We start from the raw sequence: 53,448 nt of genomic DNA, 5'->3' as shown, positions 1-53,448 counted from the left end.
GGGGGGCCACACGGCGGGGCCGGGGGTCAGAGCAGGCCGAGCCCGCGGACCGCCTCGCGCTCCTCGGCCAGCTCCGCGACCGAGGCGTCGATACGGGTCCGGGAGAAGGCGTTCAGCTCCAGGCCCTGGACGATCTCGTAGGCGCCGTCCTCGGTGGTGACCGGGAAGGAGGAGATCAGGCCCTCGGGCACGCCGTAGGAGCCGTCGGAGGGCACGGCCATCGAGGTCCAGTCGCCCTCCGGGGTGCCGTTGACCCAGGTGTGGACGTGGTCGATGGCGGCGTTCGCCGCGGAGGCCGCGGAGGAGGCGCCGCGCACCTCGATGACGGCCGCGCCGCGCTTGGCCACGGTCGGGATGAACTCCTCGGCCAGCCAGGTCTCGTCGTTCACGACCTCGGCGGCGTTCTTGCCGGCGATCTCCGCGTGGAAGATGTCGGGGTACTGGGTGGCCGAGTGGTTGCCCCAGATCGTCAGCCTCGTGATGTCGCTCAGCGGGGCGCCGGTCTTCTTCGAGAGCTGGGTGAGCGCGCGGTTGTGGTCCAGGCGGGTCATCGCGGTGAACCGCTCGGCGGGAACGTCCGGGGCCGCGGCGCGGGCGATCAGCGCGTTGGTGTTGGCCGGGTTGCCGACCACCAGCACCTTGATGTCGTCCGCGGCGTGGTCGTTGATGGCCCGGCCCTGCGGCTTGAAGATCCCGCCGTTGGCCTCCAGCAGGTCCCCGCGCTCCATGCCCTTGGTGCGCGGGCGCGCGCCGACCAGCAGGGCGACGTTGGCCCCGTCGAAGGCCACGTTCGGGTCGTCGGAGATGTCGATGCCGGTCAGCAGCGGGAAGGCGCAGTCGTCGATCTCCATCGCGGTGCCCTCGGCGGCCTTCAGGGCGGGGGTGATCTCCAGGAGCTTCAGGCGGACCGGGGTGTCGGGGCCCAGGAGCTGTCCGGACGCGATGCGGAACAGCAGCGCGTAGCCGATCTGACCGGCGGCGCCGGTGACGGTGACGGTGACAGGAGTGCGAGGCATGGTGAGCCTTCCGAAGTCGAACGTTGTCGATCGAGGTCGAGCGTTGGTGACCGCCGGTTCGCGGCCAGGTTATCCCCGCACGCCCGGCCCCAGAAGGGGAGGAGGAGCGGGGGACACCGCTCTGGCGCGAGCGGTGCGGCCCGGAATATCTCGCCATCAAGATACCCTGCGGGCGCCCCGGGCCGCCCCCGGGACCCGGCGGGGAAGCCTCCGGGAGCAGCGTCCGGCCCCTGAGACACCTGAGACAATGGGAGGCATGGCAGGCGAACGTCCCCGAGTCCTCTCCGGCATCCAGCCCACGGCCGGCTCCTTCCACCTGGGCAACTACCTGGGCGCGGTCCGCCAGTGGGTGGCCCTCCAGGAGAGCTGCGACGCGTTCTACATGGTGGTCGACCTGCACGCGATCACCGTCCCGCAGGACCCGGCGGCCCTGCGCGAGTCCACCCGGCTCGCCGCCGCCCAGCTGCTGGGCGCGGGCCTGGACCCGGCCCGCTGCACGCTGTTCGTCCAGAGCCACGTGCCCGAGCACGCCCAGCTCGCCTGGGTGCTGAACTGCCTGACCGGCTTCGGCGAGGCGTCCCGGATGACGCAGTTCAAGGACAAGTCCGCCAAGCAGGGCGCCGAGGGCACCACGGTCGGCCTGTTCACCTACCCCGTGCTCCAGGCCGCCGACATCCTCGTCTACCACGCGGACCAGGTCCCGGTGGGCGAGGACCAGCGCCAGCACGTGGAGCTGACCCGCGACCTGGCCGAGCGGTTCAACGGCCGGTACGGGCCGACGTTCACCGTCCCCGGGGCGTACATCCTCAAGGACGCCGCGCGGATCTACGACCTCCAGGACCCCTCGGTCAAGATGAGCAAGTCGGCCTCCTCGCCCAAGGGCATCGTCTGGCTGATGGACGAGCCGGCGGCCTCGGCCAAGAAGTTCCGCAGCGCGGTCACCGACACCGGCGGCGAGATCCGCTGGGACCCGGAGGCCAAGCCCGGCGTCTCCAACCTCCTCGCGATCCACGCGGCCCTCAGCGGAGTCACGGTCGCCGACGTGGAGGCGAAGTACGCCGGCCAGTCGATGTACGGGCCGCTGAAGACCGAGCTGGCCGAGCTGTTCGCCGAGTGGGTGGCGCCCTTCCGCGCCCGCACCCTGGAGTTCCTGGCCGACACCGCCGAGCTGGACCGCCTGCTCGCCGCCGGCGCCGCCAAGGCCCGGGAGACGGCCGCCGCCACGCTGGCCGAGGTCTACGACAGGGTCGGCTTCCTGCCGCCCGCCGCCGGCCCGGCCCGAGGGTAGGGAGAGCGACGCGAGTGGGCCGCCTGGACACCGTCACGCTGGGCGTGTCGATCGCCGTCCCGGAGCCGCACGCCGGGCGCCTCCAGCGCTGCCGCCTCGGCTTCGGGGACGCCGCCGCGTCCGGCATCCTCACCCACGTCACGCTGCTCCCGCCCACCGAGGTGGAGGCCGGGGCACTCCCGGCCGTCGACCGGCACCTGGCGGCCGTGGCGGCGGCCTGGCGGCCGTTCCCCCTGCGGCTGGCGGGCACCGGCACCTTCCGCCCCGTCTCCCCGGTGGTCTACCTGCGGGTGGCCGAGGGCGGCGGCGCCTGCGACCGGCTCCAGGAGCGGGTCCGCGCCTCCGGCGGGCCGCTGGCCCGGGAGCTGGCGTTCCCCTACCACCCGCACGTCACCCTCGCGCACGGCCTGGCGGACGCCGCGCTGGACGCGGCGCAGGCCTCCCTGGCCGGGTACGAGGCGGCCTGGACGGTCGGCGGCTTCGCGCTGTACGAGCTGGGCGGGGACGGATGCTGGGCGCCCCGGCGGGAGTTCGCCTTCCCGCCCCCGGGCCCGCGGCGCCGCCGGCCCCGGCCCGCGCGGCACCGCGAGGCCGCCCGGGGCCGCACCTGATCCCCCGCCCCCGCCCGGGCAGATCCCGCGCGCACCTCGTGCGCACAGGTGTCGGAACGGGCGATGGGGGCACTCCGCCCTACCGTGGACGCCGCGATGGAACGACGACTGAACCGCCTGCCGGGGCCGTTGGGGCCCGCCGTGGCCTGGGGGATGCGCAGCCGCGCCTACCGGGTCTACGAGCACCTGGACCAGCGCAAGTGGGCCCGGCTGACCGCGGCCATCACCTTCAACAGCTTCGTGGCCCTCTTCCCCGTGCTCGGCCTCGGCGCGGCCATCGGCGCCGCGCTGCTCAGCGAGGCGACCCTCAACGACGTCGAGCGCTGGATCACCGACCAGATCCCCGGCATCTCCGGCCGTCTGGACCTCCAGGACTTCTTCGACAACGCCCGCACCATCGGCCTGCTCTCCCTGGCCGCGGTGATTCCCACCGGCGCCTCCTGGGTGGGCACGCTGCGGGAGTGCCTGCGCGCGGTGTGGGACCTGCCCGACCTGCCGGAGAACGTCCTGCGCCGCCAGGTGCGGGACGTCGGGCTGCTCGCGGGGCTGGGCTGTGTGGTGCTGCTGTCGCTGGGCACCTCGCTGCTCGGCCAGGGCGCGATGCAGTGGGCCGGGCAGCGGCTGGGCGGCGGAGCCGAGGTCCCGGTGCGGCTGGCGGCCTACCTGCTGGCCGTGGTCATCACCTTCCTGCTGCTGCTCTACCTGCTGGTGTGGCTGCCCGGCGTGCGCCCGCCGCGGCGGGCCGTGCTGACGGCCTGCGCGGTGGGCACCGCCGGGTTCGAGCTGCTGAAGCTGCTGCTGGGCAGCTACCTCTCGCACGTCGCGGGCCAGAACCTCTACGGCGCCTTCGGCCTGCCCATCGCCCTGCTGATCTGGATGAGCATGATGGCCCGGCTGCTGCTGGTGTGCTGCGCCTGGACCGCGACCTCGGTCACTCCTTCGGAGCGCCCCGAGGCCGACGCCCTGGACGCCACCGAGGCCCTGGAGGCGGAGGTGGGTCCCCGTCCCGACGACCCGGCGGGCCTGGGCTATCCGCGCTCCGGCCCGTCCCGCCCGGCAGCGGCAGCGGATGGCGGCGGTGGAACGCCCATCCGGCGGCCGTCAGGAGGATGAGGCCCACGGCGGTGGCGGCGAGCACGGTCAGGGCCGGCGAGCGGCCGTCGTCCCCGGCCGTGCCCGAGGCCCCGGCCAGGGCCGAGTCGCGCGAGGTCTCCTCGCCGCGGCCGTTGCCGTCGGCGGCGGCGCCCCGGCGCTCGGGCGCTCCCGTCTCGGTGGCCTCGCCCTCGCCCTCGCCGGGGGTGGGCTCGGTCGTGGCCTCGCTCAGCGGCGGGACCAGGACGCCCACCGGCTCGGCCTCCTCCGCGGCCTCGAAGCCCCAGTCCAGCAGGGCGGCGGCCTCCCGGTAGACGGCCAGGCTGTCGCCGTCCTCCGGGTGCATCACGGTGACCAGCAGGACCCGGTCCTCCCGCTCGGCCACGCCCGTGAAGGTGTAGCCGGCCTGCGAGGTGTAGCCGTTCTTGACGCCCGCGATCCCGGGGTAGGTGTCGAGGCCGGGGGCGCCGACCAGCAGGCGGTTGGTGTTCTGGATCTCGTAGCCGCCGTCCTCCCCGTCGCCGCCGTCCTCCCCTTCCTCCGCTTCCTCCGCTTCCTCCCCTTCCTCCGTGTCCTCGCCGTCCCCGCCGCCGGGGAACTCCGTGCGGGCGGTGGAGGCGTACTCGCGGAAGTCGGGGTTCTGGAGGCCGTGCCGGGCGATCAGCGTCAGGTCGTAGGCCGAGGAGGTCTGGCCGCGGGCGTCGTACCCGTCGGGGCTGCGCACCAGGGTGTCGCGGGCCTGGAGCTCCTCGGCCCGGTCGTTCATGTCCTCGACGGTCTGCTCCAGGCCGCCGTTCATGGCGGAGAGGGCGGCCACCGCGTCGTTGCCCGAGGCCAGGAAGACGCCGTGCCACAGGTCCTCGACCGTGTAGGTGCGGTCCTCCCTGATGCCCACCGCGCTGCTGCCCGGGCCCAGGTCCGCGAAGTCCTGGGCGCGGGCCCGGTACTCCTCGTCCCGGTCGAAGCGGGGCAGCAGGGTGTCGGCGAAGAGCATCTTCATGGTGCTGGCGGGCGGCAGCGGCCAGTGCGCGTTGTGCGCGGCCAGCACGTCGCCGCTCTCGGCGTCCGCCACGATCCAGGAGCGGGCCGTCAGGTCCCCGGGCAGGCCGGGAACCCCGTCCCCGTCGTCCACCTGCGTGCCGGGGCGGCCCAGCCGCTCCCCGCCGACGGCGGACATCTCCTCCGGCGGCCCCTGGTCCTCCTCCTCGGCGTGCGCGCCCGGGGCGGGCGCGAGCAGCACCGGGGCGGCGGCCAGGGCGAGCGGCAGCAGCGCGCGAACGTACTTCCGAAAAGAGGACGAGCGATTGAACGGCACACTGCGAACCTACCGTTGGGGGGCGCGCGGCGGTCCAGCGGAGCGCCCCGAACCGGTGAGTGACCGGGCGCAGGTGGCCCAAGGGCATCGCGGATACTGGGGGAGCGGACCTCGGGGACGGACGGCACCGCGACGGAGAGAGAAGCTCAGTGAGAATCGTCTTGGCGATCCCGATCAGCCTGGTGCTGGCGGTGATCCACTGGTACCTGTGGCGGCGCCTCGTCCGTGACGTCTCCCGCCCCGGCGGCGCGTACCGCCGCGCGGGCACCCTCGCCCTGGTCGTTCTCCCGGTCCTCACGATCGTCGCCTCCCTCGGCCGCGAGATCGGCGTCCCCTTCCCCGTCCTGCGCGTCATCTCCTGGCCGGGCCAGTACTGGCTGGTCTCGCTGCTCTACCTGCTGCTGTGCCTGGCTCCGGGCGAGCTGCTGCGGCTCGTGCTGCTGCGCGGCCGGCGCCGCGCCGCCCGCGCCGCCCGCGACGGCGGCACGCCGGGCACGCTCCCCGCCGCCCGCACGGCGGCCCCCGCCCCGGCGCCCGACGGCGCGGGCACGTACGCCTCCGGCGGGGGCCGTCTGGCCCCGTCCGGCCGGACCGGGCATGCCCCTGGCCCTGGCGGCTCGGCCACGGCCGTTGCGCTCGCGACGGACCCGGCCGCGGCTGCCGGAGCGTTCACGCGGACCGCGCCCTCGGGCGGCGGAGAGCCGCCCGCGAGCACCGGGGCCCCCGGTGGCGGGGGAAGGGCCGGGGGCGGAACCGCCCCCGCGGAAGAGGCGGTTGGGGACGGCGCGGGTGCGCCAAGGGGCGCGGCGACTCCGGGCACGCCCGGCGGAGCCGGGGCTGGTACGCGGGCGACGGCGGGCGTCGCGGTGCGCTCCGGCTCCGGCGGAGCTGCCACCGCGGAGCCGGCCACTGCCCCGGCCCGCGCCGACGCCTGCACGGAAACCTCCGCCGCGCCCGGGACTCCCGCGGACGGGGCCGCGAGCGCCGGAGGGGCCGAGCACGGTCCCGCCCGGGGCCGCCCCGCCGGGAACGCGCCCGAAGGGTCGGCCGGCGGAGCCGGGGCGCCGCGCGCCGACGCCTCCGCAGGCGCGGAAACGGCCGGCGCGGACCGGGGCCCGGATAGCGCGGACGCCGCCGGGCCGGGGCGGCGGCTCGTCGTGGCGCGGGGCATAGCCATCGGGGCCGGGGCCGTGACCGCGGGGGTGCTGGGGTACGGGACGTACGCCGCGCGGCGGCTGCGGACCAGGCATGTGAGCGTCGCGCTGGACCGGCTGCCCCGGGCCGCGCACGGGTACCGGATCGCCGTGGTCAGCGACATCCACCTCGGCCCGGTCCTGGGCGCCGCGCACAGCCGCCGCGTGGTCGAGGCGGTCAACCGCACCGAGCCCGACCTGATCGCCGTCGTCGGGGACCTCGTGGACGCGGAGGTGAACGACCTCAGAAGCGCCGCCGCGCCGCTGGCCGGGCTGCGCGCCCGGGACGGGGCGTTCTTCGTCACGGGGAACCACGAGTACTACGTGGACACCGCCTCCTGGGTCGAGCACGTCCGCGAGCTGGGCCTGACCCCGCTGACGAACGACCGCCGCGAGCTGCCGTACTTCGATTTGGCCGGGATCAACGACGTGGACGGCGAGGGCACCGCCTTCGGCGGCCCCGACTTCGAGGCCGCCCTCGGCGACCGGGACCCCCGCCGCACCGCCGTGCTCATGGCCCACCAGCCCGTGGCCATCCACGACGCCGTGGACCACGGCGTGGACCTCCAGCTCTCCGGGCACACGCACGGCGGCCAGCTGTGGCCGCTGACCTACGTGGCGGGCCTGGCCAACCCGACGCTGGCGGGCCTGGAGCGGTACGGCGACACCCAGCTGTACGTCACGCGCGGCGCGGGGGCGTTCGGCGCGCCGGTCCGGGTGGGCGCCGACCCGGACATCACCGTGCTGCGCCTGACTTCCGGACGGGCCTGACCGGGCTCGGCCGGGCCCGACGGCGAAACGCCCCGCTGACCCGCTTGGCTGAAATCCGCGTGCGATTGTCCGTTTTTCGTCTCAAACGGGCGTCCGAGTCAACTGTCCACGGCACTTTTGGTGTCCTGGATAACGACCGGGGCACAGACAGACAGCGTGACGGACACGATCCGGCGGCGTGGTGCGAAGGAGTGAGGGGCATGGCGGACGAGACGATGGCAGAGGCTGCCCTGATCATCCGCGGCCAGGTGCGCGACTCCCTGGGGGTCGCGCTGCCGCGGGCCGTGGTGACACTGACAGGCGCCGACGGCGGCCGGCACCTGGTGAAGACCCGCAGCGCCTCCGACGGAGCCTTCTCCGTCACCGCGCCCGCGCACGGCGAGTACCTGCTGGTGGCCTTCTCGCCTCAGCTGGGCAGCCAGAGCGTGGCGGTGCGCCTGGAGGGGCGGCCGGTGGAGGTGGAGTTCCGCATCGACGTCCCCGGCGCCGTCGTGGACTGAGGGCCGGGCCCCGGGCGTTGGCCCATACGCCCGCCCCCGCCCTTCCCCGAGTTGTGGCCAGTCCGTTGCCCGCCCTGCGCTGCGACGCCCGGGAGCCCTGTGATTGGCTGGCCGCCAGGAGCTTCGTGGGGAGGGGCGCGGCGCGTGGGGAGCAACCGGGCCGAGAATCGGGCGGAGAGCCGGGCGGGCACCCGGGGGGCCAGGACCGCCCTGGGCATCGGGGCGGCCGTGCTGCTGCTGGCCGCCGTCGTCGGGGGCTGGGCGTTCGTCCGCGCCGACGGGACCGAGGACCCGCCGCTGGTCGTGGGCACCACCGTCGTTCCCACCTCCACCGACCCCGGCGCGGCCTACGACGCCGGCTCCGCGATGCTGGCCGGCAACCTCTACCAGTCCCTGCTCACCTTCGTCCCCGGCCAGGACGCCCCCGTCCCCGACGCCGCCGAGAGCTGCGCCTTCGACGCCGGGCGCCTGCTGGTCTACCGCTGCGTGCTGCGCTCCGACCTGACCTTCAGCGACGGCCGCGCGGTCACTCCGGCGGATGTGAAGTTCTCCTTCGACCGCGTGCTGGCCATGGCCGAGCGGGAGCGGCGCGAGGCCGGGGACCCGTCCATCCCCGAGGGGCGGAGGTTCGACTACCAGGGGCCCGCCGGCCTGCTGGCCACGCTGCGGGAGGTGCGGGTGGCCGGGCAGGAGATCGTTTTCCGGCTCAACCGGCCCGACGCCGGCTTCCCCTTCGTGGTCGCCGGCAGCGCGGGCGCGATCGTGGACCGGCACAGCTACCCGGAGCTGGAGCCGCGGGAGAACGGCCGGGTGCTGGGCTCGGGCCCCTTCCTCCTCTCGCGCTGGACCGGCGACTCCGCCGAGCTGGTGCCGAACGCCTCCTACCGCGGCGCCGCCCGCGTCCCCGAAGGCCCGGTCACCGTGCGGTACTTCGAGCAGGACGCCGGGGGCACCACCGGCGAGCGGCTGCTCGCCCAGGCGTGGCAGGCCGGGGAGATCGACGTCAACGACGGCAGGATGCCGCCCGAGGTGATGGCCGGGCTCAGCGCGGGCGACCCCTCCCACCGCGCCTACGAGGCCACCGGCGGCGGCATCCGCGTGCTGGCCTTCAACACCCGCGAGGGCGCGCCCTTCCACCGGGCGGCGGCCCGCCGCGCCGCCGCGGCCCTGCTGGACCGGGAGGCGCTGACCCGCCGCGTGCAGCACGACACGGTAGAGCCGCTGTACTCCCTCATCCCCACGGGCTTCGCCGGCCACGGCACCCCCTATTACGACCGCTACGCCGGCGCGGACACCGGCGCGCTGCGCGAGGAGCTGGAGGAGGCGGGCGTGGACCTGCCCCTCCCGTTCCGCCTGGCGTATTCGCGCGGGCCGGCCAACCACGAGGAGGCGCGGCTGATCGAGGAGCAACTGGAGGCGGGCGGCATCTTCGCGGTGGAGACCGAGTACCACCCGTGGGCCGAGTTCGTCTCCGGCCTCTACGCCGCCGAGCCCTACGACGCCTACCTCGTGGGCTGGCAGCCCGACTTCCCCGACCCGGCGACGTTCACCGACCAGCTCCTGGGACCGGCGGACGGCCTCAACACCGGCTTCCGCGACGCCGCCATCGACGAGCTGATCGCCGAGACCCAGGCCGAGCCCGACCGCGCCCGCGCCGCCGGGGCCTTCCGCGCCGCTCACGAGCGGGCCGCCGGGTCCGCGCCCGTGATCCCGCTGTGGCAGGAGCGGGTGACGATCCTCTCCGGCACCGACGTCGCCGGCATCCAGCTGCTGCCCTCCTCCAGCGGCGTCTGGCGTCTGTGGGAGCTGCGCCGGATCTGACGGCCGCTCAGCCGGCCGAAGCCGCCCCGGCCGACGCCGGAGCCGCCCCGGACGGGACTCGGCCGGTGCCGGAAGCGGCCCCGTGCGGCGCCGGATCTGACCGAGGCGGCCGGGATGGGGCAGGATGCTCCGCATGGCACGTCTACGGCACACGATCGTCCTCGCGCCCGTCGGCCGCCAGGCGGCCCAGGCCGCCGTCGCCCAGGCGCACGAGGTGCTGGAGAGCCTGACTCCGGCCCCCGGCCCCGGCGGCACCCTCCTGGCCCCCGACGGCCGCCCGGTGGTGGACGCCGAGCTGCGCTCCGGCGAACACCTGCGCCCCGGCGCCCGCTACCGCGTGGCCACCGGCGCGGAGCACGCCGCCGACGCCGAGGTGCTCGCCTGGGACCGCGGCAGGGAAACGGCCCTGCGCGTCCTCGTCACCGACCCCGAGACCGGCGGCCGGATGGTCAACTCCCTGCGCCTGCGCAGCGCGGACCGCCCCGAGCACGTCACGGTCACCGTGGACGGCGGCCTGGTGCGGCCCGACGGCCGCCGCAGGCGGCTGCGCTGGATGGAGCTGCGCGGCCAGCTCGACCTGCCGCGCTGGTGGGGGGCGGCCGAGGGCGCCCCGGGGCACGCCGCGCTCATCGTGGACGTGCGGCTGCCGGTGCTGCGCGCCGAGATCCGCGCCACGCCCCACCCCGGCGCGGACGGCACCTGGCGCGTGGAGGTGCGGACCGTGCTGCGCGGCCGGGGCCTGGCCCGCCCGGTGGCGGCCGTGCCGCTGCGCGTCACCCGGCGGATGCTGCACCGGGCGCTCGGCCAGGCCCTGGAGCGCGGGGCGCACGACTGGGGCACCCGGGTCGTTCCCGAACTCCGCCGCCCGCCCGAGGAGTTCCGCAAGCGGCTTCTCGACGAGCTGTGCGCGCCCCGCACCGGCTGAGCGGCGCGCGGGGGCGAGGTCGCCTGCCGCGGGCGTTCACAGGACCTTGCCCGGGTTGAGGATGCCCAGGGGGTCGAACGCCCGCCGGATGCTCCGCTGCATCTCCAGGCCGACCGGGCCCAGCTCGCGGGCCAGCCACTCGCGTTTGAGCACGCCCACGCCGTGCTCGCCGGTGATGGTGCCGCCCAGCTCCAGGCCCAGGCCCATGATCTCGTCGAACGACAGCCTGGCGCGCCGCGATTCGTCCGGGTCGGCGGGGTCGAAGCAGACCACCGGGTGGGTGTTGCCGTCCCCGGCGTGCGCGCAGACGCCGATGGTCAGCCGGTGGCGTTCGGCGATGGCGGCGGTGCCCTCCAGCAGGTCGGCCAGGCGGCTGCGCGGCACGCACACGTCGTCGATCATCGTCGTGCCGGTCACGGCCTCCAGGGCCGGGAGCGCCGCCCGGCGGGCCGCGAGCAGCATCCCGGACTCGGCCTCGTCCTCGGCCGGGACCACGGCGTTGGCCCCGGCCGCCCGGCACAGCTCGCCCACGGCGGCCAGGTCGGCGGCCGGGTCGGGGGTGTCGAAGGCGGCGAGCAGCAGCGCCCGCGTGCTCTCCGGCAGGCTCATCCTCGTCAGCCTGTTCACCGCGACGATCGTGGTGGAGTCCATCAGCTCCAGCAGCGAGGGCGTGTGCCCCTCGGCCATGATCCGGGCCACGGCCTCCCCGGCGTCCCGCGCCGAGCCGAACTCCGCGGCCAGCGCGAGCTGCGGCGCCGGTGCCGGCCGCAGCGCGAGCACCGCCCGCACCACCACGCCCAGGGTGCCCTCCGCGCCGACGAACAGCCGCGTGAGGTCGTAGCCCGCCACGCCCTTGGCCGTCCGCCGCCCGGTGGACAGCAGCCGCCCGTCCGCCAGCACCACGTCCAGGCCCAGCACGTACTCGGCCGTCACCCCGTACTTGACGCAGCACAGGCCGCCGGAGCCGGTGCCGATGTTCCCGCCGATGGTGCACTGCTCCCAGCTCGAGGGGTCCGGGGGATACGCCAGGCCGTGCGCCGCCACGGCCTTGGACAGGTCGGCGTTGACCACCCCTGGCTCGACCACGGCGATCCGGTTCACCGGGTCGATCTCCAGGACGCGGTCCATCCGCAGCAGCGACAGCACCACGCACCCGTCCACCGCGTTCGCCGCCCCCGACAGCCCGGTCCGCGCCCCCTGCGGAACGACCGGCACCCGCAGCTCGCTCGCCGTCCGCATCACGTGCCGCACCTCCTCCAGGCTCCGCGGCAGCACCACGGCCGCGGGCCGCCCGGCGGGGCAGAAGCTCGCCATGTCGTGCGAGTAGGAGGCCATCACATCCGGATCCGTCAGCAGCGCCCCGTCGGGCAGCCCTGCCCGCAGCCGGGAGAGGAGATCGCTCATGCCCTCAGCCTGACACCGCTTTCCGCCTTACGGAAGGAGCCTCCCGTTCCGGGGCGCCCGGGGGCGGGCGCGCGTTGCGGGGCCGTTCACCCGGGGCATGGGTGGCGTTCATGTGGCGGGTGCGGGAAGCGGCCAGCATCCGGCGCATGGAATACCGGAGATGGGCCGTGCTGGGCGCGGCCGTGCTGATGAGCGGGGCCGCCCTGGCGCCCGCCGGCTCCGCGCAGGAGCGCGGGGGGCGTGAGCTGGAGCTGACGCTGCTGGGGCGGTACGAGTCGGGGTCCTTCGACGAGGGAGCCGCGGAGATCACCGCCTACGACCCGGGCAGCGCGCGGGCGTTCACGGTGAACGCCGAGCGCGGGACCGTGGACGTGCTGGACCTGAGCGACCCGGCCGCGCCGCGGCGGGTCGCGGAGCTGGCGACGCCGGGCGCCAACAGCGTGGCGGTCGGGCGCGGCGGCCTGGTCGCCGTCGCCCAGGAGGCGGCCGACAGGACCGACCCCGGCACCGTCAGCTTCTTCCGCGCGAGGGACGCGCGGCGGCTGTGGGACGTCACCGTCGGCGCGCTGCCGGACGCGGTGACCTTCACCCCGGACGGCCGCCGCGCGGTCGTCGTCAACGAGGGCGAGCCCGGCTCCTACTGCGAGGCGGACCGCGACGACCCCGAGGGCTCGGTCAGCGTGATCACGCTGCGCGGCGGGCGGCAGGCCCCGCAGGTGCGGACGGCGGACTTCCGGGCGTTCGACGACGACGCGGAGGAGCTGCGCGCGCAGGGGGTGCGGCTCTTCGGGCCCGGCGCGAGCGTGGCGCAGGACCTGGAGCCGGAGTACGCGGCCGTCTCGGCGGACGGGCGCACCGCCCTGGTGACGCTCCAGGAGAACAACGCCGTGGCGCGGGTCGATCTGACGCGGGCCCGCGTGACGGAGGTGCGCGCGCTGGGCACCCAGGACCACTCCGAGCCCGGCAACGGCCTCGACCCCTCCGACCGCGACGGCGGCGCCCGTATAGCGAACTGGCCCGTGCGGGGGCTCTACCAGCCCGACGGCATCGCCGGCTTCCGCGACCGCGGCCGGCAGTACTACGTGACGGCCAACGAGGGCGACGCCCGCGAGTGGGACTGCTACGAGGAGGAGGTCCGGGTCCGCGACCTGGAGCTGAGCCCCGAGGCGTTCCCGGACGCGGCGGCGCTCCAGGACAACGCCGCGCTCGGCCGGCTGACCGTCAGCGAGACCTCCCCGCGCGACGGTCAGGGCCGGGTCACCGAGCTGCACGCCTTCGGCGGCCGTTCGCTGTCCGTGCTGGACGACCGGGGGCGCGTGGTCTGGGACTCGGGCGACGCGCTGGAGCGGCTGACCGCAGAGCGGTTCCCGGCGGACTTCAACACCGACAACTCCGAGAACGACCCCGACTCGCGCAGCGACGCCAAGGGCCCCGAGCCGGAGGGCGTCACCGTCGGCTCGGTGAACGGCCGCACCTACGCCTTCGCGGGCCTGGAGCGGGTGGGCGGCATCGTCGCCCACGACCTGTCCGACCCCCGGAACCCGCGCCTCGCCGGGTACATCAACTCCCGCGACTTCGCGGGCGATCCGGAGGCGGGCACGGCCGGGGACCTCGGGCCCGAGGGGCTGGCGTTCATCCCGGCCCACGACAGCCCGAACGGCCGGGCGCTGCTCGTCGTCGGGCACGAGACGAGCGGCACCACGGCCGTTTACCAGGTCGGCTAGCCAGTCCGGACAGCCAGAGGCCGGTCAACGCCCTTGAGAGGGCGGGGAGTCGCGTCCAGGAGGTCAGAAGCGCCGCGTGATCAGCGCCTGCTTGACCTCCTGGATGGCCTTGGTGACCTCGATGCCGCGCGGGCAGGCGTCCGTGCAGTTGAAGACCGTGCGGCAACGCCACACGCCGTCCCGGTCGTTGAGGATCTCAAGGCGCTGCTCCCCGCCCTCGTCGCGCGAGTCGAAGATGAAGCGGTGGGCGTTGACGATCGCCGCCGGGCCGAAGTACTGCCCGTCGCTCCAGAACACCGGGCAGGAGGAGGTGCAGGCGGCGCACAGGATGCACTTCGTCGTGTCGTCGAAGCGCTCCCGGTCCTCCGCCGTCTGGAGCCGCTCGCGCGTGGGCTCGTTCCCCTTGGTGATCAGGAAGGGCATCACGTCGCGGTAGGCCTGGAAGAAGGGCTCCATGTCGACGATGAGGTCCTTCTCCACCGTCAGACCCTTTATGGGCTCGACCACGACCGGCTTGGTGGCCGCGCCGTCCTTCAGCCGCGCGATGTCCTTGATCAGCGTCTTGCAGGCCAGGCGGTTCTTGCCGTTGATCCGCATCGCGTCCGAGCCGCAGATCCCGTGCGCGCAGGAGCGGCGGAACGTCAGGCTGCCGTCCAGCTCCCACTTGATCTGGTGGAGGGCGTCCAGGACGCGCTCCTTGGGGTCGATGCGGATCTCGTAGTTCTGCCAGAACGCCTCGGCCGAGGACTCGGGGTTGAAGCGGCGGATCCGGAAGGTCACCGTCACCAGGTGGGCGTCGGAGACCGGGGCGGCATCCTCGGGCTTGGACAACGTCGGGGTAGCCATCAGTACTTACGCTCCATCGGCTGGTAGCGGGTGGTGACGACCGGCTTGTAGTCCAGCCGGATCGACTGATTGCCGTCGGCGTCCACCTCGCGGTAGGCCATGGTGTGCCGCATGAAGTTGACGTCGTCGCGCTGGGGGTAGTCCTCGCGGTAGTGGCCGCCGCGGGACTCCTGGCGGGCCAGGGCGGAGACCACGAGCACCTCGGCCAGCTCCAGCAGGTTGCCCAGCTCCAGGGCCTCCAGCAGGTCGGTGTTGAAACGCCGGCCCTTGTCCTGCACCGAGACGTTGCGGTAGCGGGCGCGCAGGGCCGTGATGTCCTCCAGCGCCTCCTTCAGCGTCTGCTCGGTGCGGAAGACCATGGCGTTCTTGTCCATCGTCTCCTGGAGGGCCTTGCGGATCTCCGGGACCCGCTCGGTGCCGGTGGACGAACGCATCCGCTCCACCTCGTCGGTCACGAACCGCGCCGGGTCGTCCGGGAGTTCGGTGTGGTCCACGGTGGCGGAGTACTCGGCCGCGGCGATGCCGGCCCGGCGGCCGAAGACGTTGATGTCCAGCAGCGAGTTGGTGCCCAGGCGGTTGGCGCCGTGCACGGAGACGCAGGCCACCTCGCCGGCCGCGTACAGGCCCGGCACCACGTCGGTGTTGTTGGAGAGCACCTCGCCGCGGACGTTGGTCGGGATGCCGCCCATCGCGTAGTGCGCGGTGGGCTGGATCGGGATCGGGTCGGTGTACGGCTCGATGCCCAGGTAGGTGCGCGCGAACTCCGTGATGTCCGGCAGCTTCGCGTCCAGCTGCTCCGGCGGCAGGTGGGTCAGGTCCAGGTACACGTGGTCGCCGTCGGGGCCGCAGCCGCGGCCCTCGCGGATCTCCGTGTAGATGGAGCGGGAGACCACGTCCCGGGAGGCGAGGTCCTTCATGACGGGCGCGTACTTCTCCATGAAGCGCTCGCCGTCCTTGTTGCGCAGGATGCCGCCCTCGCCGCGCGCGCCCTCGGTGAGCAGGATGCCCATCTTCCAGATGCCGGTGGGGTGGAACTGGAAGAACTCCATGTCCTCCAGCGGCAGTCCGCGCCGGAACGCCGCCGCCTGGCCGTCGCCGGTCAGCGTGTGGGCGTTCGAGGTCACCTTGTAGAACTTGCCGTTGCCGCCGGAGGCGAAGACCACCGACTTGGCCTGGAAGACGTGCAGTTCGCCGGTGGCCAGCTCGTAGGCGACGACGCCCGCGGTGCGGCGGACCCCGTCCACCTCGTTCAGCAGCAGGTCCAGGACATAGAACTCGTTGAAGAACTCCACGCCCTCCTTGACGCAGTTCTGGTACAGCGTCTGGAGGATCATGTGCCCGGTGCGGTCGGCCGCGTAGCAGGAGCGGCGCACCGGCGCCTCGCCGTGGTTGCGGCTGTGGCCGCCGAAGCGCCGCTGGTCGATCCGGCCCTCGGGGGTGCGGTTGAAGGGCAGGCCCATCTTCTCCAGGTCCAGGACCGAGTCGATGGCCTCCTTCGCCAGGATCTCGGCGGCGTCCTGGTCCACCAGGTAGTCGCCGCCCTTGACGGTGTCGAAGGTGTGCCACTCCCAGTTGTCGTCCTCGACGTTGGCCAGGGCCGCGGCCATGCCGCCCTGGGCGGCGCCGGTGTGGGAGCGGGTCGGGTACAGCTTGGTCAGCACCGCGGTGCGGCTGCGCTTGGTGGCCTCGATGGCCGCCCGCATGCCCGCGCCGCCGGCGCCGACGATGACGGTGTCGTACTTGTGGATCTGGGTCATGGGTCGGATCAAGTCCCCGGTGCGTCAGCTGATGTTCGGGTCGAAGGTGAAGATCACCAGGGTGCCCAGCAGCACGGTGAACACCGTGGCCGTGTACAGGAGCATCTTCAGCCAGAAGCGGGTGGCGTCGCGCTCCGCGTAGTCGTTGATGATCGTCCGCAGGCCGTTGCCGCCGTGCAGCATGGCCAGCCAGAGCATCAGCAGGTCCCACACCTGCCAGAACGGCGAGGCCCAGCGGCCGGCCACGAAGGCGAAGCTCACCTTCGAGACGCCGCCGTCCAGCACGAGCTGGATCATCAGGTGGGTGATCACCAGCACCACCAGGAGGATCCCGGACAGCCGCATGAACAGCCAGCCGTAGAGCTCGAAGTTGGTGCGGGTGGTGCGCGGCGACCTGGCGGTGCGGGCGCGCGGGGGCTCGATGACGGGGGCCGCGCCGGGTGCGGCCTGGGCCGGGGCGGTCGCGCCGCCGCCGATCTGCGTGGTGTCCGCGGTCATGGTCATCAGCTCCCGAACAGCTCACGGGCGGCGTGGCCCAGGACGGGATAGGCCGCCCCGGCCATCAGCACGATCCAGATCCCGACCACGGTCCACAGCATCTGCCGCTGGTAGCGGGCGCCGTTGGCCCAGAAGTCCACGGCCACGACCCGCAGGCCGTTGAGGGCGTGGAAGAGGACGGCGGCCACCAGGCCGTACTCCATCACGGCGACCAGCGGCGTCTTGTAGACCGCGATCGTGTCGTCGTACGCCTCGGGGGAGACGCGGACCAGCGCGGTGTCCAGCACATGGACGAACAGGAAGAAGAAAACGAGGACACCGGTGACGCGGTGCGCCACCCATGACCACATGCCTTCCCGGCCGCGGTACAACGTTCCTGCCGGCACGGAAGAACCCTTCGCGGAAGCTTCAGCGGCCCTCGGGGCCCGGCCGGGTACGGTCCACCGGCCGCGGCCATGGTAGCGGCGGGCCCCGTGGGCCGCGTCGCGGGGTCGCCGCTGGGCGTCCGCCGGGGGGGCGTCCGTCATCCGTTTGCCGACTCCGGGGACCTCGCTACCGTCGTAGGTATGGGACGAACGCCCTGGCGAATACTCACCCTGGCCGCGGCCGTGCTGGCCCTCACCGCCGCGGCGGTGGTGGCGGTGGCGCAGCGGTCGGACGACTCCCGCGGGGCCTCGGGCCCCGCCGCCTCCGGCCCCGGGCGCGCCACCGCGGGGCCCTCACCCTCACCCTCCCTCTCGCCCGAGCCGGCCGACCTGCCGGACGGGCCCTCCGGGGAGCCGGCCACCGTTCCGGCCGTGCGCTCCTTCGAGGCCGCCGAAGGCCCCGGCTGGGCCCCCGGCGGCTCCGCCCGCGTGGTGGCCGACGGCGACGGGCCGCTGGACGACGAGGCGGACCGGCTCGCCGAGGAGCTGGACGCGGGGCGCGCCGACGAGGGCGCGCGGGCGGGGGACGTGGAGCTGGTCCTGGACGAGGACGCGGACACCGGCCGCGAGGGATATCGGCTGCACGTGGAGGACCACCGGGTCACGATCACCGGATCGGCCGAGGCGGGCGTCTTCTACGGCACGCGCACGGTGACCCAGGCGGTGAACGCCCGCGGCGGTCTGCCCGAGGGCACGGTGAACGACCGCCCCGACCGGCCGCAGCGCGGGCTGCTGCTGGACATCGCGCGCAAGCCCTTCCCCGCCTCCTGGATCGAGGACCGGCTGCGCGAGATGGCAGGGCTGCGCCTGAACCAGCTCCAGCTCCACCTCAGCGACGACCAGGGCTTCCGGGTGGAGAGCGAGTCCCACCCCGAGGTGGTCTCCGAGGACCACCTCACCAAGGAAGAGGTGCGCCGCATCGTCGAGCTGGCCGAGTCGCTGCACATCACCGTCATCCCCGAGTTCGACTCGCCGGGCCACCTGGGGGCGGTCCTCGAAGCCCACCCGGAGCTGCGGCTGCGGCGCGCGGACGGCGGGGTGGCCGAGGGCGCCATCGACATCGGCGACCCGGCCGCGGGCGAGCTGATCGACGAGCTGCTGCGCGAGTACGACGACCTCTTCCCCAGCCGGTACTGGCACCTGGGCGGCGACGAGTACGTGGCCGCGCTGAGCCGGGACCCGGAGGGCACCTACCCGGAGCTGGCCGAGGCCGCCCGCGAGCGGTACGGCGAGGGCGCCACCGTGCGCGACCTGGCCACCGCATGGCTCAACGACCGGGCGGAAACCGTGCGTGAGATGGACCGCGTCCCGCAGGTGTGGAACGACGGCATGCACGCCGGAGGCGAGGTGCGGCCCGACCGGGAGCGGCAGGTCACCTACTGGACCGGGCGGGAGATCGGCGCCCGGGAGCCGGTGGAGTACCTGGAGGGCGGCTGGCAGGTTCTCAACCTGAACTCCGAGTACCTCTATTACGTGCTCGGCGAGCCGAACGAGTTCACCTATCCCACGGGCGAGCGGATCTACGAGGAGTGGACCCCGGACGTGCTGCGCGGCTCGCGGGCCGTTCCGGAGGAATTCCGCGGCGCCGACCACATTCCCGGCGGGCGGCTGGCCGTCTGGTGCGACCTGGCGGACGCCCAGACCACCGAACAGGTCGCCGAGGGCATCAGGCTCCCGCTGGCCGCGCTGGCCCAGAAGCTGTGGGACCCGGGCCGGCCGCGGCTGTCCTGGGCGGAGTTCACCGAGCTGACGGGCGAGGTGAGCCGGAGGTGAGCCGGACCTGAGCCCGGGCACGCGGCGGCGTCCCACGCCGGGAGCGCGCGCCCCGTGGCCGGGAGGAAGGCGGGCGGCCGGGGTCGCCACCCCCCACAGGAGAGACCCCGGCCGCCGCGCGGAGACGGCCCGAGACGGCCTCCTCCGGTACTCCTACAGCGCCGGGCGAGGGCATTGCGTTACCGAGCGGATACGTCCGGATGCGCCATGGACGCGGCTGCCCCGGGACGCGTAGCGTTCAGAACCCAGAGACTCACAGTGACCGGCGCCGCCGCAAGGGGGGCCGTGCCGGCCGAGCGGACCGACACGTTCCGAGGCGAGTGCCCACACCGGGGCGCGGCGCGCAGGATGACCGCGGCGGGCGCGCCGCAAAGGGGGGCGGGGAGTGCAGGGGGCAGACAGCGACCTGACCGCGGCGGTGCACGCGGCCCAGGAGGGGGACGAGACGGCCTTCCGGACCGTCTTCCGGGCGGTCCACCCGCGGCTGCTCGGCTACGTGCGCACGATCGTCGCCGAGCCCGACGTGGAGGATGTCACCGCCGAGGCGTGGCTGCACATATCGCGGGATCTGTCGAGATTCAGTGGAGACGCCGACCGCTTCCGTGGCTGGACCGCGCGGATCGCGCGAAACCGCGCGCTCGATCATCTGCGCGCCCGCGGGCGCCGGCCGCCCGAGTTGGGGGCCGACGAGGCCGCCCTGGCGGATCTTCCCTCCAGCGCCGACACGGCCGAGGAGGCCATCGCCGCGCTGGCCACCTCGCGGGCGTTTCGCCTGGTGGCGGAGCTTCCGCAGGAGCAGGCGACCGCCGTGGTGTTACGCACCCTGCTGGGCCTCGACTCCCGCCGCGCGGCCCTGGTCCTGGGGTCCCGCCCGGGGGCCGTGCGCACCGCCCACCACCGGGGGCTGCGCCGTCTGGCCCAGCTCGTGGAGGCCGGCGGGCGCGTGAGAGATGTGGAGGCGCCCCCCCAGGGGGTGTAACGGAATCCGCGGTTACGGCGCAGTATGAAGCAAGGCCGACTGGTCACCGGCCTATGGGGCGTTCCCGAGGTCCCCCCCGTACCTCGTCGGAGCCCCAGGCGCGGGCGGGGCGGCTTTCCCCCTAGCCCCGCCCGCGCATCCTCCCGGCCCCCGGCCGGGACGGGACCGGGCGCCCCCGGGCGCGCCGCGAGGCGCCCCCGCCGGTGGCCACGCGCCCGCCGTCGCCGGGCGGTCCCCCGATTCCGCGCCTCGTTCGCATACGCTTACGTTTTCCGGTCACGCTTTCGAGGGAGCGGCGGGCCGCTTCGGGGAATGTCTCCACGGCCGGCCCATCCCGGGCCGGGTGAACGGGAAGCACCGTGCAAACGTTCAGATGATGAACATCCGAGGTGAAGCATATGAATGAGCCGTCACTTGGGGTGAGTTGGTTTTAACGTGTCATGCTGTTAACTGTTTGTTGTGACTGAGTTGGCCCGGCACTCTCTCCCGCTGCCTAATGTTCAATCCGTGCCCGATCCATCCCCCACTCCACTGCGCGTGGCCGTGCTGGCGGATTCTGATACCCGGTGGAAATGGGGCGCGCTCACCGCGCGCCGGCTCGCCCCGGCGTCGACCGTCCATGGCTATCTGCTGTGGGGCCGCGCCACGCCCACGGAGCGGCAGCTGGCGGAGATCGGGGCCGAGGCGGATCACCTCCGCGAGGTGAGCGCGGTGGACTTCCTCGCCGACCTGGGGGAGCGGGCACACACCGACGCCGCCAGGGCCGCGGGCAAGGAGCCCTTCGACGTCCTGATCCTCGCCTGCGTGGGCGGCACCATTCAGGCGATGCTGCACGGCCTGGCCCGCGCCTGGCGCACCGCCGACCGGCGCCCGGCCGTCGTCACCGGCTACGTCGGCGTGGTCTACGAGAAGCTTCCCGACGGCCTGCTGCTGCGGCACGGCGCCGACCTGGTGCTGGCCAACAGCCCCTACGACGCCGCCCGCTTCCGCGCGGTCTACGACGGCGTGCGGGCCGACAGCTCCGCGGTCACCGAGTGCGCCCTGCCGTTCCTCGACGGGCGGGCGTACGACCCGGGCCCGGCCGAGCGCGGCGAGCGCCCCTTCCGCGTCGTCTTCGCCGTCCAGCCCTCCGTCCCGGCCGGCCGCAAGGACCGCGCCTATTTGCTGGAGCGCGCCATGGAGCACGCCCGCAGGCACCCGGAGCGCGAGGTGGTGCTCAAGCTGCGCAGCAAGCCCAGCGAGCACACCACCCACATCGAGGAGCTGCCCTACCAGCGGCTGGCCGAGCGCGCCCGCGGCGAGCGGCCCTCCAACTTCCGCCTGGCCTACGGCAACATGGGCGAGATCCTCAACGAGACCGACCTGCTGGTCACCGTCTCCTCCACCGCCGCCCTGGAGTCGCTGCACCGCTCGGTACCCACCGCGCTGCTGAGCGACCTGGGCATCCGCGAGCCGCTGGGCAACCACTACTTCATCGGCTCCGGCTGCTTCGCCTCCTGGGACGAGCTGGACGCCGGGCACCTGCCCCGGCCCGAGCCCGCCTGGCTCGCCGAGCAGGGCGTGGGCGTTCCCCACGAGGGCGCCTTCGCCGCGGCCCGCGCCCGCCTGGACGCGCTGCTGGAGCGGCGCGAGGACGGCGGCCTGCCCCCCCTCACCCCGTACTACACCGCCCGCACCGCGCCGGGGTACCTCCCGGGCGTCCTGGCCCGGCACGGCCTGGACGTCAAGGGCGAGCCGGCCGCCGGCCACCAGGACGCGCCCGCCGCCGAGGCCGGGATGCGCGCCGCGTCCCGCCGCCTCCTGCGCCGCACCGCCCGCGGCGCCTACCGCGCCGGCGTCCAGCGCGTGGCCCCCCTGATCCGCCGCTGGGGGCAGCTGTGAGCGCGAGCGGCGTCAAGACCGAACGATCTGCGAAGGCATGACCATGAGCACAGTTCTCGCCGTGATCCCCGCTCGCGGGGGCTCCAAGGGGGTGCCGGGGAAGAACCTCGCGCCGGTCGGCGACGCGCCCCTGATCTCCCGCACGGTCCGCGCCTGCCGCGCCGCCCGCCTGCTGACCTCCGTCGTCGTCTCCACCGACGACCCCGGCATCGCCACCGCCGCCCACGCCGCGGGCGCCGAGGTGATCGAGCGCCCCGACACCCTCTCCGGCGACACGGCCACCAGCGAGGCCGCCGTCCTGCACGCCCTGGACATCTACGAGCAGCGGCACGGCGTCACCGTGGACGTGGTCCTCCTCGTCCAGTGCACCAGCCCCTTCCTCACCCGCGAGGAGCTGGACGGCGTGGCCGCGGCCGTTCTCGACGGCGCCGACAGCGCGCTGACCGCCGCGCCCTTCCACGGCTTCGTCTGGCGCGAGACCCCCGAGGCGGGCGGCCAGGGCGTCAACCACGACAAGGCGTACCGGCCGCGCCGCCAGGACCGCCCCCAGGAGCTGCTGGAGACCGGCGCCGCCTACGCCATGCGCGCCGCCGGCTTCCGCGCCGAGCGGCACCGGTTCTTCGGCCGCACCGAGCTGGTGCGCACCGACCCGGCCCGCGTGCTGGAGATCGACGACCCGCACGACCTGGCGCGGGCCCGCGCGCTGGCCCCGCTCTTCGACGGCGGTCGCGCGCCCCTCCAGCCGGGCCCCTTCCCGGACTACCTCCCCACCCGCGCCGACATCGACGCGGTGGTGCTCGACTTCGACGGCACCCAGACCGACGACAGGGTGCTCGTCGACTCCGAAGGACGGGAGCTCGTCGCCGTTCACCGCGGCGACGGGCTCGGCATCGCCGCGCTGCGCCGCGCGGGGCTGTCCCTGCTGATCCTGTCCACGGAGGAGAACCCGGTCGTCGCCGCGCGGGCGCGCAAGCTGCGCATCCCCGTGCTGCACGGCGTCGACCGGAAGGACCTCGCCCTGAAGCACTGGTGCGAGGAACACGGAATCGCGCCGGAGCGCGTGCTCTACGCGGGCAACGACGTCAACGACCTGCCCTGCTTCGACCTGGTCGGCTGGCCGGTCGCCGTCGCCAGCGCCCACGACGTGGTGCGCGGCGCCGCCCGCGCGGTCACCTCCGCGCCCGGCGGCGCCGGCGCGATCCGCGAGATCGCCTCGTGGATCCTCGGAAAGGAACTCAACGCATCATGACCCCAGGCAACAACCGCCTCCGCACCTTCGGCGACCGTGTCGTGGGCCCCGGCCGGCCGGTCTACATCACCGGCGAGATCGGCATCAACCACAACGGCGACCTGGAGAACGCCTTCGCGCTCATCGACGCCGCCGTCGAGGCCGGCTGTGACGCGGTGAAGTTCCAGAAGCGGACGCCGGAGATCTGCACCCCGCGCGACCAGTGGGACATCGAGCGGGACACTCCGTGGGGCCGGATGACCTACATCGACTACCGTCACCGTGTGGAGTTCGGCGAGGAGCAGTACCGCGCCATCGACGAGTACTGCTCCAAGCGCGGCATCCAGTGGTTCGCCTCGCCGTGGGACACCGAGGCCGTCGCCTTCCTGGAGCGCTTCGACGTGCCGGCCCACAAGGTCGCCTCGGCCTCCCTGACGGACGACGAGCTGCTCCAGGCGCTGCGCGCCACCGGCCGGACGATCATCCTGTCCACCGGCATGTCCACGCCGAAGCAGATCCGCCACGCCGTCGAGGTCCTGGGCAGCGAGAACATCCTGCTCTGCCACGCCACCAGCACCTACCCGGCCCGCGCCGAGGAGCTGAACCTGCGCGTGATCCACACCCTGCAGGCGGAGTACCCGAACGTCCCGATCGGGTACTCGGGCCACGAGACCGGCCTGCAGACCACCCTGGCCGCCGTCGCGCTGGGCGCCACCTTCGTGGAGCGCCACATCACGCTGGACCGCGCCATGTGGGGCTCGGACCAGGCCGCCTCCGTCGAGCCCCAGGGCCTGACCCGCCTGGTGCGCGACATCCGTACGATCGAGACCTCCCTGGGCGACGGGGTCAAGCAGGTCTACGAGAGCGAGCTGGGGCCGATGAAGAAGCTGCGCCGGGTCAAGGGCGTCGTCGCCGAGCAGGAGGAGACCGGCTCGCGCCAGCAGGCCGCGCCGGCCACCGTCTGACCCGCCGCGCCACCCGCACACGGGCCGCGTACACCACGACCCACGCACCGACGGTCACAACGGGACGGAAACACCGCATGACTGACCCCCGGACGGAGACGCTTGCGTTCGCCGAGAGTCCGGTTCAGCTGCTCAATACGCTGGAGTGGGCCCACGTGTCCGGGCCGGCCGACCTGACGGTGGTCATCCTCCCGCCCCACGACCCGACGAGCCGGGGCCAGCTGCGCCGGATGGCACAGCTGGCCCGGGACTCCGGGTGCCGGGTCCTGTGGCGCGAGGCCAGGGGCGGCGCGGCCACGCCGACCCGCGCCCTGGCCGCGCTGGCGGGCCCGCTGCGCCGGGCCCGCCGGCTGGTCATCGGCGACCCGTTCTCGCACTACCTCCAGCTCCTGCTGTCCCTGGCCCCGCCCTGCGACGTCGTCGTGGTGGACGACGGGACGGCCACCATGGAGTTCACCGCGCAGCTCGCCCGCGGCGAGCGGCTGGTGCGCTGGCACCGGCCGGCCGCCCGCGGCCCGCGCGCCGTGCTCTTCTCGCCCGTCGCGCGCCGGGCCGTGCGCCGCCTCACGCCGGGGCCCGGGCGCACGGTGGAGGTATTCAGCGCGATGCCGGTGCGCCCGATGGAGGGCATCACCCTCACCGACAACACCTTCTCCTGGACGCGTTCCCGCTTTCCCGCCCCTCGTCTGACCGGCGGCGCCGACCTGGTCGGCACCTCGCTGGTGGAAACGGGCGTCCTGCAGGAGGAGCGCTACCTCGGCGCCGTCGCCGAGCTGGTCGAGCGGCACGGCGTCACCCGGTACTTCGCCCACCGCAAGGAGAGCGGCGAGAAGCTGCGCCGCCTCGCGCGCCACGCCCGGGTGGAGATCGTCCGCCCCGACCTGCCGCTGGAGCTGGTCGCCCGGCGCGGGCCCATCGGCTCCACCGTCCTCAGCTTCCCCTCCACCGTGGTCCACACCCTGCCCCGGGTGCTGGCCGGCACCGGTACCGAGGTCGTGGTCTGCGAGATCGCGGACGGCTGGTACACCGATCGCGTGACCGAGCGCGCCAGCGGCTTCCTCTCCGAGGTGACCAGCACGGCCCGCGCCCTGCGCGGCAGCGACGGCCGGCCCGCCGTGACCTGAGGTCGCGCTGACCTGAGCCCGCCGTGACCCCAGGCGTGAAACGGCGCGCCTGGGACGTGAGATGCGTCACGGCACACTCGGGGGCGCCCGGGGACAAATTGTCTGTCCTACCCCTTCGCGCGCCGCCCCATGCCGCCGCGCGCTCCGTCCCGCGTATGAACTTTGCGTTATCCAGGCCCGGTTGACAGCCGCCCGGGTCTAGTCTCGGTCACGTGAGTGATCTGCTGTCCCCCGAGTCCACCCCGACGACACTCGACGCGGTCGACGGAGCGCTGCGCGGCGAGCTGATCGCCTTCCGGCGGGACCTGCACATGCACCCGGAGCTGGGCAACCAGGAGGTCCGCACCACCGCCGTCCTGCGGGAGCGCCTGGAGCGCGCCGGCCTCGCCCCCCGCGTCCTCGACGGCGGCACCGGCCTGATCTGCGACATCCGCCCCGCCGGGGCCGAGGGCCCGCTCCTGGCGCTGCGCGCCGACATCGATGCGCTGCCGATCCCGGACACCAAGGACGTTCCCTACCGCTCCACCGTCCCCGGCCGCGCCCATGCCTGCGGCCACGACGTCCACACCACCGTGGTGCTCGGCGCCGGCCTGGTCCTCGCCCGCCTGGCCGGGCGCGGCCTGCTGCGCCGCCCGGTCCGGCTGCTCTTCCAGCCTGCCGAGGAGGTCCTGCCCGGCGGCGCCCAGGACGCCATCACCTCCGGCGCGCTGACCGGCGTCGGCCGCATCCTCGCCCTGCACTGCGACCCCAAGGTGGACGCCGGCCGCATCGGCGTCCGCGTCGGGCCCATCACCTCCGCCTGCGACCGGATCGAGGTCACCCTCTCCGGCCCCGGCGGCCACACCGCCCGCCCCCACCTGACCACCGACCTGGTCACCGCCGCCGCCCGCGTCGTCACGGACGTTCCCGCCCTGATCGCCCGCCGCGCGGACACCCGCTCCGGCATCGCCGTCACCTGGGGCCGCCTCACCACCGGGCACGCGCCGAACGTCATCCCGCAGACCGCGCAGCTCTCGGGCACCATGCGCTGCCTGGACCTGGCCGCCTGGCGCACCGCCCCCGACCTGGTGCACGCCGCCGTCGACGAGGTCGCCGCGCTGTGCCGCGCCAAGTCCGAGCTCCAGTACATCCGGGGCGTCCCGCCGGTGGTGAACGAGGAGGAGTCCACCGCGCTGCTCGTCTCCGCCATGACCGCCCGCTTCGGCGCGCAGGCCGTCACCGGGACGGAGCAGTCCCTGGGCGGCGAGGACTTCTCCTGGTACCTGGAGCACGTCCCCGGCGCCATGGCCCGCCTCGGCGTCCGGGCCCCCGGCGACGCCTCCGCCGCCCCCCGCGACCTGCACCAGGGCGACTTCGACGTGGACGAGCGGGCCATCGCGGTGGGCGTGGACCTGCTGACCGGGGCGGCGTTGCTGGAATGACGCCTTCATGTTGCGTCCACGTTGCCATCACACCGATCTGATAACGGGACGAACGAGGGACTACCGCGCGGGTCTACGCGCGTTACGATGCGCGCAACAGCGCCGTAAGAGGCGCTTTCGAACGGAAGGGAACGCCCTCTTGCGCCGCGTATCCAGGCTCGCAGCAACGGTCGCCGCAACGGCCGTCCTCGCGCTCACCGCCAGCGCCTGTGGAGAGAGCTCCACGGAGAACAACGACCCCCCGGAGGACCGCGGGGCCGCGATCGCCTTCGACGTCGGAGGCCGCAACGACCACTCGTTCAACGAGGCCGCCGCCCGCGGCGGGGACCGCGCCGCGGATGAGTTCGGCATCGAGGTCGCATACGAAACCGCGGAGAACGGCGAGACCAACGCCGACCGTGTGCAGCGCCTGACCTCCCTCGCCGAGGCCGGCCACAACCCGGTCATCGGCGTCGGCTTCCTCTACGCGGACGCCGTGGCCGAGGCCGCCGAGCAGTTCCCCGAGACCACCTTCGGCGTCGTGGACGCCGCCCCCGAGGGCGACAACATCTACGGCATGACCTTCGCCGAGCACGAGGGCTCCTACCTCGCCGGCGTGGCCGCCGCCCTGACCACCGAGACCGGCCGGGTCGGCTTCATCGGCGGCGTGCAGAACACGCTGATCGGGAAGTTCCAGGCGGGCTTCGAGCAGGGCGTCGAGGACACCAACCCGGACGTCGAGGTCGAGGTCAACTACCTCTACCGCGACGACGACCGCGGCTTCAACGACTCGGCCCGCGCCGCGCAGCAGGCCGACGGCATGCTCGGCCGCGACGTGGACGTCATCTACACGGCGGCCGGCTCCTCCGGCCAGGGCTCCATCGAGCAGGTCGCCGGCGTCGAGGGCGCGTGGGCGATCGGCGTGGACTCCGACCAGTACCAGCAGCCGGGCCTGGCCGAGTACCGCGACTCCATCCTCACCTCGGTGGTCAAGGGCGTGGACGTGGCCGTCTACTCCCTGATCGAGAGCGTCGTCGACGAGGACCCGCTGTCCGGCCACCACGAGTACACGCTGGCCGAGAACGGCGTCTCCCTGGCCACGTCCGGCGGCTTCATCGACGGCATCGCCGAGGAGATCGACGCCGCCGCCCAGCGCATCGTCAACGGCGAGGTCGAGGTCCGCGACACCCCGTAGCCTCGGGCCGGCCGGGCCCTGGCCACCGGCTCCCCGGCGGGGCCTCCCGGCCGGAGGGCGGTGGCTCGTCCGGCCGGCACGGCTGGCAGCTCCAGCCGGGACCGCCCCGGCTCTCGCCGGGGCGGTCCCGGGCGGTCTGTCGGAAGGCGCCTGACCAGGGGCCCGGGCCCTCGGGCCGGCGAGCCCGCCGGGGCGTGGGAGCCCCCCGCGGGGGCCGCGTGCGGGCCGCGTCAGCGGGTAGCGTGCAGAACGGCCCCACGCAGTCCTGAACCATCCATCGCAGGAGTGTGCGTCATCGCAGCCACCAGCAGCCCGCCGCCCCCGGAGGCCCCGGCCGTCGCGCTGCGCGGGATCACCAAGCGCTTCCCCGGCGTCGTGGCCAACCACGACATCGACATCACCGTCCGCCGCGGCACCGTCCACGCCCTCGTCGGGGAGAACGGCGCCGGCAAGTCCACGCTGATGAAGATCCTCTACGGGATGCAGCGCCCGGACGAGGGCACCATCGCCGTGGACGGCGAGCAGGTCTCCTTCCGCAGCCCCGCCGACGCCATCGCCCGCGGCATCGGGATGGTCCACCAGCACTTCATGCTGGCCGACAACCTCACGGTCCTGGAGAACGTCGTCCTCGGCGCCGAGCGCGCCCACGGCATCGGTGCCGCCGCCCGCCGCCGCATCACCGAGCTGTCCGACACCTACGGCCTGGGAGTGCGCCCCGACGCGCTGGTGGAGGAGATCGGCGTGGCCGACCGGCAGCGCGTGGAGATCCTCAAGGTCCTCTACCGCGGCGCCCGCACGCTGATCCTGGACGAGCCGACGGCCGTCCTCGTGCCGCAGGAGGTGGACGCGCTCTTCCGCAACCTGCGCGGCCTGACCTCCGAGGGCCTGACGGTCCTGTTCATCTCGCACAAGCTGGGCGAGGTCCTGTCCGTGGCCGACGAGGTCACCGTCATCCGCCGCGGCACCACCGTCGGCACCGTGGCCCCCGATCAGACCACGCCCAAGCAGCTCGCCGAGCTGATGGTCGGCAGCGAGCTGCCCGTGCCGGAGACCCGCGAGTCCACCGTCACCGACCAGCCGATGCTCACCGTCTCCGGCCTGCATCTCTCGGGCCGCGACTCCGACGGCCTGCTGCGCGAGGTGCTGGCGGACATCGAGTTCACCATCCACCGCGGCGAGGTGCTGGGCATCGCCGGCGTGGAGGGCAACGGCCAGGCCGAGCTGGTCGAGGCCATCATGGGCATCCGCCGCCCCGACGGCGGCACCGTCACCCTGGACGGCCAGGACATCTCCCAGGCCCCCACCCGCCGCCGCCGCGAGGGCGGCATCGGCTACATCCCCGAGGACCGGCACCGCCACGGCCTGCTGCTGGAGGCGCCGCTGTGGGAGAACCGCATGCTCGGCCACGTCACCGAGCCGCCCAGCAGCCGCGGCCCCTGGCTGACGGCCCGCGACGCGCGGCGCGACACCGAGCGCATCGTCGCGGAGTACGACGTGCGCACCCCCGGCATCGAGGTGACGGCCGGCTCCCTCTCCGGCGGCAACCAGCAGAAGCTGATCATCGGCCGCGAGATGAGCCACCACCCCAAGGTGCTGATCGCCGCTCACCCCACGCGCGGCGTGGACGTCGGCGCCCAGGCCCAGATCTGGGACCAGATCCGGCAGGCCCGCCGCGAGGGCCTGGCCGTGCTGCTGATCTCGGCCGACCTGGACGAGCTGATCGGCCTGTCCGACTCCCTGCGGGTGATGTACCGCGGGCGGCTGGTCGCCGAGGCGGACCCGGCGGCCGTCACCCCCGAGGAGCTGGGCACCGCGATGACCGGCGCGGCGGGCCGTGCCGACGACGCCCCGGCCACGGACGTTCCGTCCGGTAACGCCCCGGCCGACGAGGCCGCACCCACCGCGAGCGAGGAGGAGGGGACGGCCGATGAGCAGGAGCGCTAACGGCCCGCTGCGCCGCGTCGACCGGGAGAAGGTGGTCCTCGGGCTGGCCGCCCCCGTGCTGGCGCTGGTGCTGGCCCTGGCCGTCATCTGCCTGGTGATGGCCGCCACCGGGGACAACGCCTTCCGCGCCTTCGGGATCATGGCCGACTACGGCTCGAAGAGCGACAGCCAGGTCCACATCATCAACCGGGCCATCCCGTACTACCTCTCCGCGGCGGCCGTGGCCATCGGCTTCCGGATGAACCTCTTCAACATCGGCGTCGAGGGCCAGTACCTGGTGGCGGCCTTCTTCGCCGCCGCGGTCGGCGGCGCGCTCGCCTGGCCCGGGGTGATCCAGATCCCGCTGATCCTGCTGACCGCCGTGTTCTGCGGCGCGGTCTGGTCGGGCATCGCGGGCGTGCTGAAGGCCACGCGCGGCGTCAGCGAGGTCATCACGACGATCATGCTGAACGCGGTGGGCACGCTGCTGATCGCCTACTTCCTCCAGCAGGGCCGCCTCGCCGAGCGCGAGGAGAACATCCTCCAGACCCCGGACATCCCGGACTCCAGCTTCTTCTTCGAGTTCCCGACCACCCCGGTGGCCCTCCACGGAACGCTGGTGCTGGCCGTGGCCGTCGGGCTCGCGTACTGGCTGGTGCTGGGCCGCACCCGATTCGGGTTCGACCTGCGCGCGGTCGGCCGTTCCGAGCCCGCCGCCGAGGCCAGCGGCGTCAGCGTCAAGCGCACGGTGATCACCGCGATGGTGCTCTCCGGCGCGGTCGCCGGCCTGGTGGGCATGCCCGCCCTGCTGAACGACGCGGGCACCTACAGCAACGCCTTCCCCGCCGGCTTCGGCTTCACCGGCATCGCCATCGCCCTCCTGGGCCGCAACCACCCGGTCGGGATGGCGCTCGCGGCCCTGCTGTGGGCGTTCCTCGAACACACCAGCATCCGGCTGGACCGCGAGGGCTTCGACCAGGAGATCGTCGGCGTGATGCAGGGCATCATCGTCCTGTCCGTGGTCATCGCCTACGAGGTCGTCCGGCGCTGGGGCCTGCGGCGCCAGCAGCGGCTGGTCGGCGAGCGCCTCGCCGGCCAGGCCCGTCCCTCCGGCAGCGACGACCCGGCGGAGGTCTCCGCATGAGTTCCAACCTCTCGACCTTGACCGACCGTGTCCGGCCCCGCGGCCGGGTCGAGGAGGGCCGCCGCCGCGGGCCCCGCCTCCCGGTCGTCCTCCTGCTGCTGGCCGGGGCGCTGCTGCTGCTGTCCGTGGTGCGGGCGGTCACCGACCAGCAGAGCGTGACCTCGCCCGACCAGTGGGGGGCCGCCCTGACCGTGGCCGCCCCGATCGCGCTGGCCGGCCTCGGCGGCCTGTGGGCGGAGCGGGCCGGGGTGATCAACATCGGCCTCGAAGGCATGATGATCCTGGGCCTGTTCACGGCCGGGGCCGTCGGCTGGCAGTACGGCCCCTGGGCCGCGGTCGCCGCCGGCGTGGCGGGCGGGGCGCTCGGCGGGCTGCTGCACGCCGTGGCCACCGTCTCCTTCGGCGTGGACCACATCGTCTCCGGCGTGGCGATCAACATCTCGGTGCCCGGGATCGTGCAGTACCTCGCCAAGCTGTGGTTCGCGGCCGAGGGCAGCGAGGCCGCGGCCCGCGGCGGCACGGACGGCGAATCGCCGCAGATGGAGCGGATGGAGCCCTTCTCGGTGCCGGGCCTGTCCGGGTGGCTGGGAGATCTGGACGAACGCGACTGGTTCCTCGTCTCGGACGCGGCCGGCATCCTGCGGGCCGCCGTGCACGAGGTGTCCTGGCTGACGCTGATCACCGTGCTGCTCTTCGTCGGCTCCTACCTGGTGCTGTGGCGCTCGGCGTTCGGCCTGCGGCTGCGCTCCTGCGGCGAGAACCCGGAGGCGGCCGAGTCCCTGGGCGTCAACGTCTACCTCTACAAGTACGCGGCGCTGATCGTCTCCGGCGGCCTGGCCGGGCTCGGCGGCGGCTACCTGGCCGTGCTGGTGCGCCGGTACCTGGAGGGCCAGGCCGACGGCCGCGGCTACCTGGGCCTGGCGACGATGATCTTCGGCAACTGGCGCCCGGCCGGAGTCGCCTCGGGCGCGGGCCTGTTCGGCTTCATGGACGTCCTCCAGACCCGCGACCCCTCCGTGGTGCACGCGATGCTGCTGCTGTTCGCGCTGGCGCTGCTGTCGTACGTGGGCTGGCTGCTCTACCGCGGCCGGCGGACGGCGGCCCTGACCACGGGCGCCATCGGCGGCCTGCTGTGGGTCTGGTACGCGGTCACCGACTCGCTGCCGCCCGAGCTGGTCGAGGCCATCCCCTACCTGACGACGCTGCTGGTGCTGACGCTGTTCGCGCAACGCCTGCGCCCGCCCAAGGCCATCGGCCGGCGCTATCGCCGGGGTGAGGGCGGATGAGCGCGCCGGTCGCCTCGGCGGCGTACGAGGACGCGGACTGGGCGCGGCTGCGCGCCGCGGCGCGCGAGGCGATGGAACGCGCCTACGCGCCGTACTCGAACTACCGGGTGGGCGCCGCCGCCCGCGTGGACGACGGCCGGATCGTCAGCGGCTGCAACGTGGAGAACGCCTCCTACGGCCTCTCCCTGTGCGCCGAGTGCGGCCTGGTGTCCGCGCTCCACGCCACCGGCGGCGGGCGGCTGACGCACTTCACCTGCTGCAACGCCGCGGGCGAGGTCATCACCCCCTGCGGTCGCTGCCGCCAGCTCCTGATGGAACACGGCGGCCCCGGCCTGTGGCTCCAGACCCCGGAGGGCCCGCGCACCCTGGGCGAACTCCTCCCGCAGTCCTGGCGGTTGGACCACCCGGTGCCCCCGGACGCCGACGCGGCCGGTGCCTGAACCCCGGCCGCGGCCCAGGGCGTCGCCCCGCCGCGGCGGCCGGGCGCGCCGAAGGACACCGAGACAGTGAGGACCCCGCAACACCCCATGGACGCGATCACCATCATCCGCGCCAAGCGCGACGGCCACGCCCTGACCCCGGAGCAGATCGACTGGGTCGTCGCGGCCTACACCGCGGGCGAGGTGGCCGACGAGCAGATGTCCGCGCTGGCCATGGCCATCCTGCTCAACGGCATGACCCGCCCCGAGATCGCCCGCTGGACCGCCGCCATGATCGCCTCCGGCGACCGGATGGACTTCTCCTCCCTGCCGCTGCCCACCACGGACAAGCACTCCACGGGCGGCGTCGGCGACAAGATCACCCTGCCCCTGGCCCCCCTCGTCGCCGCCTGCGGCGCCGCCGTCCCGCAGCTCTCCGGCCGGGGCCTTGGCCACACCGGCGGCACGCTGGACAAGCTGGAGTCCATCCCCGGCTGGCGCGCGCGCCTGAGCGGCCCCGAGATGCTGGGCGTTCTCCGCGAGGCCGGCGCCGTGATCTGCGCCGCGGGGGAGGGCCTGGCCCCGGCCGACCGGAAGCTGTACGCGCTGCGGGACGTGACCGGCACCGTGGAGTCCATCCCGCTGATCGCCTCCTCGATCATGTCGAAGAAGATCGCCGAGGGCACCGGCGCGCTGGTCCTGGACGTGAAGGCCGGCTCGGGGGCGTTCATGAAGACGGAGGCCGACGCCCGCGAACTGGCCGAGACCATGGTCGAGATCGGCGCCGACCACGGCGTGCGCACCGTCGCCCTGCTGACCGGCATGTCGACGCCGCTGGGCCTGACCGCGGGCAACGCCCTGGAGGTGCGCGAATCGGTGGAGGTGCTGGCCGGCGGCGGCCCGGCGGACGTCGTGGAGCTGACCCTGGCCCTGGCCCGCGAGATGCTGGACGCGGCCGGCCTGAAGGACGCCGACCCGGAGCGGGCGCTGGCGGACGGCTCGGCGATGGACCACTGGCGCCGGATGATCTCCGCCCAGGGCGGCGACCCGGACGCCCCCCTGCCCACCGCCCGCGATACGCACACCCTGGCCGCCCCCGCCACCGGCGTGCTGGCGGAGCTGGACGCGTACGCGGTCGGCGTGGCCGCCTGGCGCCTGGGCGCGGGCCGCAGCCGCAAGGAGGACCCCGTCCAGGCGGGCGCGGGCGTGGAGTTGCACGCCAAGCCGGGCGACCGGGTGACCGAGGGCGCCCCGCTGCTGACGTTGCACACCGACACCCCCGAACGCTTCGGCGCCGCCCTCGCTGAGCTGACGGACGGGGGCGCGTTCCGGATCGTCCCCGAGGGCGCGCCCGCGCCGGAGGTGCGTCCGGTCGTCCTCGGGCGGATTTCCTGACGCTTCGAAACGTTCACGGACAAGCCTCGTCCGACTGTCTGTAATGTCGGAATTTTTGCCATGATCGTTCCCGATGGCTAGTACCCTGAAGAACGGTTTCGGCGGATCGGCACGGCAGGAGGTGATGCTGCGATGCGCAGTGAACCTCCCAGTCATCCCCCGCGCCGCGCCTCCCCGCCCAGGTTCTGACGCCGCCTGGGGCGGCAGGCGTGTGCGCGCACCTCGGATGCCCGTGACCGCCTTCCGATCCCCGGGGGATGCCTCGCCATGACCCACCTGCCCGCGCTGCTGGAGGAGCACGACCTCGCCGGCGCGCTGGAGTGGCTGGAGACCCAGCCGCCCTACGCGATCGCCGACGAGATCGCCCGCATGGACGCCGTCGAGTCCGTCATCACCTTCCGCCTGCTGGACAAGGACCGCGCCCTCGAGGTCTTCGAGGAGCTGGAGCCCGTGGACCAGCAGCAGATCCTGGAGGGCCTGCGCGACCAGGCGTTCCGCGATCTGGTCGAGAACATGGACCCCGACGACCGGGCCCGGATGCTGAAGGAGGCCCCGGCCAAGGTCGCCAAGCGGGTCCTGGCCGGCCTCTCCGCGCACGAACGCCAGATGACCGCCGCCCTGCTCGGCTACCCCGAGGGCTCGGTCGGCCGTTACATGACCCCCGAGACGGTTGCCCTCCCCGACGACCTGACGGTGGGCCAGGCCCTGGAGGTCGTCCGCCGCCGGGGCGGCCAGGCCGAGACGATCTACACCCTGCCGGTGGTCGACCGCAGCCGCCGCCTGAAGGGCATCGTCGAGCTGCGCGAGCTGGTGCTCAGCGAGCCGGAGGCCATGGTCGCCACCCTGGTGGTCACCGAGCCGCCCAAGTCCCGGGCCACCGACCGCGCCGAGGACGCGGCCCGCCTGATGCGCGAGACCAACGTCCTCGACCTGCCCGTCGTGGACAGCGAGGACCGCCTCGTGGGCCTGCTGACCAGCGACGACGCCTTCGAGGTCATCGAGGCCGCCGACACCGAGGACGTCGCCCGCCAGGCGGGCGCGGAGCCGCTGGAGCGGCACTACATGTCGGCCGGCGTCTTCCAGCTCTCCCGCACGCGGATGCTGTGGCTGCTCCTGCTGCTGGTCGCAGCGACCCTCACCGTCTCGGTGACCCAGATGTACGAGGGCGAGCTGAACGCCGTCACCGACCTGGCCCTGTTCGTGCCGCTGCTCATCGGCACCGGGGGCAACGCCGGGGCGCAGGCCGCCACGGCCGCGGTCCGCGCGCTGGCGGTCGGCGAGGTCCGCACCGGCGACCTGCTGAAGGTGGTCTGGCGCGAGTGCCGCACCGGCCTGCTCCTGGGCTGCATGCTGGCCGTCGTCGGCTTCGCCGTCGGCTCCTTCTTCGTCGGCCTCGACGTGGCCGCCGTGGTCGGCATCACCCTCGTCGCCATCTGCGCCTGGGCCTCCACGGTCGGCGGCACGATGCCCCTCCTGGCCAAACGCCTCCGCATCGACCCGGCCGTCGTCTCGGCCCCCATGGTCACGACCCTGGTGGACGCCACGGGCCTGGTCATCTACTTCACGATCGCCCAGGTGGTGCTGGGGATCTGAGCGCGCCGCCGGGTCGCGGCCGGAAGTGCCGCGACCTCTGCACTACCCCAGGGGTCCGGTGTACGGTGGGGGGCGTGACTACCCCCAGCGAGGAGCTTCCCTTCACGGAGTTCATCCAGCGGCCCACGGCCGCGACCGGGCGGCTCAGTTCCGTCCGGGCGCTGCGCCTGCGGCGGCGGGATGCCGATGATCTCGTGGTGATGCGCGCCGAGCGGGCCGATCGGGAGGGCGAGGTCGTCGACTTCACGGCCCGGCTGCTCGTCTCCCTGCTGCACAGGGAGGGCGGGGCGGGGCTGGTGGAGTCGGTCCTTCCCGAAGTTCTGCCCTGGGTGCGCTTCCTTCCCGACGCCGATATCGGGGTCTTCGCGGCCGAGCTGGCCGAGATCGCCTTCGCCGCCGCGGCCCTGGGGAACACCGGGCCGGTGGCGCAGCTGCTGGTCGAGTGGCAGCACACCGCCGAGGTGCACGCCGACCCCGAGCTGCACGCCTGGCTGTCCCGGCCGAGCGGCCAGGACTACGGCCCGGCCCTGCCCCCCGAGGACGGCCAGTGACCCCTAAGCGGGGCGAGCGCGCGGCACCGCCGCCGCTCCCGGAGGAGTTCGACGTCCGCTTCGACAACGCCGAGAGCGCCAAGGGCTGGGAGGAGCTGGCCCGTTCGGCGCCGGGCAACCTCCGCCGGGCGTTCGACGCCATCCGGGCGCAGCCCCGTCCCGTCCCGCCCACGCCGCGGCACCACCCGCTGCGCGGCAGCCTCGGGCGGGTCGCGCGGCGGGGCGTTCTCCTGGAGCAGTGGCAGGTCGAGGTCACCGCCGGCGGCCGCGTCTGTTATCTCGTCGACGACGAGGCCCGCACCGCCTGGATCACCTACGCGGGCACGCGCCACCCCAAGGCCACCGACGCCTGACGGCGGTCACCCGCACCCGCCCGGCCCTCCGGGGCGGGTGCGGGGAGGCAGGAGGGGCACCAGCAGGAGCGACGTGGCGATGAGGACGCCGCCGGCCAGGAAGGCGCGGGCATAGCCCTCGGCGGGGGTGCCGGAGGTGGCGGCGGCCGAGAGGAGGGACAGGCCCAGGACCGCGCCGATCTGGCGGGAGGTGTTGATCAGGCCCGCCACCGCGCCCGCGTCCGCGGGCGGCGCCCCGGCCGTGGCCGTCTCCGTCAGGGGCGTCAGCATCAGCCCCACGCCCGCCGCCATCGGCAGCGCCGGCAGGGCCACGGTGGCGACGTACCCCCCGCCCTCCGCCAGCACCGCCCCCTGCCACAGGAAGCCCGCCGCCATCAGCACCCCGCCCGCCACCACCATCGACCGGCCGCCGAAGCGGGCCATCAGCGCGGGCGCAAGCTGGGACCCGGTGATCACCCCGGCCGTGTGCGGCAGGAAGGCGAGCCCCGTCTCGACGGCGCTGTAGCCCAGGACGTTCTGCATGTAGAGCGTCAGGAAGTACCACATCGCGAAGCTGCCGGTCATCGCGATCAGCGTGATCAGGTTGCCCACCGCCACGCTGCGGACCCGGAAGAGGCGCGGCGGCATCAGCGGGTCGCGCCCGCGCGCCTCCACCGCCACGAACGCCGCCAGCGCCACCGGCCCGCCCAGCAGCGGCACCAGCGTCTCGGGCGAGGACCACCCCGCCGTCTCCGTGCCGGTGATCCCGTACGCCAGCGCGGCCACGCCCCCGGTGACCAGCGCCGCCCCGGGCAGGTCGAGCGCGGGGCGCGCGGCACGTCCGTTGCCCGGTTCGCGCAACGCCACGAGCACCAGCGCGCCCACCAGCAGCCCGACCGGGACGTTGATCAGCAGCACCCAGCGCCAGGAGGCCCAGTCGGTCAGCGCCCCGCCGATCAGGCCGCCCGCAGCGCCCCCGGCCGCGCCGGTGGCCGTCCAGGCGGCGATGGCCCGGGTGCGGGCGCGGCCCTCGGGCAGCGTGGCGGTGATCAGGGACAGCGTGACCGGCGCGAGCACGGCCGCGCCGACGCCCTGCGCGGTCCGGGCGGCGATCAGCGCGCCGCCGCCGCCCGCGAGCCCCCCGGCCAGGCTGGAGGCGGTGAACAGGCCAAGGCCCGCCAGGTAGACCGGCTTGCGCCCGAAGAGGTCCGAGGCCCGGCCGCCCAGCAGCAGGAAGCCGGCGAACGTCAGCGCGTAGGCGTTGACCACCCACTGCAGGCCGGCGGCGCTCAGGTCGAGGTCGTCGCGGATGCCGGGCAGCGCGACGTTGACCACGGAGACGTCGAGCACGACGAGGAACTGCCCGACGCAGGAGGCCAGGAGGACCGGCCAGACGCGGGCGGTACCCGGGTTCGGCGGAACGCTGGTGGTGGGGCGGGTTCGGCTCATGGCTGCCATCGTGCGCCCCCGCGCGCGCTCCCCGGATCAGGCCCGCGGACGAGGCACGGCCGGGCCGTCCGTCCTAGGGCCGTCGGTCCTCGGGCCGTCCGCCCCCGCCGCGCGGCGGCAGCTCGCCGCGACCGTGTCCGCGAACGCCCGCGCCGGCGGGCTGAGCGCGTCCCAGCGCCGCACGGCCCACCCCGCGGCCAGCGGCGGCAGGTCCGGGATCGGGACGAACCGCACCTGCGGGTGCCCCGGCCCCCGCCAGCCGGGCAGCTCGGGGACGACGGCGTGGCCCAGGCCCAGCTCGGCCAGCAGGATCGCGGTGTCCCAGTCGGCCACGCCGGTGTCCGAGGTGGGGTGGACGTCCCACTCCGCGAAGAACGCGTCCAGCCGCGCCCGCGAGGAGGACTTCCGCGGCAGCCGGATGTGCCGCACGCCCCGCAGGTCCGCCGGGTCGATCCGGGGCCGCTCGGCCAGCGGGTCGTCGGCCCGCACCGCCAGCACCCACGGCAGCTCCACGACCGGCCGCTGCTCGATGCCGCGCACCGGCTCGGAGATGGTGATCCACGCCAGGTCCAGGTCGTGCGCGGCCAGCGCGGCGAAGCAGCCGCTGCTGGAGTTCTCCGTGCGGAACTCCAGGCTGACCGAGGGGAACGCCCGCCGGAACGCCACCACCCCCTCCGACATGAAGTGCCGCACGGTCGTCGCCCCCGTGGTCACCCGGACCGAGCCGCCCTCCCCGCGGGCCAGCTCCTGGAGGCGGCGCAGAGCCAGATCCAGCCCGCCGATGCCCTCGGCCGCGGCGGCGCTGAGCACCCGCCCGGCCTGGGTGGGAACGACGCCGCGCGGCAGGCGTTCCAGCAGGGCCAGGCCCAGCTCCCGCTCCAGCCGCTTCACGTGCTGGCTGACCGCGGACTGGGTGCAGGACAGCTCGCGGGCCACGGCACTGAGGCTGCCGGAGCGGCAGACGGCGACGAAGACGCGCAGATCGTCGAGGGTCACGGGTCAAACCCTAAGTGATACCTGGGAGATGCATCAGAAAGAGCGAGGATTGACTAGGGGTTCGCGAGGGCGCACGATCGAGACGGGCCCCGGGCGGCAACCCGTCCACCGCCTCGCGCAGTCCGGACAAGGCGCGGGCGCTGGACGGGTGCCGACCTCAGGAGCGACCACGAGGAGGTCGGTCGATGGACGGGCGGTCGAGCGTTGCCCCGGCCGGCGCGGGGCGCGCGGTGACGCTGCTGCGCGGGCTCGGAGCCGAGGAGCTGAAACACCCGGGCGGCACGCTGCTCGCCCACTGCCAACGGGTGCAGGAGCGCCTCGGGCGCTGGGGCGCCCGGCCGGCCCTTCAACTGGCGGGCCTGTGCCACGCGTTCTACGGCACGGACGGCTTCCCCACGGCGTTGCTGCCGCTGGAGCGACGGCCGCAGCTCGCGGCGTTGATCGGCATCGAGGCCGAGAGCCTCGTCTACCTCTACGCGGGCTGCGACCGGCGCGCGACGTACCCGGCGCTGCCGAGCGAGGACGGCGCCTTCCGCGACCGCTTCACCGGCCAGACGTTCGTCCCCAGTCCCCGCAGGCGCCGCGACTTCGCCGAACTGACCGCCGCCAACGAGCTGGACATCGCCGCCTCCGACCCCGCCCTCCACGCCCGCTGGTCCCACGACCTCCTGGCCCTCTTCACCCGTCTCCGCCCCCTCCTGACCGACCCGGCCTGGCGCGACTGCCGCACCCTCCTGACCCCGACGGCGCGGTAGGGCCTGCGGCCGGCCACCCCGGGAGACGGCGGTTCGAGGTTTCCCGCCGGGCCGCCCCTGGCCGGCGGCGGCTCGGGCCACCCTTGGGAACGCCGTGGCTTCGCCGCACCCGGCGGCCCGGGTTCAACGGCCCCGCGGCCGATCGCGGCCGGCTGGGTGGCTGGCCCGGCAGGGGGCCGGGTCGGGTGCGGCGGCGGGCCTGCCGCTCTCGGTCCCACCCGTGGCCCCGCAGGGGCAGGGGCGCGTCGGTCCGGCCTCCCGGCCTCCCGGCCGCCGGGCCGGGGCGCGGGACGCGCGCCCGCGCGCCGGGCACGCGCCGCGAACCCCGAGGGGGCTCGCGGCTATGCCGCCTTCGCCAGGGTCACGCGGGCGCGGTGCGTGGCGTACAGGGTGATCGCGGCCGTCAGCAGCAGGGCCGTGGTCGCGAAGAGGACCAGGCCGTTCCAGCCCGCGTGGCGGAAGACGGAGGCGCCGAGCGTGCCGCCGAGGCTGGAGCCGAGGTAGTAGGCGACCTGGTAAAGGGCGGAGGCCTGTGCCTTGCCGTGGGCCGCGGTCCGGCTCACCGAGCCGGAGGCCACCGCGTGGCCGAAGAAGAATCCGGCCGTGATCAGCACCAGGCCCGCCAGGACCGCCGCCAGGTGGTCGGCCAGGCTGAGCAGCAGGCCGGCCGTGGCCGTGGCCGTCGCCGCGTAGAGCGCGCCGCGCCGCCCCAGGCGCTCCAGCAGCGGCCCGGTGGCCGAGGAAGAGACCGTCCCCACCAGGTAGATGACGAAGACCGAGCCCGCCAGGCCCGCCGAGAGCCCGAAGGGCTCGGCCACCAGCCGGAATCCGATCACCGTGTAGACCGCGCTGAAGGCCGCCATCAGCAGCATGCCGATCGCGTACAGCCGCAGCAGCAGCGGGCGCGCCAGGTGGTCGCGGACGGTGCGCAGCACCAGCCGGGGGCGCAGGGAGGCGGGCGTGAAGTTGCGCGCGCGGGGCAGCAGCAGCCGGTAGACAACGGCCGCGGCCAGGGCGAGCGCGGCGACCGCGGCCAGCGCCGCGCGCCAGCCGAAGCCCTCCGAGACCCAGCCCGTCAGCACCCGGCCGGTCATCCCGCCCACGCTGTTGCCCGCGATGAAGAGCCCGACCGAGCCCACCGTGGCGCGGGCGTCGGCCAGCTCCTCGGAGAGGTAGGCCACGGCGGAGGCGGGTATCCCGGCGATGGCCGCGCCCTGGAGGGCGCGCAGCGCGACGAGCGTGCCGAGGTCGGGCGCGAAGGGGATCACCGCGGCCAGGCCCACGGCGACGGCGACCGAGACGGTCATCGTCTGCCGCCGCCCGAACCGCTCCGAGAGCGCGCTCAGCGGCAGCACGGCGGCGGCCAGCCCGATGGTCGTGGCGGAGACGGTCCAGCTCGCCCGGTCGGGTCCGACGGCGAACTCTGCCGCGATGTCGGGCAGGAGGGCCTGGGTGGAGAAGAGCAGGGCGAAGGTGGCCATGCCGATGGCGAACAGCGCGAGGTTGATGCGCAGTCGCGAAGACAGGCGGGGGAAACGGCCGGAGCGGGTGGGCATGGACGAGGTGGCGGTCCCCGCGGTGGCGGGAACCCCCGTTGTTGCGGTGGGCATGCCGCAAACGTACGGCGCCGCATTTCATGCGTCCAATGCATGAAGATGCCATAATCCATGCACCAGCGCATAAGGCGAGGCAGGGGACGGGCATGTCACGACCGCGTCATGAAAACGACAACCCGGCAACGCCCGACTCCTGGGCCGCCCTCCTCGCCCCCCGCCTGGCCCACTTCGCCGCCGTCGCCCGCCACGAGCACATCACCCAGGCCGCCCGCGACCTCGCCGTCCCCCAGCCCACCGTCTCCCGCGCCGTGGCCCGCCTGGAGGCCGACCTCGGCGTCGCGCTGCTGGCCCGCCACGGCCGCGCCGTCTCCCTCACGCCCGCGGGCCGGGCGTTCGCCCGCTCCGTCGAGCGGGCGCTGGGCGAGGTCACCCGCGCCGCCGAGGCCATCCGCTCCGACGCCGACCCCTCCGCCGGCAAGGTCGCCTTCGGCTTCCTCCACACCATGGGCCCCGAGACCGTCCCCGAGCTGCTGCGCGCCTTCCGCGCCGACCACCCCCGCGTCCGCTTCTCCCTGATCCAGAGCTACGGCGAGGACATGATCGAACGCATGCGGGCCGGCGAGCTGGACCTGTGCCTCACCTCCCCGGTGCCCGACGCCCCCGACCTGGACACCCGCCGCCTGGACGAGCAGCGCCTGCACCTGGTCGTCCCCGCCGACCACCGCCTGGCCGCCCGCCGCCGCGTGCGCCTGGCCGAGGCGGCGGAGGAGCCGTTCGTCACCCTGGAACCCGGCTACGGCCTGCGCCGGCTGACCGAGGCGCTGTGCGAGCAGGCCGGGTTCCGCCCCCGCGTGGCCTTCGAGGGCGAGGAGCCCGAGACGCTGCGCGGCCTGGTCGCCGCCGGCCTGGGCGTCGCCCTGCTCCCGCCGCCCACCGTGCCGCGCCCCGGCGTGCGCGAGCTGACCGTCACCGCCCCCCGGGCCGTCCGCGAGATCGGCGTGGCCTGGGTCGCCGGGCACCCCGATACCCGCCCGGTCGCCGAGTTCAAGCGCTTCCTGCTGGGCCGCCGCGGACGCCTCGCCCTGGCCGTCCAGCACCCGGCGGAGACCTGAGGCCGGGAACCGGACCGGCTGCGGAATTCCCCCGCCCTCTACGCGCGTAGGCGCTACAGTGCCACCGTGACGACTCTCCCGCCCGACGCCCCGCCCCCGCCCACGCCCGACCAGATCCTGCGCGCCCCCAAGGTCCTCCTCCACGACCACCTCGACGGCGGCCTGCGCCCGGCCACCGTCGTCGAACTGGCCGCCGAGCAGGGCTACGACCGGCTCCCCGAGACCGACCCGGCGCGCCTGGCCGACTGGTTCCGCGCCTCCGCCGACTCCGGCTCCCTGGTGCGCTACCTGGAGACGTTCACGCACACCGTCGGCGTCATGCAGACCCCCGAGGCCCTGGCCCGCGTCGCCGCCGAGTGCGTCCTGGACCTGGCCGCGGACGGCGTCGTCTACGCCGAGATCCGCTACGCCCCCGAGCAGCACCAGGAGCGCGGCCTGCGCCTGGAGGAGGTCGTCGAGGCGGTCAACGAGGGACTGCGGGAAGGGGAGCGCCGCGCCGCCGCCGGGGGCCGCCGCGTCCGCGCGGGCGCACTGCTGACCGCCATGCGGCAGGCCGCCCGCGCCCTGGAGATCGCCGAGCTGGCCAACCGCTACCGCGACGCGGGCGTGGTCGGTTTCGACATCGCGGGCCCCGAGGCCGGGTTCCCGCCCACCCGCTCGCTGGACGCCTTCGAGTTCCTCAAGCGGGAGAACAACCACTTCACCATCCACGCCGGCGAGGCCTTCGGCCTCCCCTCCATCTGGCAGGCCCTCCAGTGGTGCGGCGCCGACCGGCTCGGCCACGGCGTGCGCATCATCGACGACATCGAGGTCCGCGAGGACGGTTCGGTGAGCCTGGGCCGGCTCGCCGCCTACGTCCGCGACAAACGCATCCCGCTGGAGCTGTGCCCGACCTCCAACATCCAGACCGGTGCCGCCCCCTCCTACGCCGAGCACCCGATCGGCCTGCTCCGCCGTCTGGGCTTCCGCGCCACCGTCAACACGGACAACCGGCTGATGAGCGATACGAGTATGAGCCGCGAATTCACCCAGCTGGTCCGGACATTTCACTACACACTGGACGACCTTCAGTGGTTCACGGTCAATGCGATGAAATCCGCGTTCATTCCTTTCGATGAACGTCTCGCCATGATCGGTGACGTCATCAAGCCCGGTTACGCGGCGTTGCGCTCCGAATGGCTGTTCCGCCGGGAGGCCGACAAGGGCACCTGACCTGCGTCGATGCGCGCTCGGACGGCGGGGTCCCGTCCGGCGTTGCCCGACTGGGCCGCACGGGTTACGGGTTTACGCCGCGCAATTCGCTTGATTGCGGGACCGGCGTGCGGGTGGTTACCTTCCCACTCGCCGCTGAAATCCCACACAAGGATGTAGCTACTGATGAAGCAGGCAACCCTGAAGACTCTTGGCACCGCCGCTCTCGGCGCCGCCCTCACCGCCGCCGCCGCGGGCACCGCCTCCGCCTCTGCCGCCTCCATGGTCGACGGCGTCGGGACGACGGCCGGAGAGGTGGTCCGTTCGCTGCCCGTCGAGGAGACCGCGGGCAAGCTGCCGGGCGACAGCGGCCAGGTCGTGCAGACCGGGGCCGACCTGGTGACCGGCGAGACCCAGGCCCTTCCGCTGGCCAACGAGGCCCTCTCGCACACCGGCGGCGGCCTGACCGAGCCCGCGGGCCAGCTCCTGGGCGGCCTCCCCGTCACCGAGGGGCTCGGGCTCCCGGCCGACCAGCTCCTCAACGGCGTCAGCCTCAACTGACCCACCCGGCCCGCACACCGGGCCGGACCCCCCACGGCAGGCCGTGGCGCGCACGCGCCACGGCCTTTGCCGTGCGAGGGCCCTTGCCGGGCACTTCGGCGAACGCCCCTGGTACCCGCAGGCGCCGCATACGCCCCGTGCGGGCCCGGCCGTCGGCGGTGGCGCGCGGTGGGCCGGCCGCGGTGAACGCCCATGGCCGGCAGGGCCGTTGGCGTTCCGCCGGGACCCGGGCCGTGGCGCGGCTGCCGGCGTAGCCGCCGGTGCGAGGTTCGCAGTCCGGCCCGGCCGTTGCCGTCGCGACCCGGGCGGGAGCCCGGGCCGACGGGCGGCGCCGTCCGCGCAGGGACGGCGGCGTCGGCGGCTCCGCCGTCCGTATGCGTGCCAGGCGCCGGCCGCCGTCAGCCCGCGGCCGGGAGTGCGTGGCGGGCCTCGCGCAGCGGCGGGGCGGCGGGGGGCGTCGCGGTGCGGTGGGCGTCGCGCGTGCGGGGGCGTTCCACCGGCCCGGGGCCGGCCTTGGACGGCCGGGGACGGCGGGCCGCCGCGTGCCAGCGGGCCACCGCGCGCCCGGCACGCGGCCCGCGCCCGGCCAGGGCCGTCAGCGGCCCGTACGCGAGCTGGTGCGCCAGAGCCGCGCCGAGCGTGTTCAGCAGCACGGAGTCCACGTCCGCGACGTGCGTGGGGGAGACCGACTGGGCCGCCTCGATGGCCAGCGCGATCACCGCCGCCACGAAGGCCGTCCGGGACAGCGACAGGAACCGCCGGCCCCCCACCCGGCGGCCGAGCAGCGGCAGCAGCACCCCCAGCGGCGCGAGCCGCACCAGCCCCGCCCCGATCGTGCGCAGTGCCTCGCCCGGGCCCCGGGCGAGATCCGCGCGGACCGTGGCCAGCGGCTCCAGGTTCGCCGGGGAGATCCACAGCACGTCCCGGGGCCGGAAGGCCAGCCAGGCGACGCAGGCCAGGTGGGCGAGGAGAAGCACAAGCGCCGCGGCCCGCACCCGCGGGCCCATGCCGGGCCGGGTGCGGCCCGAAGGATGTTGCTGCACGTGGGGGAGGACGCCCTCGCGCGGCGCGCGGTTCCGGCCCGGCCCGCGCCCGCCCGTCCTCTTCCTCGCCGTCCTCAGGCGGAGGCCCCGGGCGGTGCGTGTGCGAACTCGGGGTCGCTGAGCATCGCCGGCGTGCAGGCGTACGGCTCCGGAGTCCCGCCGCCGGAGGCCCCCGGGCCCGCCAGCAGCACCGTGCGGCCGTTGCCGTCCAGACGTTCGCTGTTCGCGAACGTGCATATGATCTGGACGAGCGCGACGGCCGGCAGCGCCTTCGGCTCCTGGCTGAGCCGGAGCGTCGGCTGCGGGTCGCCCTCCCCGGGCCCCGCCACCTGGAGCGCCCCCGGCACCGCGCTGGTGAAGCCCGCGTCCGTCTCCTCCGCGTCCGGCCCGGCCTGGAGCGCGCTGAGCAGCGCCCGCGCCACCGTCACCCGGTAGTCCGGGCCGGCCTCCCCGGTCTCCGGGCGGGGCAGGCTGATGGGCCGCTCCACGGACTCGACGTGCGAGCCGCACAGCAGGAAGACCTCGGTCTCCTCCGCGTCGCCGCTGTCGTCCAGCGGCGCGTCGCTCTCCGTCTCGCACGTGCTGCGCACGGGCCCGGGGCCCGCGTCCACCGGCACGTCCGTGGGGCGGATGCCGCAGGCCGCGGCCGTCGCCGCCAGCAGCAGCGCGGCTGCGGCCGTGCGCCGGGCCAGGGCCCGCCCGGCCGTTCTCGCGCTCACCTGGCCTCCTCGCCGTCCCCGGCCGGGGCGCCCTCGCGCGCCCGGCGCGCGAGGGGAGGGCCCGCGTCCCCGCCCGCGCCCCCCGCGCCCGCGCCGGGCTCGCGGCCCGGGGCGGCCCCGCCGCCCTCCGCGTCCCCGCCCTGGCAGTCCTCGCCCTCCGGCTCCTCCTCCGGCTCTGCCTGGTGCGGCAGCCACAGCGTGAACACCGCGCCCCCGCCGGGGGCGTTCCGCGCGCTGATGTCCCCGCCGTGCAGGTGGGCGTTCTCCAGCGCGATGGACAGGCCCAGGCCGCTGCCGTCCGAGCGCGGCCGGGAGGCGCTGGCCTTGTAGAAGCGGTCGAAGACGTGCGGCAGCACCTCCTCGGGGATGCCCGGCCCGTGGTCGGCCACCTCCACGGCGATCCCGCCGCGCTCCTCGTGGACCGAGACCCGCACGGGCGAGCCGCCGTGCTTGAGGGCGTTGCCGATGAGGTTGGCCAGGATCACGTCCAGGCGGCGCGGGTCCAGGCGGGCGATGATCCCGCGGTCCGCGTCCAGGTGCACCGCGTCCAGCCAGGCCCGCGCGTCCACGCAGGCGGTGACCTGGTCCGCGATGTCCACGTCGTCCAGCACCATCCGGGCGGTGCCCGCGTCGAAGCGGGTCACCTCCATCAGGTTCTCCACCAGGTCGTTCAGGCGCCGCGTCTCGCTCACCACCAGCTGAACGGCCGGGGCGATCATGGGGTCGAGGTTGTCCACCTCGTCCTCCAGCACCTCCGTCATCGCGGTGATCGCCGTCATCGGGGTCCGCAGCTCGTGCGACATGTCGGCCACGAAGCGCCGGCTGGCGGCCTCCCGGGCGCTGAGGTCCTGCACCCGGCCCTCCAGCGACTCGGCGGCGCGGTTGAACGTCCGGGTCAGGCGGGCGAGTTCGTCCGCGCCCCGCACTTCGAGGCGGGTGTGCAGGTGCCCCTCGCTCAGCCGCTGCGCCGCGTCGCTCAGGCGCTGCACCGGCCGCAGCACCATGGTCGCGGCGGCCTGCGCGAGCAGCACCGAGCCGATCACGGCCAGGGCGGTGGCGATCCCGAGGGACCAGGCCAGGGAGTTGAGGTCGTCGCGCTCGGCGGCCAGCGAGGTCAGCAGGTACCCGGTGGGGCCGCCGTCGCCGGTCACCCGGGTGCCGCCCACGAGGTAGGGGTCGCCCTTGAAGGTGATCCGCTGCCAGTACATGTGGTAGTCGGCGCCCTCGCCGCCGGTGGCGCGGGGCTTGCGGACGGCCTCCACCAGCGCGCCCGGGACCATGTCCAGGCGGAACGCCCCCGGGTCGGACTCGGCGGTGCACTGCCGGCCGTCCCCGGCGTCCTGCGGGGTGGTGACCAGGACCACCTGGTAGCCGAGGGTGTTGTTGGACACGGCGGCGGCCATGCCGTGCAGGTCGTCGCAGGTGGGGGCGTCGGGCAGGGCGCTGGCCTGGTCGCCCAGGGCCTTGCCGAAGTCGCGCAGGGCGGAGGTCTGCGCGCGGGTGAGGACGGCGTCGCGGTTGAGCCAGTAGGCGATCCCGGAGACCGAGACGGCCGCGACCAGCGCGACCAGGGCGAAGACCGTGACCAGCCGCAGCCGCAGGCTGGTCAGGCGCAGCAGTGCCCGCAGCCGGCCGCGCACCCGGCTCTCGCCGTGGGGCTCCTCTTCGACGCGGGCGTCGGCCCCGGCCGTTGCCCCTGGCGTTCCGCCGCCCGGGCCCGCGTCCGCGCCCGTGGTGGTGCCCCCGTCCCCGTCCCCGCCCTCGCTCGCGCCCCCGGTCACGCCGGGGCGTCCAGCCGGTACCCGACGCCGCGGACCGTCCTGATGAGCTTGGGGGAGGAGGGAACGTCCTCCACCTTCGCGCGCAGCCGCTGGACGCAGGCGTCCACCAGGCGGGAGTCGCCGAGGTAGTCGTGCTCCCAGACCAGGCGCAGTAGCTGCTGACGGGAGAGCGCCTGGCCGGGGCGGCGGCTCAGCTCCAGCAGCAGGCGCAGCTCGGTGGGGGTGAGCTGGAGATCCGTGCCGTTCTTCGTGACGGTCATCGCGGCCCGGTCGATCACGATCGAGCCGAAGGTCGCCGAGTCGTTGGCCTCGCGCTCGCCGCGTCTCATCACGGCGCGGATGCGCGCGTCCAGGACGCGGCCCTGCACCGGCTTGACCACGTAGTCGTCCGCGCCCGACTCCAGGCCGACGACCACGTCGATGTCGTCGCTGCGGGCGGTCAGCAGGATGATGGGCAGCTGGTCGGTGCGGCGGATGCGGCGGCAGACCTCGAAGCCGTCGATGCCGGGCAGCATCACGTCCAGCACGATGAGATCGGGTCGCTGCTCGCGGAGCAGTTGCAGACCGTCCTCGCCCGACGCGGCGGTCACCACACGGTGTCCCTGGCGGGTGAGACTCATCTCCAGGGCCGTGCGCACCGCCTCGTCGTCCTCGATCAGCAACAGGAAAGCCACGCCGGTCATTGTGACCCATGGACCCGCCGGAGTTCGACTCTCGGTCCGGAAGTGCCCTTGACGCCCGGGGGCGCGGGGGTCGCACGCCCCTCGGGGGCCGCGCCCTGTGACACCGCTGTGACAGTCGGGGGACTCCGTCATGAAACTGGCCCGGCAGTGTATTGCCCAACGAACACGGGATGGGCTTCACGAGGGGGAGCGGGATGAGCGCAGTGCACGGCATCACCACCACGCCGGCGGTGAACGAGACGCATGCGGCCGTCGCGGCGGTTCCCGTCCGGTGCGGGGAGGCCCCTCGCGGGGGGACGTTCGGGGAGAAAACCGGGGGAATGAGGTCCGGCGCCGCCCACCGGCTGGGGGGCCGGCGCGGCGCCGGGCAGCACCACACCGCACAGACTCAGCGTCCGCACCTGACCGCGGTGGGCGCTGTGGGGGGGCGCACCGGGAGCGCGCGGCGCGAGGGGGGCACGGAGGCGGAGTTCACCGCCTACGTGCAGGAGCGCCGCGCCTCCCTGTACGCCACGGCGTACCACCTGACCGGCGACCGGCACGAGGCGGAGGACCTGCTGCAGAGCGCGCTGCTGTCCACCTACCGGGCCTGGGACCGGATCACGGACAAGGCGGCGGTCGGCGGCTACCTGCGCAGGACCATGACCAACCTGCACATCAGCGCCTGGCGCCGCCGCAAGCTGAACGAGTACCCGACCGAGGAGCTGCCCGAGGCGCCGGGCGAGCAGGACACGATGCGCGGCACCGAGCTGCGGACGGTGCTGTGGCAGGCGCTGGCGCGGCTGCCCGAGCAGCAGCGGACCATGCTGGTGCTCCGCTACTACGAGGGCCGCACCGACCCCGAGATCGCCGACACGCTGAACATCAGCGTCGGCACGGTGAAGAGCAGCATCTGGCGCACCCTGCGCCGGCTGCGCGAGGACCGGGCGCTGAGCCTCGGCCAGGACCAGGAGGAGTCCTTCGGCGAGCTGGTGGCCTGACCGACGGGTGGGGAGGAACGGGGGGAAATCCCGGGAGACCACGGGGGACGTGAGGCCCCCGCCCGGGGAACGAGGGGGGAGTCCTGTCCGGGGGGACGGGGCGACCAGGGGGAAAGAGGGGGAAAGAGGGGGACGCGCGGGGTCCGGCCGGCCGGGGGGTCCGGCAGGACCCCGCGCACTCTTGCGGTTACCCCGCCGCGCGCTTCCCATGCGCGAAGGGTGCTGTGGCGTTTCCTGCAACGCCCGCGGCGGGCCCCGGCGTTTGCGCGCCCGCCACCCCGGGCCCACGCCCCCGCCCCGCCGCGCCACCCGGGCCGCTCCCCAGGCCATGGCCCGTCAACGGGCCGGTTCTCGCTGCCCTTTGCTGTCGCCAGCGGCCGAACCCCCGCCCCGCGAGCCGTTCCCGGGTGACAAGATTCCCGCACATCGCTGTCACGAGCCGGGCACGGGAGCCTGACGTGCGTCGCGGCACGGGGGTGCGCCGTCCACGGTGGTGACGACGAAGGGGTTGGACAACGATGGCACTGCACGTCTTCTCTTCTCGCGCCGCGCGCGGGGGTTGGCGGCGCTGATGGCCGCCGCCGCGGGAGCCTCGGTCCTGGTGGCCGGTCCGGCGGGTGCCGCGGACACCCGCCCGGCGAGCACGGCGGCCAGCGCGGGGAGTTCCGCGACGGCTTCGATGGGGAGGGGTACGCGGACCCGGTGATCGGCTCGCCGCTGGCCGGGATGACCGCGACGGACGCCGGTCGCCTGATCGTGACCTACGGCTCGCCTCGGGGCATCCTGCCGGGCCGGTCGGCGATCCTCCCGCCGGGCCAGGAGGCGGGCCGGGCGAGCCGGGTGAGCAGATCATCGGCGGCGACCTGAGCGGCGACGGCCACGACGACGTGGCGGCGGGGTCCCCCGACCGGAGGGTCAACGGCTCGTACGCGGCGGGCAAGGTGCTGCTGCCGCCGGGTTCGGGGAACGGCGTCACCGGGGCGGGTACGCGTGCCATCACCGAGGACACCACCGGCGCTCCGGGCGTCTCCGGCGCGAACGTCCACTTCGGCACCGACGTCGACCTGCTGGACACGGACGGCAGCGGCACCGCCGACCTGGCCGTCGGCGGCCCCGGCGAGAACCTCGTCGACGGGCTCGCGGACGAGGGCGCGATCTGGGTCCTGCGCCGCGCCACGACCGGCGCCCCGATCGGCGCCGGCCGCCTCCTGAGCGCCGAGGGCTTCGGACTTCCCGCACGCCCCCGGGGCTTCGGCCCGGAGTTCGGCGACTGATCCGGACGAGGAAGATCAACGTCCCCGGCGCGGGGCCGATCGCCCCCGCGCGCCGGGGACGGCCGTTCACACCCCCATCGGGTGCCAGACCGTCTTGGTCTCCAGGAACGCCAGCAGCCGCGCCGTGCCCTGGTCGGCCGTCGTCCAGTCCTCGGGGGCGGGGGACGGGCGGCGCACCCGCTTGAGGTTCTGGGCGGCGGCGGCCTCCAGGTCGGTGGCAAGGGCCGGGTCCTGCGAAATGCCGGTCAGGTCCAGGCCGTTGACGTCCTGGTGCGCGGCCAGCGGCGGGCCCAGCTCCGCCGCGCGGCCGGAGAGGACGTTGACGACGCCGGGCGGCACGTCCGAGGTGGCCAGCACCTCGGCAAGGCTGAGCGCGGGCAGCGGGGCGCGCTCGGAGGCGACGAGGACGGCCGTGTTGCCGGTGACGATCACGGGCGCGAGCACCGAGACCAGGCCCAGCAGCGAGGAGTCCCGGGGCGCGAACACGGCGACCACTCCGGCCGGTTCGGGCGTGGAGAGGTTGAAGTAGGGCCCGGCCACCGGGTTGGCCGCGCCCGCGACCTGCGCGACCTTGTCCGACCAGCCCGCGTACCACACCCACCGGTCGATGGCCGCGTCAACGGCCGCGCGCGCCGCGGGCCGGGACAGGCCCTCCGCGGCGGCCACCTCGGCGCGGAACTGTGCCCGGCGGCCCTGAAGCAACTCCGCGACACGGTAGAGGACTTGCCCCCGGTTGTAAGCGGTGGCGCCGGACCAGCCGGGGAAGGCCCCGCGGGCCGCGACCACCGCGTCGCGGGCGTCCTTGCGGGAGGCGCGGGGGGCGTTGGCCACCCAGCGGCCCTCGGCGTCGGTCACCTCGTACACCCGTCCGCTCTCGGAGCGGGGGAACGCGCCCCCCACGAACAGCTTGTAGGTCTTCAGGACGGGCAGCGCGGCCCGGGCCGCGGCCTCGGGCTCCGCCGGCTCCGGCATCGTCGGCATCGTCGGCTCAGACATCGAGGTACGCCTCCAGACCGTGCCGGCCGCCCTCGCGGCCGTAACCCGACTCCCGGTAGCCGCCGAACGGCGAGGCCGGGTCGAACCTGTTGAACGTGTTGGACCACACCACGCCCGCCCGCAGGCGGCTGGCCATCCACAGGATGCGCGAGCCCTTCTCCGTCCACACCCCGGCCGAGAGGCCGTAGGGCGTGTTGTTGGCCTTGGCGACCGCCTCCTCGGGCGTGCGGAAGGTCAGCACCGACAGCACCGGGCCGAAGATCTCCTCCCGCGCGATGCGGTGCGCCTGCGTCACCCCCGTGAAGACGGTGGGCGCGAACCAGTAGCCGGTGGAGGGGAGTTCGCAGGGCGGGGACCAGCGCTCCGCGCCCTCCGCCTCGCCCGCCTCGGCCAGCTCGCGGATCCGGGCAAGCTGAGCGGGGGAGTTGATCGCCCCGATGTCGGTGTTCTTGTCCAGCGGGTCGCCCACCCGCAGCGTCGCCATCCGCCGCTTCAGCGCCGCCAGCACCTCCTCCGCCACCGATTCCTGGACCAGCAGCCGCGACCCGGCGCAGCAGACGTGGCCCTGGTTGAAGAAGATGCCGGAGACGATGCCCTCCACGGCCTGGTCGAGGGGGGCGTCCTCGAAGACGATGTTCGCGGCCTTGCCGCCGAGTTCGAGCGTCAGCCTCTTGCGTGTGCCGGCCACCGTGCGGGCGATCTGCCGCCCGACCTCCGTCGATCCGGTGAACGCGACCTTGTCCACGCCCGGGTGGGCCACGAGAGCCGCGCCGGCCGCGCCGTCGCCCGGCAGGACGTTGACCACCCCGGCGGGCAGGCCCGCCTGTTGGCAGATCTCCGCGAAGCGCAGGGCCGAAAGCGGCGTCGTCTCCGCCGGCTTGAGGACCACCGTGTTGCCGCAGGCCAGCGCGGGCGCGATCTTCCACGCCAGCATCAGCAGCGGGAAGTTCCACGGGATGACCTGCCCGGCGACGCCCAGCGGGCGCGGGTCAGTACCGAACCCGGCGTGCGCCAGCTTGTCCGCCCAGCCCGCGTAGTAGAAGAAGTGCGCGGCCACCAGCGGCAGATCGACGTCGCGGGACTCGCGGATCGGCTTGCCGTTGTCCAGCGACTCCAGCACCGCCAGCTCCCGCGAGCGCTCCTGGATCAGCCGCGCGACGCGGAAGAGGTACTTGGCGCGCTCGGCCCCCGGCAGGCCCGACCAGGCGGGGAACGCGGCCCGCGCGGCGGCCACGGCCGCCTCCACGTCCGCCTCCCCGGCCTCGGCGACCTCGGAGAGCACCTCCTCGGTCGCGGGGGAGACGGTCTTGAACGCCCGCCCGGAGGCCGCCGGGCGGAACTCCCCGTCGATGAACAGCCCTTGGGAGGCCGCCACGGCGGCGGTCTCGCGCGACTCGGGCGCGGGTGCGTAGTCGAACTTCGGTGCGTTCATGGGGCTTTCAGTCCACCGTCACGTAGTCGGGGCCGGAGTAGCGGCCGGTGGCGAGCTTCTGACGCTGCATCAGCAGATCGTTGAGCAGGCTGGAGGCGCCCAGGCGGAACCAGGCCGGGTCCAGCCAGTCCTCCCCGGCCGTCTCGTTCACCAGCACCAGGTACTTCAGCGCGTCCTTGGTGGTGCGGATGCCGCCGGCCGGCTTCACGCCCACCTGCCGCCCGGTCGCGGCGCGGAAGTCGCGCACGGCCTCCAGCATCAGCAGCGTGTTCGCCGGGGTGGCGTTGACCGCCACCTTCCCGGTCGAGGTCTTGATGAAGTCGGCCCCGGCCAGCATCGCCAGCCAGGAGGCGCGGCGGATGGCGTCGAACGTGCCCAGCTCGCCGTTCTCCAGGATCACCTTCAGGTGGGCCGCGCCGCAGGCCGCCCGCACCTCGGCGATCTCCTCGAAGACCTCCATGACGCGCCCGGACAGGAAGGCGCCCCGGTCGATCACCATGTCCACCTCGTCCGCGCCGGCCGCGACCGCCGCCCGCACGTCCGCGA

The 53,448-nt window shown here is 74.4% G+C and carries 47 protein-coding genes and 1 pseudogene (1 of these 48 cut by a window edge); 31 read left to right on the top strand and 17 right to left on the bottom strand.

What is annotated here, in order from left to right; all coding sequences use genetic code 11:
- Positions 1-26 precede the first annotated feature (26 nt).
- Entirely contained in the window at positions 27-1,016 is a 990-nt protein-coding gene (locus RM780_RS14535) for a malate dehydrogenase (RefSeq protein WP_311631113.1), read from the bottom strand.
- Positions 1,017-1,272: 256 nt separating this feature from the next.
- On the opposite strand from RM780_RS14535, the gene trpS reads away from it, so the two are divergent.
- From trpS to RM780_RS14520, 3 genes and pseudogenes are all read left to right on the top strand, one after another.
- A complete protein-coding gene (trpS, locus tag RM780_RS14530; protein WP_311631112.1) occupies positions 1,273-2,304 on the top strand; it encodes a tryptophan--tRNA ligase in 1,032 nt (343 codons plus the stop codon).
- 23 nt (positions 2,305-2,327) lie between these two features.
- Positions 2,328-2,915, top strand: coding sequence for a 2'-5' RNA ligase family protein (locus RM780_RS14525; protein WP_311631125.1), 588 nt, complete (start codon positions 2,328-2,330; stop codon positions 2,913-2,915).
- Positions 2,916-2,978: 63 nt separating this feature from the next.
- Positions 2,979-3,782: pseudogene (locus RM780_RS14520) on the top strand (YihY/virulence factor BrkB family protein); the annotation flags it as partial.
- Between the two features lie 64 nt (positions 3,783-3,846).
- On the opposite strand, the gene RM780_RS14515 reads toward RM780_RS14520, so the two are convergent.
- Positions 3,847-5,322, bottom strand: a complete 1,476-nt coding sequence (locus tag RM780_RS14515; RefSeq protein ID WP_394812971.1) for a D-alanyl-D-alanine carboxypeptidase family protein — start codon at positions 5,320-5,322, stop codon at positions 3,847-3,849.
- A gap of 149 nt (positions 5,323-5,471) precedes the next feature.
- Between RM780_RS14515 and RM780_RS14510 the strand changes: the two genes are divergently transcribed.
- From RM780_RS14510 to RM780_RS14495, 4 genes are all read left to right on the top strand, one after another.
- Entirely contained in the window at positions 5,472-7,286 is a 1,815-nt protein-coding gene (locus RM780_RS14510) for a metallophosphoesterase (protein ID WP_311631111.1), read from the top strand.
- Between the two features lie 200 nt (positions 7,287-7,486).
- The gene (locus RM780_RS14505; RefSeq protein WP_311631110.1) at positions 7,487-7,786 is read left to right on the top strand and encodes a carboxypeptidase-like regulatory domain-containing protein; all 300 of its coding nucleotides are present in this window, start codon (positions 7,487-7,489) and stop codon (positions 7,784-7,786) included.
- Positions 7,787-7,930: 144 nt separating this feature from the next.
- Positions 7,931-9,607, top strand: a complete 1,677-nt coding sequence (locus RM780_RS14500) for an ABC transporter substrate-binding protein (RefSeq protein ID WP_311631109.1) — start codon at positions 7,931-7,933, stop codon at positions 9,605-9,607.
- Between the two features lie 133 nt (positions 9,608-9,740).
- Positions 9,741-10,532: a hypothetical protein gene (locus tag RM780_RS14495; RefSeq protein ID WP_311631108.1), complete on the top strand. Its 792-nt coding sequence runs from the start codon at positions 9,741-9,743 to the stop codon at positions 10,530-10,532.
- A 36-nt stretch (positions 10,533-10,568) separates the two neighbouring features.
- On the opposite strand, the gene RM780_RS14490 is transcribed toward RM780_RS14495, so the two are convergent.
- On the bottom strand, positions 10,569-11,936 hold the full coding sequence (locus tag RM780_RS14490; RefSeq protein WP_311631107.1) for an FAD-binding oxidoreductase: 1,368 nt from the start codon (positions 11,934-11,936) through the stop codon (positions 10,569-10,571).
- A 146-nt stretch (positions 11,937-12,082) separates the two neighbouring features.
- On the opposite strand from RM780_RS14490, the gene RM780_RS14485 reads away from it, so the two are divergent.
- Complete coding sequence (locus tag RM780_RS14485; protein WP_311631106.1) at positions 12,083-13,660, top strand: choice-of-anchor I family protein; 1,578 nt, start codon at positions 12,083-12,085, stop codon at positions 13,658-13,660.
- 63 nt (positions 13,661-13,723) lie between these two features.
- Here RM780_RS14485 and RM780_RS14480 read toward each other — a convergent pair whose 3' ends face one another.
- From RM780_RS14480 to sdhC, 4 genes are read right to left on the bottom strand one after another with little or no spacing between them, the layout of a single operon-like run.
- The gene (locus RM780_RS14480) at positions 13,724-14,506 is read right to left on the bottom strand and encodes a succinate dehydrogenase iron-sulfur subunit (protein ID WP_311631105.1); all 783 of its coding nucleotides are present in this window, start codon (positions 14,504-14,506) and stop codon (positions 13,724-13,726) included.
- Complete coding sequence (sdhA, locus tag RM780_RS14475; RefSeq protein ID WP_311631104.1) at positions 14,506-16,263, bottom strand: succinate dehydrogenase flavoprotein subunit; 1,758 nt, start codon at positions 16,261-16,263, stop codon at positions 14,506-14,508. The genes RM780_RS14480 and sdhA overlap by 1 nt, the downstream gene beginning before the upstream one ends.
- A gap of 24 nt (positions 16,264-16,287) precedes the next feature.
- Positions 16,288-16,761, bottom strand: a complete 474-nt coding sequence (locus tag RM780_RS14470; protein ID WP_311631123.1) for a succinate dehydrogenase hydrophobic membrane anchor subunit — start codon at positions 16,759-16,761, stop codon at positions 16,288-16,290.
- A gap of 5 nt (positions 16,762-16,766) precedes the next feature.
- On the bottom strand, positions 16,767-17,147 hold the full coding sequence (gene sdhC / locus RM780_RS14465; protein WP_311631103.1) for a succinate dehydrogenase, cytochrome b556 subunit: 381 nt from the start codon (positions 17,145-17,147) through the stop codon (positions 16,767-16,769).
- A gap of 180 nt (positions 17,148-17,327) precedes the next feature.
- Between sdhC and RM780_RS14460 the strand changes: the two genes are divergently transcribed.
- The 16 genes from RM780_RS14460 to RM780_RS14385 all read left to right on the top strand — a co-directional run bounded on the left by RM780_RS14460 (position 17,328) and on the right by RM780_RS14385 (position 36,395).
- A complete protein-coding gene (locus tag RM780_RS14460) occupies positions 17,328-18,959 on the top strand; it encodes a beta-N-acetylhexosaminidase (protein ID WP_311631102.1) in 1,632 nt (543 codons plus the stop codon).
- A 385-nt stretch (positions 18,960-19,344) separates the two neighbouring features.
- A complete protein-coding gene (locus RM780_RS14455) occupies positions 19,345-19,938 on the top strand; it encodes an RNA polymerase sigma factor (RefSeq protein WP_311631101.1) in 594 nt (197 codons plus the stop codon).
- 507 nt (positions 19,939-20,445) lie between these two features.
- Complete coding sequence (locus tag RM780_RS14450) at positions 20,446-21,819, top strand: DUF6716 putative glycosyltransferase (RefSeq protein ID WP_311631100.1); 1,374 nt, start codon at positions 20,446-20,448, stop codon at positions 21,817-21,819.
- Between the two features lie 43 nt (positions 21,820-21,862).
- Positions 21,863-23,068 (top strand): cytidylyltransferase domain-containing protein, encoded by a 1,206-nt coding sequence (locus RM780_RS14445; RefSeq protein ID WP_394812970.1) that lies wholly within the window; start codon positions 21,863-21,865, stop codon positions 23,066-23,068.
- Positions 23,065-24,012, top strand: coding sequence for an N-acetylneuraminate synthase family protein (locus RM780_RS14440; RefSeq protein ID WP_311631098.1), 948 nt, complete (start codon positions 23,065-23,067; stop codon positions 24,010-24,012). Before RM780_RS14445 ends, RM780_RS14440 begins: the two co-directional genes overlap by 4 nt.
- Positions 24,013-24,089: 77 nt before the next feature.
- Complete coding sequence (locus tag RM780_RS14435; RefSeq protein WP_311631097.1) at positions 24,090-25,136, top strand: hypothetical protein; 1,047 nt, start codon at positions 24,090-24,092, stop codon at positions 25,134-25,136.
- A gap of 212 nt (positions 25,137-25,348) precedes the next feature.
- Entirely contained in the window at positions 25,349-26,557 is a 1,209-nt protein-coding gene (locus RM780_RS14430) for an amidohydrolase (RefSeq protein WP_394812969.1), read from the top strand.
- Positions 26,558-26,696: 139 nt separating this feature from the next.
- Positions 26,697-27,731 carry a BMP family lipoprotein gene (locus tag RM780_RS14425; RefSeq protein ID WP_311631096.1) on the top strand — a complete coding sequence of 345 codons (1,035 nt, stop codon included), beginning with the start codon at positions 26,697-26,699 and terminating at the stop codon, positions 27,729-27,731.
- A 285-nt stretch (positions 27,732-28,016) separates the two neighbouring features.
- Positions 28,017-29,675 (top strand): ABC transporter ATP-binding protein, encoded by a 1,659-nt coding sequence (locus RM780_RS14420; RefSeq protein ID WP_394812968.1) that lies wholly within the window; start codon positions 28,017-28,019, stop codon positions 29,673-29,675.
- Positions 29,659-30,798 carry an ABC transporter permease gene (locus RM780_RS14415; RefSeq protein ID WP_311631095.1) on the top strand — a complete coding sequence of 380 codons (1,140 nt, stop codon included), beginning with the start codon at positions 29,659-29,661 and terminating at the stop codon, positions 30,796-30,798. The genes RM780_RS14420 and RM780_RS14415 overlap by 17 nt, the downstream gene beginning before the upstream one ends.
- A complete protein-coding gene (locus tag RM780_RS14410; protein ID WP_311631094.1) occupies positions 30,795-32,084 on the top strand; it encodes an ABC transporter permease in 1,290 nt (429 codons plus the stop codon). The genes RM780_RS14415 and RM780_RS14410 overlap by 4 nt, the downstream gene beginning before the upstream one ends.
- Complete coding sequence (locus RM780_RS14405) at positions 32,081-32,524, top strand: cytidine deaminase (protein ID WP_311631093.1); 444 nt, start codon at positions 32,081-32,083, stop codon at positions 32,522-32,524. The genes RM780_RS14410 and RM780_RS14405 overlap by 4 nt, the downstream gene beginning before the upstream one ends.
- Before the next feature lie 87 nt (positions 32,525-32,611).
- Complete coding sequence (locus tag RM780_RS14400) at positions 32,612-33,898, top strand: thymidine phosphorylase (protein WP_311631120.1); 1,287 nt, start codon at positions 32,612-32,614, stop codon at positions 33,896-33,898.
- 267 nt (positions 33,899-34,165) lie between these two features.
- A complete protein-coding gene (mgtE, locus tag RM780_RS14395; protein WP_311631092.1) occupies positions 34,166-35,491 on the top strand; it encodes a magnesium transporter in 1,326 nt (441 codons plus the stop codon).
- A gap of 74 nt (positions 35,492-35,565) precedes the next feature.
- Positions 35,566-36,042: a hypothetical protein gene (locus RM780_RS14390; protein WP_311631091.1), complete on the top strand. Its 477-nt coding sequence runs from the start codon at positions 35,566-35,568 to the stop codon at positions 36,040-36,042.
- The gene (locus RM780_RS14385; protein WP_311631090.1) at positions 36,039-36,395 is read left to right on the top strand and encodes a hypothetical protein; all 357 of its coding nucleotides are present in this window, start codon (positions 36,039-36,041) and stop codon (positions 36,393-36,395) included. Before RM780_RS14390 ends, RM780_RS14385 begins: the two co-directional genes overlap by 4 nt.
- Positions 36,396-36,401: 6 nt before the next feature.
- Here RM780_RS14385 and RM780_RS14380 read toward each other — a convergent pair whose 3' ends face one another.
- Complete coding sequence (locus RM780_RS14380) at positions 36,402-37,832, bottom strand: MFS transporter (protein WP_394812967.1); 1,431 nt, start codon at positions 37,830-37,832, stop codon at positions 36,402-36,404.
- A gap of 27 nt (positions 37,833-37,859) precedes the next feature.
- The gene (locus RM780_RS14375; protein WP_311631088.1) at positions 37,860-38,819 is read right to left on the bottom strand and encodes a LysR family transcriptional regulator; all 960 of its coding nucleotides are present in this window, start codon (positions 38,817-38,819) and stop codon (positions 37,860-37,862) included.
- Positions 38,820-39,004: 185 nt separating this feature from the next.
- Here RM780_RS14375 and RM780_RS14370 point away from each other — a divergent pair, with 185 nt between their 5' ends.
- Complete coding sequence (locus tag RM780_RS14370; RefSeq protein ID WP_311631087.1) at positions 39,005-39,574, top strand: DUF6817 domain-containing protein; 570 nt, start codon at positions 39,005-39,007, stop codon at positions 39,572-39,574.
- 341 nt (positions 39,575-39,915) lie between these two features.
- On the opposite strand, the gene RM780_RS14365 is transcribed toward RM780_RS14370, so the two are convergent.
- Positions 39,916-41,184 (bottom strand): MFS transporter, encoded by a 1,269-nt coding sequence (locus RM780_RS14365; protein WP_394812966.1) that lies wholly within the window; start codon positions 41,182-41,184, stop codon positions 39,916-39,918.
- Between the two features lie 92 nt (positions 41,185-41,276).
- On the opposite strand from RM780_RS14365, the gene RM780_RS14360 reads away from it, so the two are divergent.
- From RM780_RS14360 to RM780_RS14350, 3 genes are all read left to right on the top strand, one after another.
- A complete protein-coding gene (locus tag RM780_RS14360) occupies positions 41,277-42,242 on the top strand; it encodes a LysR family transcriptional regulator (protein ID WP_311631086.1) in 966 nt (321 codons plus the stop codon).
- A gap of 66 nt (positions 42,243-42,308) precedes the next feature.
- Entirely contained in the window at positions 42,309-43,454 is a 1,146-nt protein-coding gene (locus RM780_RS14355) for an adenosine deaminase (protein ID WP_311631085.1), read from the top strand.
- Between the two features lie 165 nt (positions 43,455-43,619).
- Entirely contained in the window at positions 43,620-43,994 is a 375-nt protein-coding gene (locus RM780_RS14350) for an ATP-binding protein (RefSeq protein WP_311631084.1), read from the top strand.
- Between the two features lie 398 nt (positions 43,995-44,392).
- Here the strand turns inward: RM780_RS14350 and RM780_RS14345 are convergent, their stop codons facing one another.
- The 4 genes from RM780_RS14345 to RM780_RS14330 form a co-directional block, all read right to left on the bottom strand.
- Positions 44,393-45,037: a VanZ family protein gene (locus RM780_RS14345; RefSeq protein ID WP_311631083.1), complete on the bottom strand. Its 645-nt coding sequence runs from the start codon at positions 45,035-45,037 to the stop codon at positions 44,393-44,395.
- 74 nt (positions 45,038-45,111) lie between these two features.
- The gene (locus RM780_RS14340; RefSeq protein ID WP_311631082.1) at positions 45,112-45,756 is read right to left on the bottom strand and encodes a hypothetical protein; all 645 of its coding nucleotides are present in this window, start codon (positions 45,754-45,756) and stop codon (positions 45,112-45,114) included.
- Positions 45,753-47,537 carry an ATP-binding protein gene (locus tag RM780_RS14335; RefSeq protein ID WP_394812965.1) on the bottom strand — a complete coding sequence of 595 codons (1,785 nt, stop codon included), beginning with the start codon at positions 47,535-47,537 and terminating at the stop codon, positions 45,753-45,755. Before RM780_RS14335 ends, RM780_RS14340 begins: the two co-directional genes overlap by 4 nt.
- Entirely contained in the window at positions 47,534-48,211 is a 678-nt protein-coding gene (locus tag RM780_RS14330; RefSeq protein ID WP_311631081.1) for a response regulator transcription factor, read from the bottom strand. The genes RM780_RS14335 and RM780_RS14330 overlap by 4 nt, the downstream gene beginning before the upstream one ends.
- A 203-nt stretch (positions 48,212-48,414) precedes the next feature.
- Here RM780_RS14330 and RM780_RS14325 point away from each other — a divergent pair, with 203 nt between their 5' ends.
- The 3 genes from RM780_RS14325 (at position 48,415) to RM780_RS14315 (ending at position 50,474) form a co-directional block, all read left to right on the top strand.
- On the top strand, positions 48,415-49,200 hold the full coding sequence (locus tag RM780_RS14325; protein WP_394812964.1) for a SigE family RNA polymerase sigma factor: 786 nt from the start codon (positions 48,415-48,417) through the stop codon (positions 49,198-49,200).
- A gap of 702 nt (positions 49,201-49,902) precedes the next feature.
- A complete protein-coding gene (locus tag RM780_RS14320) occupies positions 49,903-50,067 on the top strand; it encodes a hypothetical protein (protein ID WP_311631079.1) in 165 nt (54 codons plus the stop codon).
- Entirely contained in the window at positions 50,049-50,474 is a 426-nt protein-coding gene (locus RM780_RS14315) for a hypothetical protein (protein ID WP_394812972.1), read from the top strand. Before RM780_RS14320 ends, RM780_RS14315 begins: the two co-directional genes overlap by 19 nt.
- A gap of 66 nt (positions 50,475-50,540) precedes the next feature.
- Here the strand turns inward: RM780_RS14315 and RM780_RS14310 are convergent, their stop codons facing one another.
- The 3 genes in view from RM780_RS14310 to deoC are tightly spaced (at most 16 nt apart) and all read right to left on the bottom strand, a layout consistent with a single transcriptional unit that may run on beyond the window.
- Positions 50,541-51,446 carry an aldehyde dehydrogenase family protein gene (locus RM780_RS14310; protein WP_311631117.1) on the bottom strand — a complete coding sequence of 302 codons (906 nt, stop codon included), beginning with the start codon at positions 51,444-51,446 and terminating at the stop codon, positions 50,541-50,543.
- Between the two features lie 16 nt (positions 51,447-51,462).
- Positions 51,463-52,902: an aldehyde dehydrogenase family protein gene (locus tag RM780_RS14305; protein WP_311631077.1), complete on the bottom strand. Its 1,440-nt coding sequence runs from the start codon at positions 52,900-52,902 to the stop codon at positions 51,463-51,465.
- A 7-nt stretch (positions 52,903-52,909) separates the two neighbouring features.
- A protein-coding gene (gene deoC, locus RM780_RS14300) for a deoxyribose-phosphate aldolase (protein ID WP_311631116.1) crosses the window boundary here: on the bottom strand, positions 52,910-53,448 show its 3' portion. The gene runs 418 nt beyond the window's last position; the window shows 539 of its 957 coding nt (coding positions 419-957); its start codon lies off the right edge, out of view; it ends in the stop codon at positions 52,910-52,912.

The sequence above is a fragment of the Streptomyces boetiae genome (assembly GCF_031845405.1).
Taxonomy (GTDB): Bacteria; Actinomycetota; Actinomycetes; order Streptomycetales; family Streptomycetaceae; genus Streptomyces; species Streptomyces boetiae.
The sequence above is the reverse complement of the archived record's forward strand: the minus strand, read 5'-3'. Positions and strand labels throughout refer to the sequence as shown.

Coding starts and splice junctions, on each gene's coding strand:
- RM780_RS14535 (WP_311631113.1), bottom strand. CDS start 1,016: ATGCCTCGCACTCCTGTCACCGTCACCGTCACCGGCGCCGCCGGTCAG.
- trpS (WP_311631112.1), top strand. CDS start 1,273: ATGGCAGGCGAACGTCCCCGAGTCCTCTCCGGCATCCAGCCCACGGCC.
- RM780_RS14505 (WP_311631110.1), top strand. CDS start 7,487: ATGGCGGACGAGACGATGGCAGAGGCTGCCCTGATCATCCGCGGCCAG.
- RM780_RS14495 (WP_311631108.1), top strand. CDS start 9,741: ATGGCACGTCTACGGCACACGATCGTCCTCGCGCCCGTCGGCCGCCAG.
- RM780_RS14490 (WP_311631107.1), bottom strand. CDS start 11,936: ATGAGCGATCTCCTCTCCCGGCTGCGGGCAGGGCTGCCCGACGGGGCG.
- RM780_RS14485 (WP_311631106.1), top strand. CDS start 12,083: ATGGAATACCGGAGATGGGCCGTGCTGGGCGCGGCCGTGCTGATGAGC.
- RM780_RS14480 (WP_311631105.1), bottom strand. CDS start 14,506: ATGGCTACCCCGACGTTGTCCAAGCCCGAGGATGCCGCCCCGGTCTCC.
- sdhA (WP_311631104.1), bottom strand. CDS start 16,263: ATGACCCAGATCCACAAGTACGACACCGTCATCGTCGGCGCCGGCGGC.
- RM780_RS14470 (WP_311631123.1), bottom strand. CDS start 16,761: ATGACCGCGGACACCACGCAGATCGGCGGCGGCGCGACCGCCCCGGCC.
- RM780_RS14460 (WP_311631102.1), top strand. CDS start 17,328: ATGGGACGAACGCCCTGGCGAATACTCACCCTGGCCGCGGCCGTGCTG.
- RM780_RS14445 (WP_394812970.1), top strand. CDS start 21,863: ATGAGCACAGTTCTCGCCGTGATCCCCGCTCGCGGGGGCTCCAAGGGG.
- RM780_RS14440 (WP_311631098.1), top strand. CDS start 23,065: ATGACCCCAGGCAACAACCGCCTCCGCACCTTCGGCGACCGTGTCGTG.
- RM780_RS14435 (WP_311631097.1), top strand. CDS start 24,090: ATGACTGACCCCCGGACGGAGACGCTTGCGTTCGCCGAGAGTCCGGTT.
- RM780_RS14415 (WP_311631095.1), top strand. CDS start 29,659: ATGAGCAGGAGCGCTAACGGCCCGCTGCGCCGCGTCGACCGGGAGAAG.
- RM780_RS14410 (WP_311631094.1), top strand. CDS start 30,795: ATGAGTTCCAACCTCTCGACCTTGACCGACCGTGTCCGGCCCCGCGGC.
- RM780_RS14405 (WP_311631093.1), top strand. CDS start 32,081: ATGAGCGCGCCGGTCGCCTCGGCGGCGTACGAGGACGCGGACTGGGCG.
- RM780_RS14400 (WP_311631120.1), top strand. CDS start 32,612: ATGGACGCGATCACCATCATCCGCGCCAAGCGCGACGGCCACGCCCTG.
- mgtE (WP_311631092.1), top strand. CDS start 34,166: ATGACCCACCTGCCCGCGCTGCTGGAGGAGCACGACCTCGCCGGCGCG.
- RM780_RS14380 (WP_394812967.1), bottom strand. CDS start 37,832: ATGGCAGCCATGAGCCGAACCCGCCCCACCACCAGCGTTCCGCCGAAC.
- RM780_RS14370 (WP_311631087.1), top strand. CDS start 39,005: ATGGACGGGCGGTCGAGCGTTGCCCCGGCCGGCGCGGGGCGCGCGGTG.
- RM780_RS14365 (WP_394812966.1), bottom strand. CDS start 41,184: ATGCCCACCGCAACAACGGGGGTTCCCGCCACCGCGGGGACCGCCACC.
- RM780_RS14360 (WP_311631086.1), top strand. CDS start 41,277: ATGTCACGACCGCGTCATGAAAACGACAACCCGGCAACGCCCGACTCC.
- RM780_RS14350 (WP_311631084.1), top strand. CDS start 43,620: ATGAAGCAGGCAACCCTGAAGACTCTTGGCACCGCCGCTCTCGGCGCC.
- RM780_RS14325 (WP_394812964.1), top strand. CDS start 48,415: ATGAGCGCAGTGCACGGCATCACCACCACGCCGGCGGTGAACGAGACG.
- RM780_RS14310 (WP_311631117.1), bottom strand. CDS start 51,446: ATGCCGGAGCCGGCGGAGCCCGAGGCCGCGGCCCGGGCCGCGCTGCCC.
- RM780_RS14305 (WP_311631077.1), bottom strand. CDS start 52,902: ATGAACGCACCGAAGTTCGACTACGCACCCGCGCCCGAGTCGCGCGAG.